This window comes from Moheibacter stercoris, from assembly GCF_040545805.1.
Lineage (GTDB): Bacteria > Bacteroidota > Bacteroidia > Flavobacteriales > Weeksellaceae > Moheibacter > Moheibacter stercoris.
On record NZ_JBEPMO010000005.1, the window covers coordinates 57672 to 115342 of the forward strand.

Annotated in this window: 49 protein-coding genes and 2 riboswitches (2 of these 51 cut by a window edge); of the genes, 28 read left to right on the forward strand and 21 right to left on the reverse strand. The window is 35.2% G+C overall.

Annotation, left to right across the window (positions count from 1 at the left end):
- The 3 genes in view from ABID46_RS05875 to ABID46_RS05885 are tightly spaced (at most 53 nt apart) and all read right to left on the reverse strand, a layout consistent with a single transcriptional unit that may run on beyond the window.
- Positions 1 to 1312 carry the 5' portion of a pyruvate dehydrogenase complex dihydrolipoamide acetyltransferase gene (locus ABID46_RS05875; RefSeq protein WP_354508031.1) on the reverse strand. The gene continues 305 nt to the left of window position 1, outside the view, so only the first 1312 of its 1617 coding nucleotides appear in the window; its start codon is at positions 1310 to 1312; its stop codon lies off the left edge, out of view.
- Between the two features lie 3 nt (positions 1313 to 1315).
- The gene (gene pdhA / locus ABID46_RS05880; protein WP_354508033.1) at positions 1316 to 2320 is read right to left on the reverse strand and encodes a pyruvate dehydrogenase (acetyl-transferring) E1 component subunit alpha; all 1005 of its coding nucleotides are present in this window, start codon (positions 2318 to 2320) and stop codon (positions 1316 to 1318) included.
- A 53-nt stretch (positions 2321 to 2373) separates the two neighbouring features.
- The gene (locus tag ABID46_RS05885) at positions 2374 to 2850 is read right to left on the reverse strand and encodes a cytidine deaminase (RefSeq protein ID WP_354508035.1); all 477 of its coding nucleotides are present in this window, start codon (positions 2848 to 2850) and stop codon (positions 2374 to 2376) included.
- A 70-nt stretch (positions 2851 to 2920) separates the two neighbouring features.
- Here ABID46_RS05885 and ABID46_RS05890 point away from each other — a divergent pair, with 70 nt between their 5' ends.
- Positions 2921 to 4456, forward strand: a complete 1536-nt coding sequence (locus ABID46_RS05890; RefSeq protein WP_354508037.1) for a YifB family Mg chelatase-like AAA ATPase — start codon at positions 2921 to 2923, stop codon at positions 4454 to 4456.
- A gap of 174 nt (positions 4457 to 4630) precedes the next feature.
- Positions 4631 to 5677 carry a DUF7452 domain-containing protein gene (locus ABID46_RS05895; protein WP_354508039.1) on the forward strand — a complete coding sequence of 349 codons (1047 nt, stop codon included), beginning with the start codon at positions 4631 to 4633 and terminating at the stop codon, positions 5675 to 5677.
- Positions 5678 to 5765: 88 nt separating this feature from the next.
- Here ABID46_RS05895 and ABID46_RS05900 read toward each other — a convergent pair whose 3' ends face one another.
- From ABID46_RS05900 to ABID46_RS05935, 8 genes are all read right to left on the reverse strand, one after another.
- Positions 5766 to 7376, reverse strand: coding sequence for a S8 family serine peptidase (locus tag ABID46_RS05900; protein WP_354508041.1), 1611 nt, complete (start codon positions 7374 to 7376; stop codon positions 5766 to 5768).
- A 77-nt stretch (positions 7377 to 7453) separates the two neighbouring features.
- Positions 7454 to 8059, reverse strand: a complete 606-nt coding sequence (locus ABID46_RS05905; protein ID WP_354508043.1) for a WbqC family protein — start codon at positions 8057 to 8059, stop codon at positions 7454 to 7456.
- Positions 8060 to 8132: 73 nt separating this feature from the next.
- On the reverse strand, positions 8133 to 9710 hold the full coding sequence (lepB, locus tag ABID46_RS05910; RefSeq protein WP_354508045.1) for a signal peptidase I: 1578 nt from the start codon (positions 9708 to 9710) through the stop codon (positions 8133 to 8135).
- 89 nt (positions 9711 to 9799) lie between these two features.
- Positions 9800 to 11572 (reverse strand): MutS-related protein, encoded by a 1773-nt coding sequence (locus tag ABID46_RS05915; protein WP_354508047.1) that lies wholly within the window; start codon positions 11570 to 11572, stop codon positions 9800 to 9802.
- 11 nt (positions 11573 to 11583) lie between these two features.
- On the reverse strand, positions 11584 to 12288 hold the full coding sequence (dapB, locus tag ABID46_RS05920) for a 4-hydroxy-tetrahydrodipicolinate reductase (protein ID WP_354508049.1): 705 nt from the start codon (positions 12286 to 12288) through the stop codon (positions 11584 to 11586).
- Positions 12289 to 12345: 57 nt separating this feature from the next.
- Positions 12346 to 12951, reverse strand: coding sequence for a DUF5683 domain-containing protein (locus ABID46_RS05925; RefSeq protein ID WP_354508051.1), 606 nt, complete (start codon positions 12949 to 12951; stop codon positions 12346 to 12348).
- Positions 12948 to 13826 carry a ParB/RepB/Spo0J family partition protein gene (locus tag ABID46_RS05930; RefSeq protein WP_354508053.1) on the reverse strand — a complete coding sequence of 293 codons (879 nt, stop codon included), beginning with the start codon at positions 13824 to 13826 and terminating at the stop codon, positions 12948 to 12950. The genes ABID46_RS05925 and ABID46_RS05930 overlap by 4 nt, the downstream gene beginning before the upstream one ends.
- 62 nt (positions 13827 to 13888) lie before the next feature.
- Entirely contained in the window at positions 13889 to 14662 is a 774-nt protein-coding gene (locus tag ABID46_RS05935) for a ParA family protein (protein WP_354508055.1), read from the reverse strand.
- Positions 14663 to 15050: 388 nt separating this feature from the next.
- Between ABID46_RS05935 and ABID46_RS05940 the strand changes: the two genes are divergently transcribed.
- The 4 genes from ABID46_RS05940 to ABID46_RS05955 are packed head-to-tail and all read left to right on the forward strand — an operon-like array spanning position 15051 to position 21484.
- Positions 15051 to 17120, forward strand: a complete 2070-nt coding sequence (locus tag ABID46_RS05940; RefSeq protein WP_354508057.1) for a tellurite resistance TerB C-terminal domain-containing protein — start codon at positions 15051 to 15053, stop codon at positions 17118 to 17120.
- Positions 17117 to 18436 carry an ATP-binding protein gene (locus ABID46_RS05945; RefSeq protein WP_354508059.1) on the forward strand — a complete coding sequence of 440 codons (1320 nt, stop codon included), beginning with the start codon at positions 17117 to 17119 and terminating at the stop codon, positions 18434 to 18436. The genes ABID46_RS05940 and ABID46_RS05945 overlap by 4 nt, the downstream gene beginning before the upstream one ends.
- On the forward strand, positions 18433 to 20568 hold the full coding sequence (locus ABID46_RS05950) for a DEAD/DEAH box helicase (protein WP_354508061.1): 2136 nt from the start codon (positions 18433 to 18435) through the stop codon (positions 20566 to 20568). The genes ABID46_RS05945 and ABID46_RS05950 overlap by 4 nt, the downstream gene beginning before the upstream one ends.
- A gap of 13 nt (positions 20569 to 20581) precedes the next feature.
- Entirely contained in the window at positions 20582 to 21484 is a 903-nt protein-coding gene (locus ABID46_RS05955; protein WP_354508063.1) for a BRCT domain-containing protein, read from the forward strand.
- 474 nt (positions 21485 to 21958) lie between these two features.
- Here the strand turns inward: ABID46_RS05955 and ABID46_RS05960 are convergent, their stop codons facing one another.
- Both ABID46_RS05960 and ABID46_RS05965 read right to left on the reverse strand, forming a co-directional pair.
- Positions 21959 to 23056, reverse strand: a complete 1098-nt coding sequence (locus ABID46_RS05960) for a hypothetical protein (RefSeq protein ID WP_354508065.1) — start codon at positions 23054 to 23056, stop codon at positions 21959 to 21961.
- Positions 23049 to 23864: an RNA polymerase sigma factor gene (locus tag ABID46_RS05965; RefSeq protein ID WP_354508067.1), complete on the reverse strand. Its 816-nt coding sequence runs from the start codon at positions 23862 to 23864 to the stop codon at positions 23049 to 23051. Before ABID46_RS05965 ends, ABID46_RS05960 begins: the two co-directional genes overlap by 8 nt.
- A 392-nt stretch (positions 23865 to 24256) precedes the next feature.
- On the opposite strand from ABID46_RS05965, the gene ABID46_RS05970 reads away from it, so the two are divergent.
- Positions 24257 to 24496, forward strand: a complete 240-nt coding sequence (locus tag ABID46_RS05970; protein ID WP_354508069.1) for a helix-turn-helix transcriptional regulator — start codon at positions 24257 to 24259, stop codon at positions 24494 to 24496.
- A 59-nt stretch (positions 24497 to 24555) separates the two neighbouring features.
- On the opposite strand, the gene ABID46_RS05975 is transcribed toward ABID46_RS05970, so the two are convergent.
- The 3 genes from ABID46_RS05975 to ABID46_RS05985 are packed head-to-tail and all read right to left on the reverse strand — an operon-like array spanning position 24556 to position 28222.
- Positions 24556 to 26289, reverse strand: a complete 1734-nt coding sequence (locus tag ABID46_RS05975) for an ATP-binding protein (RefSeq protein ID WP_354508071.1) — start codon at positions 26287 to 26289, stop codon at positions 24556 to 24558.
- A gap of 2 nt (positions 26290 to 26291) precedes the next feature.
- Positions 26292 to 27497: an SIR2 family protein gene (locus ABID46_RS05980; RefSeq protein ID WP_354508073.1), complete on the reverse strand. Its 1206-nt coding sequence runs from the start codon at positions 27495 to 27497 to the stop codon at positions 26292 to 26294.
- Positions 27498 to 27523: 26 nt separating this feature from the next.
- Positions 27524 to 28222 carry a hypothetical protein gene (locus tag ABID46_RS05985; RefSeq protein ID WP_354508075.1) on the reverse strand — a complete coding sequence of 233 codons (699 nt, stop codon included), beginning with the start codon at positions 28220 to 28222 and terminating at the stop codon, positions 27524 to 27526.
- A 190-nt stretch (positions 28223 to 28412) separates the two neighbouring features.
- Between ABID46_RS05985 and ABID46_RS05990 the strand changes: the two genes are divergently transcribed.
- Positions 28413 to 29000, forward strand: a complete 588-nt coding sequence (locus tag ABID46_RS05990; RefSeq protein ID WP_354508077.1) for a hypothetical protein — start codon at positions 28413 to 28415, stop codon at positions 28998 to 29000.
- Between the two features lie 15 nt (positions 29001 to 29015).
- Here ABID46_RS05990 and cobC read toward each other — a convergent pair whose 3' ends face one another.
- From cobC to ABID46_RS06010, 4 genes are read right to left on the reverse strand one after another with little or no spacing between them, the layout of a single operon-like run.
- Positions 29016 to 29576 (reverse strand): alpha-ribazole phosphatase, encoded by a 561-nt coding sequence (gene cobC / locus ABID46_RS05995; protein WP_354508079.1) that lies wholly within the window; start codon positions 29574 to 29576, stop codon positions 29016 to 29018.
- The gene (locus ABID46_RS06000) at positions 29561 to 30331 is read right to left on the reverse strand and encodes an adenosylcobinamide-GDP ribazoletransferase (protein ID WP_354508081.1); all 771 of its coding nucleotides are present in this window, start codon (positions 30329 to 30331) and stop codon (positions 29561 to 29563) included. Before ABID46_RS06000 ends, cobC begins: the two co-directional genes overlap by 16 nt.
- A 4-nt stretch (positions 30332 to 30335) precedes the next feature.
- Positions 30336 to 31346 (reverse strand): nicotinate-nucleotide--dimethylbenzimidazole phosphoribosyltransferase, encoded by a 1011-nt coding sequence (gene cobT, locus ABID46_RS06005; protein WP_354508083.1) that lies wholly within the window; start codon positions 31344 to 31346, stop codon positions 30336 to 30338.
- A 4-nt stretch (positions 31347 to 31350) separates the two neighbouring features.
- Positions 31351 to 31920: a DUF6580 family putative transport protein gene (locus ABID46_RS06010; protein WP_354508085.1), complete on the reverse strand. Its 570-nt coding sequence runs from the start codon at positions 31918 to 31920 to the stop codon at positions 31351 to 31353.
- 128 nt (positions 31921 to 32048) lie between these two features.
- A riboswitch (cobalamin riboswitch) is annotated at positions 32049 to 32232 on the reverse strand.
- A gap of 148 nt (positions 32233 to 32380) precedes the next feature.
- A riboswitch (cobalamin riboswitch) is annotated at positions 32381 to 32569 on the forward strand.
- 35 nt (positions 32570 to 32604) lie between these two features.
- Here ABID46_RS06010 and ABID46_RS06015 point away from each other — a divergent pair.
- The 10 genes from ABID46_RS06015 (at position 32605) to ABID46_RS06060 (ending at position 45172) form a co-directional block, all read left to right on the forward strand.
- The gene (locus ABID46_RS06015) at positions 32605 to 34452 is read left to right on the forward strand and encodes a TonB-dependent receptor plug domain-containing protein (protein ID WP_354508086.1); all 1848 of its coding nucleotides are present in this window, start codon (positions 32605 to 32607) and stop codon (positions 34450 to 34452) included.
- A 3-nt stretch (positions 34453 to 34455) separates the two neighbouring features.
- Positions 34456 to 35532: a YncE family protein gene (locus ABID46_RS06020; protein ID WP_354508088.1), complete on the forward strand. Its 1077-nt coding sequence runs from the start codon at positions 34456 to 34458 to the stop codon at positions 35530 to 35532.
- Positions 35533 to 35572: 40 nt separating this feature from the next.
- The gene (locus ABID46_RS06025; RefSeq protein ID WP_354508090.1) at positions 35573 to 36697 is read left to right on the forward strand and encodes a T9SS type A sorting domain-containing protein; all 1125 of its coding nucleotides are present in this window, start codon (positions 35573 to 35575) and stop codon (positions 36695 to 36697) included.
- A complete protein-coding gene (locus ABID46_RS06030; protein WP_354508092.1) occupies positions 36697 to 37674 on the forward strand; it encodes a T9SS type A sorting domain-containing protein in 978 nt (325 codons plus the stop codon). Before ABID46_RS06025 ends, ABID46_RS06030 begins: the two co-directional genes overlap by 1 nt.
- A gap of 337 nt (positions 37675 to 38011) precedes the next feature.
- Positions 38012 to 38470, forward strand: coding sequence for an SRPBCC domain-containing protein (locus ABID46_RS06035; protein WP_354508094.1), 459 nt, complete (start codon positions 38012 to 38014; stop codon positions 38468 to 38470).
- 123 nt (positions 38471 to 38593) lie between these two features.
- Complete coding sequence (locus tag ABID46_RS06040; protein ID WP_354508096.1) at positions 38594 to 39085, forward strand: hypothetical protein; 492 nt, start codon at positions 38594 to 38596, stop codon at positions 39083 to 39085.
- Between the two features lie 223 nt (positions 39086 to 39308).
- Positions 39309 to 39485 (forward strand): BF3379 family histone-like protein, encoded by a 177-nt coding sequence (locus ABID46_RS06045; RefSeq protein WP_354508098.1) that lies wholly within the window; start codon positions 39309 to 39311, stop codon positions 39483 to 39485.
- Between the two features lie 254 nt (positions 39486 to 39739).
- On the forward strand, positions 39740 to 41626 hold the full coding sequence (locus tag ABID46_RS06050) for an acetate--CoA ligase (RefSeq protein ID WP_354508100.1): 1887 nt from the start codon (positions 39740 to 39742) through the stop codon (positions 41624 to 41626).
- Between the two features lie 60 nt (positions 41627 to 41686).
- Positions 41687 to 43597, forward strand: coding sequence for an acetate--CoA ligase (acs, locus tag ABID46_RS06055; protein ID WP_354508102.1), 1911 nt, complete (start codon positions 41687 to 41689; stop codon positions 43595 to 43597).
- A 195-nt stretch (positions 43598 to 43792) separates the two neighbouring features.
- Entirely contained in the window at positions 43793 to 45172 is a 1380-nt protein-coding gene (locus tag ABID46_RS06060; RefSeq protein WP_354508104.1) for a DUF4403 family protein, read from the forward strand.
- Positions 45173 to 45212: 40 nt separating this feature from the next.
- On the opposite strand, the gene ABID46_RS06065 is transcribed toward ABID46_RS06060, so the two are convergent.
- On the reverse strand, positions 45213 to 46031 hold the full coding sequence (locus ABID46_RS06065) for a M20/M25/M40 family metallo-hydrolase (protein WP_354508106.1): 819 nt from the start codon (positions 46029 to 46031) through the stop codon (positions 45213 to 45215).
- 295 nt (positions 46032 to 46326) lie between these two features.
- On the opposite strand from ABID46_RS06065, the gene ABID46_RS06070 reads away from it, so the two are divergent.
- From ABID46_RS06070 to trhA, 10 genes are all read left to right on the forward strand, one after another.
- Positions 46327 to 46911 carry a TetR/AcrR family transcriptional regulator gene (locus ABID46_RS06070; RefSeq protein WP_354508108.1) on the forward strand — a complete coding sequence of 195 codons (585 nt, stop codon included), beginning with the start codon at positions 46327 to 46329 and terminating at the stop codon, positions 46909 to 46911.
- Between the two features lie 12 nt (positions 46912 to 46923).
- Positions 46924 to 48279, forward strand: a complete 1356-nt coding sequence (locus ABID46_RS06075) for a TolC family protein (RefSeq protein ID WP_354508110.1) — start codon at positions 46924 to 46926, stop codon at positions 48277 to 48279.
- 19 nt (positions 48280 to 48298) lie between these two features.
- Positions 48299 to 49375: an efflux RND transporter periplasmic adaptor subunit gene (locus ABID46_RS06080; protein WP_354508112.1), complete on the forward strand. Its 1077-nt coding sequence runs from the start codon at positions 48299 to 48301 to the stop codon at positions 49373 to 49375.
- Between the two features lie 32 nt (positions 49376 to 49407).
- Entirely contained in the window at positions 49408 to 49770 is a 363-nt protein-coding gene (locus ABID46_RS06085) for a four helix bundle protein (protein WP_354508114.1), read from the forward strand.
- A gap of 48 nt (positions 49771 to 49818) precedes the next feature.
- Complete coding sequence (locus ABID46_RS06090; RefSeq protein WP_354508116.1) at positions 49819 to 52992, forward strand: efflux RND transporter permease subunit; 3174 nt, start codon at positions 49819 to 49821, stop codon at positions 52990 to 52992.
- A gap of 82 nt (positions 52993 to 53074) precedes the next feature.
- Positions 53075 to 53860, forward strand: a complete 786-nt coding sequence (locus ABID46_RS06095; RefSeq protein WP_354508118.1) for a patatin-like phospholipase family protein — start codon at positions 53075 to 53077, stop codon at positions 53858 to 53860.
- A gap of 81 nt (positions 53861 to 53941) precedes the next feature.
- On the forward strand, positions 53942 to 54256 hold the full coding sequence (locus ABID46_RS06100; protein WP_354508120.1) for a KUP/HAK/KT family potassium transporter: 315 nt from the start codon (positions 53942 to 53944) through the stop codon (positions 54254 to 54256).
- Positions 54238 to 55905, forward strand: a complete 1668-nt coding sequence (locus tag ABID46_RS06105; protein ID WP_354508122.1) for a KUP/HAK/KT family potassium transporter — start codon at positions 54238 to 54240, stop codon at positions 55903 to 55905. The genes ABID46_RS06100 and ABID46_RS06105 overlap by 19 nt, the downstream gene beginning before the upstream one ends.
- 98 nt (positions 55906 to 56003) lie before the next feature.
- Positions 56004 to 57056: a 2Fe-2S iron-sulfur cluster-binding protein gene (locus tag ABID46_RS06110; RefSeq protein WP_354508124.1), complete on the forward strand. Its 1053-nt coding sequence runs from the start codon at positions 56004 to 56006 to the stop codon at positions 57054 to 57056.
- Positions 57046 to 57671, forward strand: partial view of a PAQR family membrane homeostasis protein TrhA gene (gene trhA / locus ABID46_RS06115; RefSeq protein WP_354508126.1) — the 5' portion only. Its footprint extends 25 nt past the window's final position; 626 of the gene's 651 nt are visible here — the first part of the coding sequence; the start codon lies at positions 57046 to 57048; its stop codon lies beyond the right edge, outside the window. Before ABID46_RS06110 ends, trhA begins: the two co-directional genes overlap by 11 nt.

Consider the following 57671-nt stretch of genomic DNA (forward strand, 5'->3'; position numbering starts at 1 on the left):
CCAAATCTTTGACTTCACCTGAAATTTCTCCGAACGATTTGAAATCGGCATTTTTCACAACTGGAACCAACAATCCGTCTTCTACAGCAACAGCCACCCCAATGTTGATATCTCCATGGATAATCGTTTCTTCTCCTTTCCAAGAAGAATTCACATTCGGATGTTTTCTCAATGCCAAAGCACAAGCTTTTACAATGATGTCATTGAACGAAATCTTAGTTTCCGGATACATGGTATTGATTTGTGTACGCGCTTCCATACAAGAATCCATATTTACTTCCACATTCAAATAATAATGAGGAGCGGTAAATTTGGATTCAGAAAGACGTTTGGCAATAACTTTTCTCATTTGAGAATTCGCAACCGTTTTGCTTTCTGCTTTCACATAAGCCTGAGCTGCTGAACTAGCAGCGGCAGTAGGCGTATAATTTTCAATATCTTTTTTGATAATTCTTCCGCCATCACCCGAACCTTGAACACGACTAATGTCGATTCCTTTTTCTTTTGCTAATGATTTCGCTAGAGGAGAAGCAAAAACTCTTTCTCCCGTTGCTTTTGGTGTTTCTACTTTTGGTTCTTCCTTAGCTGGAGCAGCTTCAGGAGCTTTTTCAACTTTTGGCTCTTCTTTTTTCTCAGCTTTAGGAGCAGCCGCAGCTTTTGCTTTTGGCTTTCCACCTGTTAATCCTGAAACATCTGTTCCTTCTGGACCTATAATCGCTAATACTGTATCTACGGGAGCTGATTTTCCTTCTTCTGCACCAATATATAATAAAGTTCCGTCATATTCACTTTCGAATTCTTGAACGGCTTTATCGGTTTCAATTTCGGCTAAAATATCACCTTCCGAAACTTTGTCTCCAACATTTTTATGCCATTTTGCAACCGTTCCTTCTTCCATCGTATCGCTTAAGCGCGGCATAGAAATAACGTTTACGCCTTCTGGGATTTCAGCAGAGGTAGTTTCTTCTGTTTCTTCAGCAATTTCTTCTGATTCTACATTTTCCAAAGGATCGGCTTCAGATTCCAAAGAATCATCTGCTTTTGCCTCATCGGATTCAGTTGAAACTTCTTCACCTTCTTCACCGATAATAGCCAAAACGCTATCAACTTTCGCTGTTTTTCCTTCCTCTACACCTTGAACAAGTAGAATTCCGTCATATTCGCTTTCAAATTCTTGAATGGCTTTATCCGTTTCGATTTCAGCTAAAATATCGCCTTCCGAAACTTTATCTCCAACATTTTTGTGCCATTTGACAACTGTTCCTTCTTCCATTGTGTCGCTCAATCGCGGCATTGTGATCTTGTGCGCCATAGTTTAGTTGTTTTCGTATTTATCAATAAACGGATAATCTTGCTGAGAATAGGTATATTTATACATGGTATCAGGTGAAGGATAAGCTGAGTCCTCTGCGAATTTTTCACAAGCTTCAACATCGGCTTTTACTTCTTCCATGATTTTGTCCAATTCTTCTTGCGTCGCATATTTGTTTTCCAAAATAGCATGTTGAACAGCTAAAATTGGATCTTCATTTTTGTATTGTTCTACTTCTTCTTTGGTACGATAAGGTTCTGCATCGGACATAGAGTGACCTCTAAAACGATAGGTTCTGATGTCCAAGAAAGTAGGTCCGTCTCCGCGTCTTGCTCTTTCGACTGCTTCATAAGCAGCTTCTGCAACTTTGACAGGATCCATTCCATCTACCACAAATGAAGGCATTTCATATCCTAAACCTAATTTGTACAAATCCAAATGGTTGGCAGTTCTTGCAACTGAAGTTCCCATAGCATATTGGTTGTTTTCACAAACAAAAACCACTGGTAATTTCCAGTTCATAGCCATGTTAAAGGTTTCGTGCAAGGTTCCTTGACGAGCTGCACCATCACCAAATAAACAAATAGTCACACCATCGCGGTTGTTGAACTTGTCTCCAAATGCAATTCCTGCTCCCAATGGAATTTGGCCACCAACGATACCATGTCCACCATAAAATTTATGGTCTTTGCTGAAAACGTGCATAGAACCTCCCAATCCGTTAGAAGTTCCTGTTTCTTTCCCACAAAGTTCTGCCATGATACGTTTTGGATCAACTCCCATAGCCATAGGCCAAACGTGACAACGATATGCGGTTACAACACTGTCTTTTCCAGGCTGCATTGCATGTAGAAATCCAGCAGGCAAAGCTTCTTGTCCATTGTATAAATGTAAGAATCCGCGAATTTTTTGTTTCAAATATAGAGAACGGCATTTATCTTCAAATCTTCTCCAGAAGTTCATGTCTCGGTACCACTGAAGGTAGGTTTCTTTTGTTATCTTTTCCATAAAAGCTATCGTGAATGGCAAATTTAAACGTAATAATTTAGTTGTGCAAACCTCTATTGGTTCAACATTTTGCTATTAAAATTTAAAGGTAAAATGGATTGTGCAGAAGGTATATGAATCAATGAACCTGAATTGTTGTGCAAAATGATTTCGATGTTTTCATTTTGAAGGTTTTCATATTCCAAAATCGCTTGTCTACACATTCCACAAGGGGAAACATCCTGATCAGTATCCAAAACTGAAACGGCAAGAATCAATTTTTTCTGTTCTGGGAAGTTTGCATGAACATAGTTTAATAAAGTTCTTTCGGCACAAGTTCCAACCGGATAAGAAGCATTTTCTTGGTTGTTACCCACAAGAATTTCTCCGTTTTCCAATAAAACAGCTGCTCCAACATGGAAATTCGAATAGGGTACATGGGCTTTTTTTGCGATTTCAATTGATTTTTTAACCAAATTTTTTCTTGTTTCGTCTAGTTCATCTAGACTCGAATATTTGATATACTCAAATTGATATTGAATTTTTTCCATTTAGTGTTTTCAAAAAAGTGTAGCAAGTTAAAAATAATTCTTAACTTATAAGTCTAAAACCAACTTGCTAATGTTAATACGAGTATACGGAGCCGCGATTTTTGGCGTTTCTGCCAAAACCATTACCATTGAAGTAAATGTAGATACTGGGATAGGTTACCATTTAGTAGGCCTGCCAGACAATGCTATTAAGGAAAGCAATTTCAGAATTAGTACCGCTTTGTTAAATACGGGATTTAAAATTCCCGGTAAAAAAATAACCATTAACATGGCGCCTGCTGATTTGCATAAAGAGGGTTCATCTTACGACTTAAGTATCGCAATGGGTATTCTGGCAGCATCTCAACAAATTCAATCAGAAGGAATTTCGGATTATTTAATTATGGGCGAATTGTCTCTTGATGGATCAATTCGTCCGATTAAAGGAGTTCTGCCCATAGCTGTTCAAGCAAGAGAAGAAGGATTTAAAGGATTTATTCTTCCGAAACAAAATGCCAAAGAAGCAGCGATTGTAACTGGATTGGAAGTATTGGGCGTAGAAAATATTTCGGAGGTTATTGATTTTTTTAATGGTGATGAAATAATTGAAGCGACACGAGTTGATTTGCACAAAGAATTTTATGATCAGTTGAATTCATTTCCTTTTGATTTTGCTGATGTCAAAGGGCAAGAAAATGTCAAACGTGCTTTGGAGATAGCAGCAGCTGGCGGTCATAATATTATATTGATTGGTCCTCCTGGAAGTGGAAAAACGATGTTAGCCAAAAGAATTCCGTCCATACTTCCGCCATTGAGTTTGGAGGAAGCTTTGGAAACCACGAAAATTCATTCGGTCGCAGGAAAATTGGGAGAGAATTCTTCTTTGATGACCGTAAGGCCTTATTCCTCACCGCATCACACGATTTCTGATGTGGGACTTGTTGGTGGTGGATCATTTCCGCAACCTGGTGAAATTTCGCTTGCGCATAATGGTGTTTTATTTTTGGACGAATTACCCGAATTCAAACGAACCGTTTTGGAAGTCATGCGTCAGCCATTGGAAGATCGCGAAATTACGATTTCAAGAGCAAAATTTACGGTAACCTATCCGTCTAGTTTTATGTTGGTTGCTTCTATGAATCCCAGTCCGAGTGGCTATTTCCCGGATGATCCCAATAATACTTCAAGTTTACAAGAGATGCAGCGGTATATGAACAAGATTTCTGGGCCTTTGATTGATCGAATTGATTTGCATATTGAGGTGAATCCGGTTCCATTTGATGATTTGTCCGCCGAGCGAAATGGCGAAAAAAGTATCGAAATTAGAAAAAGAGTAGAAGCAGCAAGGAATATTCAAACCAATCGATACAAAGATTTACCGAAGATTCATTACAATGCCCAAATGGGACCGAAAGAATTGGATGCTTATTGTCAATTGGACGAAACAGGAAAATCATTGATCAAAACAGCGATGGAACGATTGAATTTGTCGGCAAGGGCTTATGATCGGATTTTAAGAGTTGCCAGAACAATTGCAGATTTGGAAGGTTCTGAAGCATTGAAAAGTTACCACATCAGTGAGGCGATTCAATACCGAAGTTTGGACAGAGAAGGTTGGGGGTTGTAGGTCCTTGGACTCCCGATTGCTATCGGGACAGGATGATAGGGAGTAGGAAGTAGGAAGCTTCCTTCGCTTGACCAGGTAAGAATTAGGTTGTATATTCTTTCACTACCGATTTATGTAGTTGAGTGGGATGAGGTTGACATCTACTTTTGTGATAACTATTTAAAATTTAGTATCATGAAGAAATTACTACTTATTCAACTTTTTATTATTTCGAGTATCGTTTTGGGGCAATCCAAAATGTATGTTCACACAGCTACAACTGATAACATTGTGGGTTGGTCGACAAGATTGGATCATCCTGATTTAAATGGAAATCCCAACGCAGCAATTCTAATAGCGCATAGTTGGAATGGCGATGGTGCTCCTGGTGTTTACAATGACAATGTATCTGGAGTTCATTATGACGGTTCGGTTTGGTGGATTTACAATGAAGATACGTATGATTTGGTTGTGGGGTCAAAATACAATGTTTTTATTGGAGATCCTGACAATTTATTTATTCATCAAATAACGCACGATAATTTGATCGATGATTATTCGACGATTCTTCCAGAGGGTTATGCAGATGAATTTCTGTTTTTTACCAACAAATACAATGTTTACAATAATCATCGATTTTCTTGGGATTTGGTAGGTGAACGTCGTTATTTATACAATCCAGCTTTTACTTTGATCCCCATAAATGCTCGATTTCATGTGTATGAGCCAATGACAGAATTACTTTATACCCATGTCACAACTTCAGCCACAATCGTTAACAATTATACGCTTATTGACCATCCTGAATTAAATAATAATCCAACAGCAACATTTTTATTTTGCCATTTTTATGGTTTGAATGGTGAGGATACTGAAGTCAATATAAATAAAAATTTAGGTGTTTGGTACAATGGATCTAGATGGTCAATTTATACAGAAGATCAATCTCCGATGCCTGTAGGTCTTGTTTTTGATATCCTGATTGCTGACAATGAAATGTCTACCAATGATCCTGTTTCAGAAATGAAATTTACTGTATATCCCAATCCTGTTGTCAATGTGTTGAATGTAGATGCTGATTTTCCCATTGAAAAAATTGAAATCATGGATTTGACGGGACAAATTCTGAAAAATTCTTCAGACGTTACATCGATTGATATGAGTGATTTGCCAAAAGGTGTTTACATCGTTCATGTTAGTTCTGCCAATTCTAAATCCTCAAAAAAGGTTATTAAAAAATAAGGAAAATCAATTAAAAAAATAAAACCCAATAAAAAAAATCCTGCTAGATATTTTAGCAGGATTTTGATTTATAAGATTGTTTCAGGAATTATTTCTTCCCTTTGTATCTTTCTTCAGCCAATTGAACAGCTTTGTAGGCATCCACAACACCACCCGAAACGGAAATATCAGTTAATTGTGCATCTTTGTTTACAGAGTCCATTACAATTTCTTTTACTTCTTTTGCGGTGAATTTTGGATAGTGCGACCAAACCAAAGCAGCTACAGCAGCAGTGATTGGTGAAGCCATACTTGTTCCTTGTTCTTCTTTGTATTTGTTCGTTGGAACCAATGATAAAATTTCTGTTCCAGGCGCAAATACATCTACCGATTTTTTACCATAGTTAGAAAAACTTGCTACCAAATTCGTAGCATCTGGAGTTGAAGCTCCAACCGTTAACAAGGCTTCCACAACTTTGTTTCCTTTCTCATCAAAGTTTGTTGGGTAGTGAACAACTTCGTCAATGTTATCTCCGTCATTTCCTGCTGCCTTTACCAATAAAAGACCTTTTTTCTCAGCATATTTCATTGCTTCCCAAACCAAATCCTTTTCAGGTGAATGGCTTTTTCCGAATGACATATTGATAATTTTAGCTCCATTGTCTGCAGCATAACGAATTGCATTGGCCACGTCTTTGTCACGTTCGTCTCCATTTGGAACCGTACGTACACTCATGATTTGGATATGGTTTCCAGCGATTCCGTCAATCCCAAGATTATTTCCACGAACTGCTGCGATAACTCCTGCAACGTGCGTTCCGTGACCTGCGTCTGGACCTTCTACATCATTGTTACCGTATCCGATTTCACGTTTGTTGGCATAATCGTCTCCGACAATTCCTCTTGATTCAAAATCCACGTTGTAGTGGTAATTCACTTGACCTTCCAAATAGTCAACATATCCTTTTAATTCCGTCGAAATCTCATCATAGATTTGTGTCATGGTTTTACCATCCCAACTTTCTTTTGGTAGAATAGCAAACGCAATCATCCCGCTCATCGCTTCTTCAGACGGATTGTATTTTCCTAAATTTTCTTCTGTTACAAGACCATCACCATATTCTTTGATAATTGCTGGAAAACCTTTGTCAAGAGCTTCTTTCATCCCTTTGATTTGAGGCAACATACCGTTTGCTTCCGCTAATTTCTCTTGAATTTCTTTTTTGATTGCTACGTAATCAGCATATTCCGCTGGCTTAGCAGTTTGGTTGGCTTTGTTTTGAGCTTCGTCTTTTCCTTCAAACAAAGGCATGTATACATATTTGTATAGACGTGTTTTCTCTAAAGTATCACCGTCAACATTTTTTCCATCTTTTCCACCTAAAAAGCTCCATCCATGGATGTCATCAACATATCCGTTTTTGTCATCATCTTTCCCATTACCCGCTTTTTCTTTTGGGTTTACCCACATATTCGCTTTCAAATCTTCATGGTCTGCTTGAACTCCACTGTCCAAAATTCCCACAATCATAGAAGATGGTTTACGATTTTTTTGTTTCAAAAATTCGTGTGCTTTTTCAGTGTTGACACCATAAATTCCTGTAGCTTCTTTGTCAACGTTGTACCAAACGTTTTGAGATTTATCTTGAGCTGAAACTTGCGTGTATCCCGATAAAGATAAAGTGAACGCAAGTCCAAGAGTTAACCAAAATTTATTCATTTCTTGTGTTTTTATTAGTTGTTGCTTTATTTTTTATAATTTAATTTGGCTAGACAATACATCTTGTATGCCAAAATTTAAGATTTACGAAAAATCTTTGTAAAATAAGTAGCCGATTTTGGCCCTTCGTTACATAATAAATCCAAAATACTTAAATCGGGTTCAAAATCGAACTTCTCATCAAATACTTGCATATAGGGTTCCATTTCATAATTCGATTCTTTTTTGGAATTGAATTGGTTTCGAAAATCATTTTCTTCTGAAACAATCTGATAAGATTCTGTTGTATTGAAGCTTAAATCCAATTTCAATTTCGAATTGATGAATTCCATGGTTTTCAAATTCAAATCCAACAAAAATTTTTCTTTTTGTTCGAAAATTGGAATCAAATCATCTTCATAATATTCAAAATAAGGCGAACTTTTATAGGCAGAAACCAAAGATTTATAATGTTCCTTTTGCCAATTGTATTCGTCCGAAATTTCAATGTCTTTGAAAGTTCTTGCACCATTGTGCTTGGTTGGGATTGCTAAGCGAAGTTTGCCATTGGCTCCCATGATGAAACATCGATTTCGATAGGTTTGTTTTGGGAAATTTTCGTGTGCTTCAATTAAAAAATTTTCGGCGCGACTAAGCTCAGCGTAATAGGAGATAGGGCCGAAATAAAATGCTGGAAAAATCATGAATTATCCTTAAAAAATAATCATGTCAAGATTGCTTAATTGCTAAGACTCTTGACATGATTTGGGTATATACTTAGTTATTTTTTTCTTTTTCTTTTTTCTTTTTCACTCGGAAATAATCCCAAGTAAAGAAGGCAATCAACAAGGCCAAAACATAATAACGATAAGAAGTTTTGTCTGGATTGTCATTGTTGATGCTGGTCATGAATCGCTCCCAAATGAATTTTTTAGGCGCTGGTTCAAACACTCCGTTCATGTTTGCCCAAACCAAAATAGGACGACCGATGATGTGATCTTCTGGAACAGGTCCGAAGAATCTTGAATCCAAAGATTGGTTTCGGTTATCACCACTCATGAAATAATAATTTTGTTGAATGGTGTATTGGTTGGTTTCTTGTCCGTTGATGTAATATTTATCACCTACAACTTTCAATTCATTGTGTTCAAAATCGCGGATGATTCTTCGGTATAATTCAATGGTTGATTTATCCAATTTGACAACATCTCCTTTTTTCGGAACATAGTAAGATCCATAATAATCCTGGTTCCAATTTCGGTCAATTGGGAATGAATTTGCAGAATCGACTTTGGATGAATTGTGGAAACTTTGAGTTTCTTTTACTTCTTTTGGCGTAAAGAAACGAGTTGCTTTGATGTTAGGATTGGTTTCCAATCGCTTTACCATTTCAGGAGACAAAGCCATGAACATATAGTTGTAGGTTTCGCCTTCACGAGCTGGTACGCCCATATAACCATCTGGCCAAAAACGATAATCGACGTTTTGCAACAAACCATAGTCTTGATACAACAATTCTGGACTTAAAATGTTTTTGGAATTGATTCTATAACGATTCTGAATGATGGCATCTTTCTTTCCAACAAAAGGTTTTCCGTTGACAAACAAATCTCCATGGTCAAATTTCACCGAATCACCAGGCATTCCGACCAATCGTTTTACATAGGCATCGCGACGGTCAATTGCATCGTATAAAGAGTCAGCCGGATAATTAAATACCACAATATCATTTGATTTTAAAGAACTCCAGCCTGGCAAACGCATATAAGGCATTCTCGCTTTGTCCACATAGGCATTTCGGTTGATGAATTCCGAGAATGGGATTCCAATGGGTGTGAAAGGTACACGAACGCCTAAACTCACTTTTTCCACAAATAAGGCATCACCAATTTTGATAGTATTCTCCATGGAACCTGTTGGTACAACCATCGGTTGGATGAACCATGTGTGAACCAAGGTTGCCAATACTACTGCAAACAACAAAGAAGCGATAAAGGTTCCTTTGCGTTCTTCTGGTCCTTCGTAATCGGGTTTTTCAACATAATTCAAATAAAAGGCATACAATCCTAATGTCACAATCATCAAAATCGCATGGGTCCAAGTTTGTTTCCCAAAACTTCTAGCAAAATCAACCCAATAGACCGCCCACATAATAGGAGCCACAATCGGAGTGAACAATAAAATGATCCACCATTTTGGTCGTTGAATCAATTCCAAACCAATCCAAAAATTATAAAAAGGGATGAATGCATGAAGCGGATTTCTTCCAGCATTTTTGTACAATTGCCAAGTGGAAGCCCCGTAAATAAGGTTATAAAGTAAAAAACCGATGAGCCAATAAAGTAATATTTCCATAAATGAATCTGTCTCTAGTACTACAAATGTGTTACAAATATAAAAAGTTTAGAAAGCAATTTTGGGTTTTAAGTTTTCTCTAACAAAGATTAGTCAATTATCTGCATTTTTTTCATCAGAAAAGTCGCGCTTTTATTTCGACAAATGCCATCACGAAGTTTATAATCAAAAACCAATTCATCATTGATAATCTCCACTTCAAAACAACGGTTGGTAATTTGGTTGGGGTATTCCGATTCCATTTTGCAGACTTCAATATCATGCGTTGCAATCATTCCAATTGCTTTATTGGACATCAGTTTTCGTATGACGCCCATCGTTCCCGATTGTTTGTCATCTGAATTGGTTCCTCGTAAAATTTCATCTAACAGTACAAAAGAGGGAGTAGTGGAGAGATTGTCCATCAGTTCTTTCAATCGTTTCACTTCGGCAAAGAAATAGGATTCGCTGTCTGACAAAGAATCGGATTGTCGCATGGAAACCAAAACGGGAAGCGGATGAATATTGGCTTTTTTTGCACAAACAACCGAACCAATTCCAGCCAAAACCATATTGATTCCCAAAGTTCTCGAAAATGTACTTTTCCCAGACATATTGGAACCTGTCAAAATGGTAAAAGGCTTTTCCTCAAAGGAAATGTCGTTGGTAATCCGTTTCGTAGATGGAATCAATGGGTGACCGAGTTCTTCGAAATTTAGTTGAAATTCTTGGTTCAATTTCGGATAGACAAAAGAAGGATTGTTGTAGGCAAAATTGCTCAAAGAATTCAAGGCTTCAAATTCACCAATAACCTCCAACCAATTTTTCAATTGCGAGGCATGTTGCATTTTCCATTGGTTGAATTTTCTCAGGCGATGCGTATGATAAAAAATTGTTCCGTTCATCAAAATAGCACCAAACACATTTTGAATGTTGTTCAAATCAGCAAATAATTGCGAAAGTTGACGAATGCTTGAACTTGCTTTTTGATTTTCAACTTGAATTTTTTCTTGTAAATGAATCAATTTGGAACTTGCAAAAGTTTGGTTCTCAATTTCTTCTAACAATATTCCGTAGCCTTTGGTGATTTCGTCAATTCGGTCAGAATTCTCTATTTCTCGTTTGATTTTTTTGGCTTGTGAAAAAGAAAGAAGCAAATTCAATACAAACAATCCAAACAAATAATTGATGACCGAAACGCCTTGAATCCAACCATAGAAAGCCGTTGCAATCAAAACAACAGGAAGTAAATAGGAAGCAATATCCATGAACATTCCAGTTTTTTGAACCTTCATTTGGCTCCAATTGCTGAAGAATTCATAATCTTCTTGCTCGTCAGAAACATAGGATGAAATCGCTTCAAACTTTTGCCTCCAGCTAAGATTCTGAGCCAATTCTTCTATAGCGATTTGATTGTCCACTATATCTTTTGGTGAAAGATGTGAAACCAATAAATCGAAAAGTACCAAGGAACCTTTATAGGTATGCGTTCGGTTGAGATGCTGATACAATGAATTCGGGCCAAAAATATCCAAATCATAGGAGTGCGCATGCGAGGTATTGATAAATTCAGTTCCATCTGGAAAATTGACTTCGTTTTGGGTCAAATACTTCCATTCTTTCTGGTTGATTTCGAGAAGATTGGATTGAATTTGTAAATGACATTTTAGTTTCGAATGAATTTTGATCGTGACAAGAAAGAGCATCAAGCCAAGCAATAGTGCAACCCATCCCCAAATCAATTCTTTGGAAAATCCCACATAAAAAGACAGAATACATAGAATGAAAATCCCTAAACGGATGATGCTTAAGGTGGTAGATTTGCGTTTTTGTCGATCTAAATCCTGTTGAAATTGGGCAATACGGTCGAAATAGATCTGCATAGGAAATGAATTTAGGTTAATCCCAAAACATCTTTCATGGTGAAGAATCCTTGTTTCCCATGAATCCATTCGGCAGCAATCACCGCTCCCAAAGCAAAGCCTTTTCTGCTATGCGCTGTATGTTTGATTTCGATGGTATCGATGTCCGAAACGTAAGAAACAGTATGCGTTCCAGGAACATTTTCAATTCGTTTGGCGTAAATCGGTAAGTTTTTTTCTTCTGATTTTCCGTCCAATTCCCAGTTCGTCAAATTCGATTGGTCAAAAATTTGTTCGGCTAGTGAAATGGCTGTTCCACTCGGAGCATCCAATTTTTGGGTATGATGAATTTCCTCGATTTCCACTTGATATTGAGGGTAATTTCTCATCAATTTCGCCAAATGTGCATTCAATTCGAAAAACAAATTCACGCCCAAACTAAAATTCGAACCGTAAATAAAAGCAGCATTGTTTTCTTGGTTGATGGCTTTGATTTCCTCTAAACGATCCAACCAACCCGTCGTTCCAGAAATCGTCGGAATTTTATGTTCCAACAAGGTTTTGATATTTTCATAAGCTACTTCAGGATTGGAAAATTCAATGGCAACATCTACGTTTTCTAAATCTTGAGACGTCGGTTTTTGGTTCAATTTCGCCACGACATGATGTCCGCGTTCGATTAAGATTTCCTCAATCGCTTTTCCCATTTTTCCGTATCCGACAATTGCTATGTTCATGTAAAAAGTTTAACGTTTAACGTTTGAAGTTTCAGGACAGAAATTTCAATCAAAAATCTAAAATTTATAATTGACACCCATTCCCAAAGCCAAATCGAGGGTGTAATTGTTTTCAATAACCGTAGGTTGAAAGGACAAATCGGGATCTTTTTTTATCCCAAATAAATGCGCATCAACCGAAGCGTCCACAATGTTTAAAATATAAGCCAAAGCCGTTAGAGCAATGGCATAATCGCGTGTTCGTTTGCGATCATCTTGTATGTTGGCGATATTTTCCAAAGACATTTGTTGCAAGGTCGGATTCTCTAAGGGAACGCCGTACAATTTGTCCAAATAATAGCCTCTGTATTCTTTGTATTGATTGTTGTAATGAACGATAAATCCAACTCCTGTTCCTAAAACTCCCCACACCAAAGGTGCTTTCCACCATTTTTTATTGTACAATTGTCCCATTCCAGGTAGAATTGCCGAATAAAGGGAAGCGCGCATCGGATTTTTAGCGGTCAGATAATCAATGGTGTCCAATTTAAACTTTGGATCAACTGGAACGATTTCTGCTACAGTTGTAGAATCTGTCCCGAAATTTCGGGATGTTTCGTTTTCTTCTTGTGCAAAGCTGAAAACCGATAGGGAAAGTAGGAGGAAGGGAATTAATCTTTTCATTCGAATAATTTTCTCAAACGTTCAAAATCTTGATCTGATTTAAAGTCGATGACAATTTTTCCTTTTCCGTTGGCAGAACGTTTGATTTCTACTTTGGATTGGAAATGATCTGTGAAAAACAATTGCGCTTTTTTGTATTCGTTGGGCAATTCACCTTTTCCTAATTTCTTAGCAGCAGGTTTTTTCAAAGATTTGATCAAATTTTCCGTTTCACGAACCGACATATTTTCGGCAATCACTTTTTCGTAGATTTCCAATTGCATATCCACGTCTTCAATCGCGATGATTGCACGTCCATGACCCATCGAAATCATTCCGTCACGAATTCCTGTTTGAATGATTGGGTCCAATTTCAACAAGCGTAAGTAATTGGAAATAGACGCTCGATCTTTCCCAACTCGGTGACTCAATTGTTCTTGTGTCAAATTGATTTCGTCAAGCAAACGTTGGTAAGAAAGTGCAATTTCAATCGCATCCAAATCTTGGCGTTGGATGTTTTCCACCAAAGCCATTTCCAACATTTCTTGGTCATTGGCCAAACGCACATAGGCTGGAATGGTTTCCAGACCCACGATGGTTGAAGCGCGAAAACGTCTTTCACCAGAAATTAATTCATATCCATCCTCTATTTTACGAACGGTAATCGGTTGGATTACGCCCAAAACTGCAATGGATTTCACCAAATCATCCAAGGCATTTTTGTCAAAATTGGTTCTTGGTTGAAAGGGATTGGTTTTGATTTTCTTTAAATCGACTTCTACAATGTTTCCCACCAATTTATCGGCTCCTTTGTCAGAAGCAGAGATGACACTTGGTTCATCTTTCAATAAAGCGGAAAGTCCTCTTCCTAATCGACTATTTGCTTGTTTTGCCATTTTTGTTTTTGTATTAAGTCGTAAGTATTCAGTACTTGGTACAGGATACTTGCTACTATATTCTAAACGGTATCGTTGTTTTTTACTAAAAATTCTCGTGCCAAATTTAAATAATTTTCGGCTCCTTTACTTCCTGCATCATAGGCAATGATGGATTCACCAAAACTTGGGGCTTCAGAAAGACGAACGTTTCGCTGGATAATGGTATCAAAAACCATTTGTGGGAAATGACTATGAACTTCATCTACCACTTGGTTGGACAAACGCAAACGAGAATCGTGCATAGTCAATAACAATCCTTCGATGTCCAATTCTTTGTTATGGTGTTGTTGAATTCCCTTGATGGTGTTCAATAATTTCCCCAAACCTTCCAATGCAAAATATTCACATTGGATCGGAACAATCACAGAATCGGCTGCCGTCAAAGCGTTCAACGTAATCAATCCCAAAGAAGGAGCGCAATCGATGATGATGTAATCATAATCGTCTTTGATTTCTTTCAAAGCTTCACGTAATAAATATTCGCGGCTTTCATGGTCCACGATCTCAATTTCAGCCGCCACCAAATCCACATGCGCGGGAATGATGTCCAAATTGGGAGTTTCAGTCTTCAAAATGGCCTCTTTGGCCGAAATTTCATGTTCCAATACTTCGTAGGTGCCCTTTTCAACTTCTTCCACATTGATCCCCAATCCCGATGTAGCATTGGCTTGCGGGTCGGCATCAATCAAAAGAGTTTTCTTTTCCAATACACCCAATGAAGCAGCCAAATTAACCGAAGTTGTGGTTTTTCCAACTCCACCTTTCTGATTCGCAATCGCAACTATTTTACCCATAATTTTTGTCAAACGAGTGTAAAATTACAACTTCTACCACGAGGAATAAAATGGAACTCGGAAATTTTATAAACAAAGCGTTTGAAATGTATCTGATGGGATGAAGATCAAGAATATATTTAATTAATAAAAATATTTAAACTTTTCAAAGATTTTTTTGAACATACATAGTTGATAATTTAATCTTTTTCTTGAAATCGCCAATATATTATAGGTTGTAAACTTAAAGCATGTAATTATTCTATAAATTGTCTTCTGGGATAATAAGTAATTTACTGTGTTACAATGTGTTTTTAATATAAAGTAATTATATTTGAGACTTTCATATTGTAGTCGACAATATTTCAAATGTATTGTTAGCTATTATAATTAATTAAGATTATTATTTATGAGATATAAAAGGACAGCCGTTTGTTTTGCTTTCTTCTTAGGATGGATAGGAATACATCAATTTTATTTGGGTAGAATTTGGCAAGGTGTATTTTACTTATTGATGAGTTGGACATTTATTCCCTTATTTTTAAGTTTTATAGATTTTCTCTTATTGTTATTTATGTCCAATAATAAATTTAATGAGAAATACAATCTACATATAGGAACATTCAAATCTCAGTATAATAGACCTCAAGCAAAAATTAATACAATAAATGAAAACATAAGAAATCAAAATTCGCATTCGATGTCATTAAATAAATCATCAAACTTAAACAAACCGATTTATTGGAGCGGAGGATATGTTTATTCAATTAAAGATTTAAATAAAGTTAGTAAGGCTCAGCAAGATTTTTATTACAGATTTAAAAAAGAATTTTTAAACAAAAACTACATTGATATAGGTAATAATCGTGGTTATGCTTTTTTGCTACTTTTTGATTTATTAAATGAGTATGAGCAAAACAGAAACTACTTTCGTCTTCTTTATAATTTAGAAATTCTATCTGAAAAATATTCATACAGTAAAAGATATGTTTCTAATGAATTGGCAAAATTAAAAGCAAAAGATAAATCAGTAATCACAATTAGTGATAATGTGGATGTTTCAATAAATACTGACGAAACATTTCCTCAAAATAATCTTAATAATTCCGATTCAATACATGTAAATAGCAATTACCAACCTCAATATGAATGGGATTATGATTACTGGAAATTAGGAAAGGAGTACAAAGAGAAATTCAACTTAAATAAAGAAGAGGAGACGATTTTAAATAGGTTGTATAATGTTAACAATGCTTTTAATGACATAGAATTTCTGAAAGAGCAAAATCTGAAATTTTTTCTTTTGACAATTAACGAGCTGGAAAAAAAAATTCAAGAAAAAGGACAGAAACTTGAATCAATTGTTGAGGAAATTACAGACTTAAAAGTTAAAAAACAATACGGTTATCGAAAAGGAAGCAGTAATTATAAATATACGTTTGATTATGAGTTTGACGAAGTATATAGGCATATATTTAGATTAAACGAAAACTACTTGAGAGAATGGTTTCAACACAAAAGAAAGTTAAATACTGAGTTAAATATAGACCCTGCAATTCTTGAGAAATATAATCAATTAATTGAATTTCTGCCATCTATTTTTGATAGTAATTCAAGTAAAATAGAGAAGCTACCATATAATGCGGAGTTGCGATTAAATACTATGAATACAACAAGATGGAAATTTTATTTTGATGTATTTATTAAAGATTTCACAGGAGATATTTCTTCTTACAAGCATAAAATTGATGAACTAGCCAATTTTAATATAAATAACCCCTCTCTTGAAAACATATATTATGAAGCTTCTAAATTCATAGCTAAATATGATACGTTATTATCTCTTGAATACTATATTAAATACATTGATGCAGATTTAAAATCCTCAACAGTAAACAGTAAAAAAATAAACCAAACTGTTCAGAAAAAATTATTTAAAACCAAGGAGCAAATAATTCAATTTGAGAAAATTGTAAATGAATTTATTCAAGATAGAGACCTTCAAAAAGCTTTAGAGCAACTTCATTCTATCTACCAAGTTAAAAGAAAAAAAATTGAACTTAATATTGATGCAATTAAAGAAGTTAAATCACAATTATCCGATACAGTTGTACTATTAAATGAATATTTGGAGGATGAGAATGAAGATGTATCAATTCCAAATCCGCAAGAAGAAACAATTTTACTAAATCTAAATCAGATTATTCCTAATTCAGTTCTGATTAAATCTAATTATAGAACTGAACTTGAGCTAAATGAAATCCAAATTGAATTATTAGAATTATTTATCAAATACGATTTAAATATTCATAAAGATGAAGTACATGAATTTGTTTCAAGGCATAATCTTTTTTTAGAATCTCTTATTGATAGTATAAACGAAAAATGTTATGAACTGCTTGATGACACTTTAATTGAAGAAGAGGACGAAACTTTTACCATATACCAAGAATATTACAAAACAATATCAACAAAATGAACATACAAATAAAACCTAAAGAAGCTACCGCTATAATTAATTCACTTATCGGAGGTGTAGTTCCCAAGATTGGGGTTCAACATATTGCCGTTGGACGCTCAGAAGAAGTTGATGCTTTTATTAAAGCGTTAGATGATGCAAAAAATGGACATAGTATTATGAAGTTCTGGATAGGAGATTTTGGATCTGGAAAATCATTTATTCTTCATTTGCTGAATACAGTAGCTTTAAAACAAAAATTTGTCGTAGCAAATACAGACTTCACACCTGATAATAGATTATACTCTAATGATGGTAAAGCAGTAATACTATATTCTGCTATTATTAATAATTTGGCTATTCAGACCAAACCCGAAGGAGGTGCTTTACCTACTCTATTACAGAGATGGATTGAAACTGTAATTACTCAAACTGCTAGTGAAAATAATATTCCATTAACAGAAATAAGAGACGAAAAATATCTTTCCCTTATACAAAGTAATATCCTCAAAACAGTCAATGAACTTTCAGATGTAGGTGCATTTGACTTCGGAACAGCGATTATGAAATATTATGAAGGTTTCATCACTGGTAATGAAGATTTAAGAAAAAATGCTTTGAAATGGTTAAAAGGAGAATATAAAACCAAAACCGAGGCAAGACAAGATTTAGGAATGCGGGAAATAATTAATGACCTAAATTACTATGATATGCTTAAAAATTTTTGCAAGCTGTTTGTTAGTATTGGATATAGTGGTTTTATGATTAATCTTGATGAAGCAATTAATTTATATAAAATTCAAAATACTGCAACCCGTGAGAAAAATTACGAGAAAATTCTTACGATGTATAATGATTGCTTTCAGGGAAAAATTGAAAACTTATTTTTCAATATAGCGGGTACGAAAGATTTTCTAGAAAATGAAAGACGAGGGTTATTTAGTTATAATGCATTAAAAACAAGACTTCAAAGCAATAAATTTGAAACATTAGAAATTCGAGATTTTGCACAGCCAGTAATTAAATTGACTCCATTAAATCATAATGAGATTTACGTTCTATTAAAAAATCTTCAAGAGATTTTCGATTATAATTATAAAATAACTTCTCCTATAAATGATGAAGATATAACAAATTTTATGGAAGAAATCTTTAATAAACCTGGTGCATCTGAATTTCTTACACCAAGAGAAGTAACAAGAGATTTTCTTAACATTCTAAACTTGTTGAGGCAGAATCCCAATTTGGATAAAAACTCATTATTCAAAGACATTGAAATTGAAGATGAAAGAGTGGATATGGATTTATCATACCTTGATTCTATTCAGGAGTTATGACAGCTTATGAGTTATTAGCCGAACCTATACGGAAGTATATTAGAGATAAAGGTTGGTCGAAGCTAAGACCAATTCAGGCAGTCGCAATTGATAGGATTATAAATACAGAAAATAATTACATAATTTCTGCACGGACAGCATCAGGAAAAACAGAAGCTGCATTTTTACCAATACTTACAAAAGTAGATTTTAGAGAAGAAGGCGTACAAGTTTTATATATTTCTCCATTAATTGCATTGATTAATGATCAGTTCAAGCGAATAGATGAATTATGTATTCATTTGGATATTCCAGTAACTAAATGGCATGGAGAAGCTAGCAAATCAGGAAAAAATAAGCTAATAAAGCATCCTAGTGGTATATTACTTATCACTCCCGAATCTATTGAAGCAATGTTTTGTAACAGACCTTACGAGATACCTTTACTTTTCTCTAATCTTAAGTTTTTAGTAATTGATGAAATACATTCATTTTTAGGAACAAACAGAGGAATTCAGTTGAATTCTCTTCTTTATAGAATTCAACAATCATGTAAAAATAAAATTAGAGTAATCAGTTTATCTGCAACGATTGGGGAATACGATGAAATAAAAAAGATAGGTGGAAATCCCGATAATACAAAAGTTTTATTAGATACTACACCGAGAGAAAATCTAATATCATTTAGGTATTTTGAAAGTGATGGAGTTGAATTACCATTGGATTTAGTTAAGCATATATTTCAAAATGTCAGAAATAACAAAACGTTGATTTTTCCTAATAGTCGGGGAAAAACAGAAGAAGTTGTCCATAAGCTAAAAAGAATAACCCAAAAAGTAGGTGGACACAATAATTATTTTGCACACCATTCTTCTATAAATAAGGAGATAAGAGAGTTTGTTGAAAATTTTGCAAAAGATTCTACCTATGAAAATTTTTCAATTGCTTGCACCTCTACTTTAGAATTAGGTATTGATATTGGTTCAGTTGACAAAGTAGTACAAATAGATTCTACATTTAGCGTTTCTTCATTGGTTCAACGAATTGGAAGGAGCGGCAGGAAAGAAGGACAAAAAAGCAATGTTACACTATATTCCACAGATGATTGGAGTTTATTACAATCTATAGCAATTTGGGAGTTATATCAAAAGGGATTTATTGATAATCTTTATTTCAACCAAACACCATTTGATATTGCACTACATCAAATTTTATCTGTTATAAAATCTCATTCCGGAATCACTAGAATAGATTTAATTGAGCAATTCAAGTCGAATTATTCGTTTTCAAATATTTCAGCTAATCAATTCGATGAAATTATTAATCATTTGACAGAAATTGACTTAATAGAAAATGTCGAAGGAGAATATATTATTGGGTTAACAGGAGAAAGACTTGTTAATAATAAAGAATTCTACAGCGTTTTTATTACAGAGAAACTAATACCGGTTATCAATAAAGGAAACTTAATTGGAGAACTTAAACTGACACCTCAAATTAGAGAAGGAGAAAACATTTTACTCGCCTCAAAAGTCTGGAAAATTATAGAAATTGATTTAAAAAATAAGAAAATCTATGTAGATAAAGCGACGGATGGAAAAAAGCCAATTTTTGAAGGAGATGGTGGAGATGTAGCCAAAGAAATACGCTTTGAAATGTTAAGTTTATTGACTTCGGATAAACTGCCTGAATACCTAGATGATGAAAGTACCGATAGATTTAAGGATTTGAGACATCGTTTTGCTAACATTGAAATATTAGATATTGAATTTGATAGACCATTTATATTGGGGAATGAAAAAATTACTTTTTACACATTTAATTCAACAAAAGTTAATAGAACAATAGATTTACTTCTAAAGTATTGCAAAGAATCACAAGAGCTAATTTATAACTATGATGAGCATTCTAGCAGTTTTGAGGTTTCATTATCAATAGAAGAAATCACTCAATTATTAAAGGAACTTCCTACCCTTATTGAGAATGTAGACGATTATTTAAGAAAGCAAATTGATGAAAATTTGTTGTTTTTAGATTTCTCAAAATGGATAAAATATTTACCATCTCAATTACAAATCATCACTCTTAAAAATGTGAGATATGATTTTGAGGAAACCATATCTTTTTTACAAAACCTGAATATTAAAACTTAATACATCAAAAACTATGAGCAATTTTGAAGACATAAATTTAAAAGTCTTAACAACAAAATCGAGAGCAGATAAAGCCATTAACTCTTTGAAAGGCATTCTTCTTGGCATGAGTGCAGATAACATTGTAAATGAGGAAGAGATAAATGAACTAAAGCTGTGGGCGAAAGAACATCATGAGTTAGTAAATAGAAATCCTTTTAGGGAATTTATGTTATTAATAGAAAATGCTATTTCCCAAGAAATTCCGTTAAATGAAACTGTAGATGATTTATATTGGTTATGTCAAAAATATGAGCAGGACAGTATGTATTATAATGCTACAACCACAGACCTTCAAACTCTGCAAGGTATTTTTCACGGGATTTTAGCAGATGGCCAGCTAAATGACCAAGAAATTTTCGATTTACATAATTGGCTATCACAAAATGAGCATCTAAACTCATATTATCCCTATGATGAAATTAGAAGCTTAGTTTTATCAATTGTATCAGATAAGAAAATTGAAGAGGAAGAAAGATTGATTTTAAAAGCATTCCTTAATCAATTTGTAGATATAAAAGATGAAGACATTAAACAAAATATTGAAAAAGAAATAGTTGATGTTAACATTTCAGGAATATGCGCTGTTGACCCTGAAATTACTTTTGAAGATAAAACTTTTTGTATAACCGGAATTCTAAGTAGAGGTTCTAGAAGTGGGTTGCAAAAAGCAATTCAAGAAAAAGGCGGTATCGCAGTAAATACAATTTCTAGAAAGACTGATTATTTGATAATTGGAGACAACAATAACGCTTGTTGGGCTTATTCCTGCTATGGCAGAAAAGTTGAAAAAGCATTGGATTTGAGAAAGTCTGGACACCAAATTATTTTGGTTCATGAATATGATGTTTTCGATGCACTTGAGAATAATAAGTAAATTATAGTTTTAGACTCCACTAATTTTAATTTATTTTTTATAAGATAACCTCATTGCTACGCAAGTCAAATTTTGAATTAAGCGAAGCAAATCAGATCAGTACATTCTTTTAAAGTATAAAAAATGAAAATATAAAACTTACTCATTAGCTATCCTCTAAAGCTTGTACACATATAATTAATTTTAATATTAAAAAGATAGCTCACGCCATTGTATATGCATTAGCATTTAGTGAGTGTTCTTGACCTCACCTTATGGGTGTACAAACACCCGCAAGTATTTTTAATCCACTATTAATTCAATCCCAGCTTTTGCGACTTTATATTTTATTTTGGTAATTAAATCATAATTATGATTTGTTTTCAAAAATAATCCTAATATTAAAACCTTAGCTCACGCCCGTTGTATATGCATTTGCGTTTGATGAGTGTTCTTGACCTCACCTTATGGGTGTACAAGCACCCGCTAGTATTTTTAATCCACTATCAATTCAATTCCTACTTTTTCAGCTTTATATTTTATTTTGGTTATCAAATCATAATAACTCCAATTGCGTAAAACAAATTCTTCATTTTTTGCCATTTCAGATTTTTCTTCTTGGTTCAATAGAATGAGTGTTCCCGCATTTTTATCTAGACAAAAATCAATTAGCATTTTGCTATACTCATGCAAACGATTTTGAACAAAATTTTTTTCTGCATCATTCAGCTTATCGAGAGCTTTTAATTTTTTATTCCGACCTCTTCCACCATTAACCGATCCCAATCCTTTCATAATCCGATTACGGCTCGCTTGGATGGCCAATCTTCTATATAAAAATTCTTCTTTAGTACCAATAAAAAATCTTTCCTTGTTTATTTTCACAACTATTGGATTTTCCAAAGAAAGAGAGGCTTCAGCAATTACATCGGCTCTTAATTCTTTAGGTTCTTTTTTAAATTCAAAAACCGCCAACCAATAAATTTTTCCTGATTTTAGTTGAATTTGGGAGGTGCAAAGTTTTACTTCACCTTTTTCTAACTGTTCCAATAATATTTTTTTATCGATAAAATCTTTACCTAAATAGGTCTTAAATGGAATGGAAAAGAGGCGAAAACAAAAAGCTCCTTTTTCCTTTTGAAAATTTATTCTACTCATCGCATCGGGTGGAAAAGGAATGGGTATATCACGCCTAAAATTTTTCAAAGAACAATTTCCTTCCCAATAATCTTTTTTCGTTTTAGAAAAGCCAGATCGTAGCATATTATTTAAACTATCCAATACATCTGTTGGAACTTCTCCTTTAAATTTATCACAAACCAACCGGTATGTAGTATTTTGGTGAGATCGTTGAAATATTCCCATTTCATCTTTCTTTTCATCTGCCAATTTATATTTAATCCCCTCACTTAAGTAAAAGAAATCTTTGATCATTTCCTGTATATAAAGATGAGTTACAATGAAATTTGCTGCTCTGAAACACCGATTTTGAAATTTATTCAACTTTTTGATTAGTTCTAGTTTTTCTTCACCATCGGGTAGGTCAATTAGCAAACGTATTTTTCGTGTTAAATGATGGGTGTCTTTAGGCATGGGATGAGGATTTTATAGATGAAGATTGACTATGATAGGCGACCATAAACTCTTTTGAAACTACGCGTGTAGAAAGATTGAGATGAGCAGCAATTTCTTCAAAACTTAAGTTTTTATGTAGCCGTAATTCTAAAATGGTTTTTTGTTGTTGACTTATACTACGCCTTGATGCTATATCAAAAGAAATATCATTTGAGACCTCTTCCGAACCAGGTAGGAGTAAAATGGCTTGAATTTCTGCAATGGCTTTTCTAACGTCTTTGCTAGACTGAGTTATACTTGTTCCCATGACGGTAGCTATCTCTTTGTATCGAAAACCATATTTCAAACATAGTTGGATGAGTTGCTGTTTCCTAGAACTTAAAAACGGAATCACTTTTTGGACTTCCTCATAGTTTATCTGCTCGGTTTCTTGTTCTCTTAAAAGTTCTTTCTCAACCATTGGATCAAAACCGTATAAATAATCTTGATAATTTTCATAGTTTTCAAGGGAATTTAAATTTCTGAAAAACACATTTTTGGGTTTTGTATAATACGTTATACAATCTCTTTTGAGTACAAAACGTAAAAAGAAAAAGATATGTTCAGGTTCTTCAATTTTTTCTCGATTTTCCCATAGTTTTAGAAATACATCTTGTACCAAAGTCTCCAAAACAAAATCATCCTTTAGGATACGTCTGCCTATCCAAAATAATCTTTTCTGGTATTGCATGTGTATAAATTGCAAAGCCAGCGGATTTCCTTTTTGTAAAAGATCAAAAACATGCTGCGCTTTATAAGCTTTGGGAAGAGTAGGGAGTGTTTTCATGTGTATAATTTTGAATGATAGACTATGCCTATACCAGTAGGAAATGAAAACAAAGCTTGAAATTTAATGAAGAGCCTAAAAAAAACAAACTGCACCAACCAACGCCCTAAACACCTTTAAAAAGAAAGGCGTGAAACTCTACAAATTGCACTAGAGGTACTGGTATACCAAGGAACAATAAGTGAGCTCACGCCCCGGGTCGTGAGCAAATGTACTTATCATCTCGTTCCTTTAAAATTACCAGTTTTCTAGTGCGAGATTCTAAGCAATTGCTTCTAATATTTTTATCCTATTGGAAGTATTGCAAATTTATATTTTTTTCAAATATAGTAATAAAAAATTGTTATCCAAATGGATTACAAAATTATTTTTAAATATTGCAAAATTGCGGTATGGCACAACTCAGTGATGAAGACATATTGCTTAAAAATAAAATTGCAGAGAGAATTACCTTTTTTAGGAAAAATACTGGACTCACTCAATCTGAATTTGCTAAAAAACACGAAATCGATAGACAACTCCTAAATCGTTGGGAAAGTATAAACAATAAAAGAGGTGTAAATATTTATACTATTTCAAAATTCTGCAATTTAATTGGCATATCACTAAAAGATTTTTTTGATTTTGATTAAATAAATTAACAGATTTTTCTATTTACTTTAATTAATTTTTATAGTTGTACCAAAAAGTATTAAAATTTAGGAGTTTTAAATATGGGTTCAATTGAAGGTAGATCAATTCTTATAGACAAAGGCATTGGAAAGTCAACGCCCATTATGATAGCTTCACCTGAACCTAATGAAGGTAAAAAAGATAAGGTTTCTTTATTTGCAGTAGAACAAGCACTTGAAATTGCTTCTTTATCATAATGATTAATAAGTCGATGTGTTACAAATGTTCCCATTTGACTTAATGTTCCAATAGGAATATCTCTAGGCATCTGAGTAGCCAAACATAAAAATAATCCATATTTGCGGCTTTCTTTAGCAATACTGTCAAATGCGCTTAATTCTGTACTTTCAAAATACTCATCTTTTACTTTTTTATTTAAAAATTGATGTGCTTCATCAACAAATAGAACTAAAGGCTTTTCTCTAAAAACTAATGTTCTTGATCTATATAATAAATATTTACCTAAAGCATTTGCTAGAATTTCTCTTGCTTGAAAATCATAAGGAACATCTTCAAAACTAATTCGTAATATATTTTTATCAGAATTAGCAATAAATGAATCAATTTTCTCAATGATATTTAGTGATGTAGGCTTATTAAAGCCAAACATTCCAGCATATTTATCATTTGAAATGATATTGTTGATCCTAATAATTAAACTTGTAGCATTACCATAATTTCTTGTATCTCTTCCGCTCCATTTAACTTCATTAGAAAAATAGCATTCGTTGCTTATCTGCTTATGTAATAATGTTATATCAAAATCATTTTGGGAAAAATCCTCAATAATTTCTTTATATTTAAAAACTGCATTATTGAATGGGCTTATTTCATTTTCATTTTTCACCAACAAACCTTTAGTTACTTGAACATTTTTACCTTTTATACTAAATAAATAGTTTTCTTCTTCATTAAAAACTAGGTTATAAGTTGGATCATTTAATAAACATTTTGCCAATTTTAATGATTTTATAGCATCTAGCAACATTGGCTGTTGTACTTGACCTGATGGTCTAAACAAAACAAATAAATCATTTATAGTAAGATTTTGATAGGGGAAATAACTATCGGTAATAAATTTAGAACTCTCTACTTTAGGGCTAATATCAAAATCACTATATTCACCTGTTGGATCAATTATAATAGCTTTAGAATTTGAATCAATAATACCTTCCACAAATTTACTAATTGTATAACTTTTGCCACCTCCTGTAGTACCAACAACAGCGCAATGCCTAGCAAATAATGATTGTAAAGATAAATGGACAGGAACGTTCTTATCATAAATTAAATTTCCTAATTTGATGGTAGGTGAAGTTTCTAAATCTTCTGTTTTTACGCCAAATTTTTTAAAATGAGTCGATAAAAATTCTGACGAACAAATAAAAACCTTTGATCCAATCAATGGCAAGGAATTTACTCCTTTTTCTATATTTAAGGGGTTAAATAAATCGAATGATAAAAGAACTTCTAATCTACCAGTAGGGTGAAATTCTTTTGTGGAGAATGTTTTTTCACTCAATTCTAATCTTTCTTTTTCAGGTAAAGTTACTTCCAAAAGCTTGCATAGAAAACCTTTGTCCTCACCTTCAATTACAACATAATTTCCAACTAAGCCTCCTTTTAATATTTCAGAATTGTGGAAAAATGATTTCATTAATATAGATGAAGGAAAATGTATTTTTATAAAAGAGGGTGATACATGGTTAACATAGCCTAAAAAATGACTATGCAAGAATGGATTAATCTTCATTATTATATTGTTGGTAGATTGATAACTATTTGTTTATTAGTGTCATGATTATAGGTTTGTAAATCAGGATAATAATTAGCGAAATCTTCGAATTTTTCTGCAACTATTGAAATATTAGAATATGTTTTTGCTGCTTGAATAAAAGGTTTTAAGTTTTCATTATTTTCATCAATACTTCTATTAATTATCATTAATTGAAAACTAGGATTTTGCTCTAATGCTTCAATAATAGAAGTTACGATATGTTTATCTCCAAAGCTAAATCCAACAGTAATTAAGAAAACATTTTCTGTTCTTAAACTATTTTGAAATCTAGACATCATTTCAAAATATGGTTGTTCATATGAACTTTCGTATTTTGATTGATGCGGATAAATCATCAATGGCGACTCAATTCCTTCTCGTTGATAAATTTTATTGTCTTTCTTCTCCCAATTTACAGAACCATGTAACTTGTATAGATGGAAAACCTTCTCTATAAAATTATCTTCTTCTTTAACTCTACTCTGATTTCTACTCACAATATCAAAATCAAAATTACGACCACTAAAGACCCTAGGAATTCCAAATGAAAAGCCATCTATAACGGTGAAATTATTCTTACTTGCTGCTTGTTCAAACATAGTATCATAATTTAAAGTGAAAAGCTTAAATCTTGGAAGAGTAACTTTTCTTTTTGTCATTTTATTTAACAAAATAGAATGAGGAGCATTATCTGGCAATTTCAACATACATGCATCTTTGATAAAAACCTTAATCTTGTTAACACAATCTGCTAAATCTATAACCTCTTCATCGATATATGGTATAGCAGGAGTAGCCATAGATAAGACTTTTTCTAAATTTTTCACAATTTCTCCATCAGTCCAATAATCATCATATTTTATAACCTCTAAAATTTTATTAAAAATATTGGATCCTAATTCAGCTTCAACACCATCCCATAAACTAACCATCGATTGACCGACTTTACCATCTACACCCCAATCAATAGAGGATCCTGCACCAGTAAGCAAAACAAGATTTTCAAATTGATGGTTTAAAGTTTTGGAATACTTATTTCTTTTAGTTGCAACAGCATAATCAATTCTATTTTCTGTACTTTCTTTAAAATCATGCTCTTTACCATCAATAAAAACTTTTATGTCATCTTGATTTGAATCATCATAAGCTACAGAACTTTTATTATTTAGTAGAATTTGTTTCATTATATTTTATATTTAAAATAATATTATTATTGAATCAATTTCTCAATTTCTTCCAAAGTAGATTCAATAAGTTGTGAGTAATTATCACTTAAAAACTCTGAATACGATAATGTTTGAACATTATAAGTGTCTATTACAACACAATTATCCGTTGAAATTTGAAAATTGTCTGAGAAGTTTTCTTTCAAACTTCTATATAGCATTTCACAAAACATTGATAATTCAGATTTTTTATAACCATTTTTTTGGGGTAAAAGCCAAACTGCCCCAGCATACAATTTATCTTTATGTTGAAAACTGTAAACATATTGAGGAGTAACTTCAATCGGAAAACCTCTTATAGTAAGTATTTTTTTACCTCGTGGAATTTTTTCAGTATTTACATTACTATTCGGTAAAACATCTTTATGATTGAAATCTTTGAATGCGATTAAAATATCAATGTTTTTTTGATACATTGATTTGGTTTTTTTTTGATCAGTAGCTAAAAGCCGATTTGTTAAATCATTAATTTTATAATCTAACAAATTTTTGTTGTCTTGTTTAAAAACTTGGTAAATGCAACTTGTGCTTGTTGTCCAATAATCACCACCGCCACTATCTTCTTCCGTTTTTTTCTTTTCTTTAGGAATTCTAGTTTTTAATTTTAGCGCAAAATTCTTTTTGCTTTTTTCGGTTAATTTCCTGTGGAATTCAACCAATTCTTTCACCTTGATTTTTTGCATTAGAGGTAGTTGTAAACGTTTGAAATAGAGTAATTCAAAAATAGGAAGATATACCATTAAATACTACAGAAAGATATTAACATTTTATTCTAACATTTTGTTTTGCTTGAATTTAGTGAGAATAAAATATTTTATACGTTATAATTTCGTATTATTATAATCCAATTCAAAAATTACTAAAAACTACTAAATGAATTTTTTTAAAAAACTATTTTCAGGCAAGTCTCATAATCAGGATGAAAACAAAAATCGAGTACCTTTAAAAGAAGTCTACACCGAAGACTATCATGCCAAAAGATACCTAGAAGAGAAGCTTGACAAAAGCAATGAACTAGTAGATGGCTCTTTGAAAATGCTCAAAAGTTATTTTATTGACACCCAAACCGAGGAACCCATTGTAGAACCTATTAATCATCCTAAAAATATAGATGCCGCTGTGCAAGAGGGCATGGGTTTTTATCGTTATTGTAAACTTTTTGAGCAAGAAGATAAACAAATAGGATTAACCTTGACAATGGCTTTTTCCTTTTACATGGTTGAAAACTTTGGTTTCGTTTTATACAAAGATAAATCGCCTGAATATCCTTTGAGATTTATGACCTTGCAATTCAACAATGACGGTGGTGTTATTTCACTCTATCCTTTTGAATATTCCTTAAAAGTTTTAAATGGTGAAGCAAGTTTTAATGAACTTGTCGAAAAAGTCAAAAATAATCTTCAAACAATCCCAACCGCATCTGAGTTTTTGGATAAACTTAAAGAGGATTTATTTAATTGATGATAAAAAAAATTATCACTTTATCGAAACCAATTCAAAATTCATTTCTTTGGAGTACCTCAATTTCACCACACAACCATAACTAACTTGTATCTTAAAAGCATTGTTCAATGGAATTTCCAAAATGTGACTTAGAATACTCCGTATATTTCCTGCGTGGGTGAAAATGGCAGATGTCGTCGGCCCTATAGATAATAGATCTTGAAGAAATTCAACCGTTCTTTTTTGCAATTCAATAAAATTCTCACCATTGGGTGGCGAAACTTGAACAAAATCATCCATCCAATTGTTGAGTTCATCTTGTGGAATGTCCTTCCAGTTTTGAAGTTCCCACTCACCGAAATTCATTTCCATCAATCGAGGATCGATTTCTATTTGAGAAGAAAATTCCTTAGCAAGTTTGGTACATCGTTGCAAAGGACTCGAATAGACTGCATCAAAGGTTTCGGGTAATTTTTCACGAATGAATTCTAATTCTGACGAAAAAATATTCATATCCACCTCCAAATCGGTCTGGCCATAGCAAATTCCTTTAGCAACGGCTGGCGTTGTATGTCGGATCAAATAAATTTCCATAGCATATAACTAACGATCAAAATAACGACTTCATTGATTTGTTGTGCCGCCCCTAAACAATCGCCCGTATAGCCTCCAATCCATCTTTTGAAATAAGATTTCAAATAAGTGGTGACCAAAAAGACAGGAACGAGCAAAAGCAAAAAGTAAAAAGATCCTGTCAAGAGAAAGGCAGGTATCACCCAAATAGAAGCCATTAAAAAGTTTTGGATGCTTAGTTTTTTGGCAATGGGTTTGGATTTGCTCAATTCGTCTTCTCGTACATATTCATCCGTAAACATAATATACACTGCTGTAAATCGACTCAAAACACTTGCTAGAAATATTGTAATGATCGCATTCCAAATGTTCAATTCTACAAGTTCCACTAAAATGAAAAATTTAATGAGAATCAGAAAAACAGTCCCAATCACACCATAAGCTCCCGATTGGCTGTCTTTCATGATGTCGAGAATCTTTTGTTTGGTCCATCCGCCACCAAAACCATCGCACATATCAGCGAAACCATCTTCGTGAAATGCTCCTGTTATAAAAATAGAAGTTACCATGCCCAACAAAACCGCAATCGTGGTTGGTAAAATGAATTGTGTTGTATACAAAACAGTCACTACACCCAAGGCCACAATCCATCCAATTAGTGGAAAATAGCGTGTTGCTTTGTTTAGGTATTCTTGCGAATGATCAACCCATTTCGGACAAGGAATTCGTGTATAAAACATCAAAGCGGTGAAGAAAATTTGAATTTCGTTTCGCATCGCTTTAATCTTTATTGCTTACACCCGCCGACTCAAAATCGGACATCTCATTGAAAAATTTGATGGCGCTTTTAATCAACGGAAAAGCCAAGGCACAACCCGTTCCCTCTCCCAGTCTCATATCTAAATGAAGCAAAGGTTTCGCACCTAAAAAATCCAACATTCTTTGATGACCTTGTTCATCGCTTTGATGACAAAAAATCGCATTGTTTTGGATGTTGGGCTCAATTGATTTTGCACATAAAAATGCTGCGGTTGCAATAAATCCATCGACCAAAATCAACATATTGTGCTGATAACTTCGCAACATCGCTCCACAAATTTGCGCAATTTCAAATCCGCCAAAGGTTTGCAAAGCTTCCATAGGATTTTTGGGATGTGGATGATTGTTTTTGGCTTGTTGCAAAATGCGGACTTTATTTGCCAATCCTTCTTGAGATAATCCCGTTCCTTTTCCAATGCATTCTTCCAAAGGGAAATTCGTCAAAACATTCATCAGCATAGAGGCAGACGATGTATTTCCAATTCCCATTTCCCCAAAACCTATGCAATTGGAACCGTTTTGAAATACAATGTCCACTTGCTTTCCGGCCAATTCAAAACATTTCTCCAATTCTTCCTGCGTCATCGCAGGCGTATGAAGAAAATTATGGGTTCCTTTTCGAATTTTAGAATTGATTAAATCTTCGTTCTCTTCGAAATCAAAATTCACTCCCGCATCAATGATTTTTAAATCGATTTGATGTTGTCGACAAAAAACGTTGATCGCAGCTCCTCCTCTCAGAAAATTTTTCACCATCTCAGCCGTTACCGATGATGGATAACTACTTACACCCGATTCTGTGATTCCGTGATCGGCAGCGAAAACCAAGTGAGTGGGTTTCTGAATTTTGGGCTTCAATGTTTTTTGGACCAAACAAATTTGTTTAGCAAGGGATTCCAAGATTCCCAATGAACCCAAGGGTTTGGTTTTGAAATCAATTTTATGTTGAATGGCTTGTTCTAAATTCTCCATCTATTTAAGCCAATTCTTTTTTAGACAATGCTGGAATTTGTTTTTGTGCAAACGCAAACGTTCCAAATAAAACAGCTGAAAACAATAAATTTCCAATTAATGTTCCTTTGAAAAATGGAATTGCTGCTAGATAACAAGCGACCAAGCCTTCGGATGTTTTTGGATACATGGTTCCTGACATCCAAACCCCAAAATTGGACACCAAAAAGAAAATTATACTTGCCAAGAATGCTCCCGAAACGACACGTTGAATGTTGACTTTTTTGAATAGAAAGATTCCCATCAAAACAATCAGTAAATAACTTCCATACTGCCAATAAAATCCTTCGTAAAACCAGGTAAATTCCGGATAATAACTTGCGTACACCATGTTGTTGAGAAACAAATCACTTACCCAAGTAGTTAGTATGGGAATTAAATAGGCTTGCCATTTATGTGTGAAATAGGCTGCACCAAAAAGACCAATGGCCCCAAGTGGTGAAAAGTTGGGCATATGAGGAATCAATCGACTAAAAGCAACGATGACAATCATAAGACAAAGAATTCCAAAGCGTAGATGAATTGTTTTTTGCATACTATACTAATTTTATTTTTACTACTAAATGTTCTTCAACACCTTTAGCAATCGTAATAGTACACAAAAGAATAGGCCAATAATACCTTAATTGACCTGTTGACTTTTAGCTTCAATCCACGAAAGCATTGTCGTTATAAGATGAGGCAGGTCTCCTGACTTGTACCATTTTGCACACCTTCCCATACGCCTAGACGAACAGTGGTATTTTATGCAAAACATAGGGTACTTACAGTTGCGGGACAGTTTGTGATTTGCACACAATTCCCTTTTAATTTACAGTAATGTAAAACCTTATCGTTTAAAGAAGATATTGAAAAGAACGAATGAGTCGCAAATATAAGGTATTTTTGACTTAAACGAACATAAATACTGCATCTACAAAGGATTTAAAACAAGTTAGAATGCTAACTTAAAGTTAATTTCAACATTTTCCTCTTAGTTTCAAATTACAATTGCATACTTTTGCCAAAGTTTTGGTGCCCAAAATTTCAAAATTTGGGTTAAAAGGGAATTCGGTAAAAGCCGAAGCTGTCCCCGCAACTGTACGTTCATCAAAAGAGCTTTACTACAATCCACTGTACAATTATCGTATGGGAAGGAAAAAAGCTGAACAAGCCAGGAAACCTGCCAAAATAAGTTAATTTTTATTTTTTGCTTTCGGTGGAAAAGCAAGATAAGTATATGTACAAAGCACTTATTATTTGCTTTTACGTATTGGGGATGCAATACGTATGCGCTCAGGACGATACTATTTACCTGCAAGAGGCTATTTTGTTGGGCAAGAACCCTATTGAACAATCTCAAACGCAATCTGAAATAGTTTTATCGGACTCGATTCTGAAACGAAATCAACCTTCCTTAACCAATGTTTTGAATCTAAATACTTCTATCTATTTCAAAGAAAATGGAGTAGGAATGGTTTCCTCACCTTCTTTTAGAGGAACTACGGCCTCACAAACCATTGTTTTGTGGAATGGCATAAATATCAATTCTCAAACAACGGGTCAAACCGATTTCAATACGGTGAATGTTAGGGGTTTTGATCAGATAAAAATTAAAGGTGGAGCAGGAAATGTAGCAGAAACCAATAATGCTGTTGGCGGAAGCATCGAATTGATCAATGATTTGGCGTACAACCAAGGTTTTAATGCTGAAATCAATGCGAAATATGGAAGTTTCAATACGTATTCGACGACCATCAATACGAAATATTCGTCGGAAAACACAAGTTTGAACTTAGGTTTAAGTCGTTATGCTTCTGACAATGATTATACATTTTCCAATCAAACTTCTCGAAAAAATAGCAATGGACAATTTTACAATCAAAATCTAAGTTTGGGTGTGGGGCACAAATTGGATTCAAAAAACAGGCTTCGATTCTTGGGGAATCTTTTTCAAGCCAATCGTCATTTATCTGTAATAAATCCATTTGAAACCAAAAAGAAATACGAAGATTTCAATACGAGAAGTCTTGTTCATTGGGATTCCAAACAGAAAAAATTCTCAACCGACTTTAAGATTGCGTATTTGACTGAATCCTACAAATACTTTGAATCTTTAAATAGCGACAACTATGAGCCAGGAAAAGTCCAAACATTCACGTCTAATTTTAAATTGAGTTATCAGGCTAGGCAAAACCTTCGCCTCATTGCATTTTTAGAATACATACGCAATGATGGATTTAGCGGTACGTCTATGCAAGATCAAAGAAGACACATTGGCTCCATGTCCATTTCGGCTCAACATTGGGTAAATTCAAAATTCTATTATGAACTAGGCATTCGACAGGAATTAAGTGAATCCTATGGAAATCCAATCCTTTATTCATTGGGTGGAAGATTAAAATTGACTGATTTTTATGCCATTCGTTTCAATGGATCGAAAAATTTTAGAATTCCTACTTACAATGATTTGTATTGGCCAGGAGCAGGAAACCCCAATTTAATTCCCGAAACTTCCTATCAAGTTGAACTAACCAATGAAATCAAAACCAAGCCTGTTTTCTTCACATTTACCTTCTACCACAATTGGGTTGAAAATCTCATCAGATGGATTCCCAATTCAGGCGTTTTAGGAGGGATATTTTGGAAACCAGAAAACATAGCCAATGTTCATATTTACGGGTTGGAGGCCAATTTACAAGCAAAAAAATCAATTCAAGATCACCATTTCTCTTTGAATTCAACCTATGGTTATACCGTTTCAAATGATCAAAATTTGGATAAACAACTTGTTTATGTTCCTTATCACAAAGCAACTGCAACCCTTACTTACGCTTGGAAAAATCTTTCTTTGTATTATCAGTTTTTGTTCAATGGAAAAGTATTTACCACTACTCGAAACGAATCGGAACACCAACTTCCTCATTATTTTCTTTCCAATATTGGACTAGATTATCGTTTTGGAACCAAAAAACAATTTACAATCGGCACAGAACTATTGAACCTTACCGATTATGCATATGAAACTGTCCAAGCTCGACCAGCTCCAGGACGTAACATTCACTTTTTTATCAATCTTACATTATAAACAATGAAAACAAGCAATCTTTCTATCGTTTTTTTATTTCTACTAGTGATTTTTTCCTGTAATAGTGACGATTCAACTCAAACCCCAATTACTGAAGGAAATTATGCCAATGGAGTATTTGTACTCAGTGAAGGCGGATATACCTACAACAATGCCTCTTTGGCTTTTATTCATTCCAATGGCGAAATTGAGAATGATATTTTCCACGCAGTAAATGGTCGTAGTTTGGGCGATGTAGCACAAAGTATGAATTTTCACAAGGACTTTGGGTATATCGTAGTCAACAATTCAAACACAGTGGAAGTTGTCAATCCTACGACTCTTGAATCCATAACAACTATTGGAGGAGATTTTCACAATCCACGATACATCAGTTTTTATAATGGCAATGCTTATGTTTCCAATTGGGGAGATGGAAGCAACCCAACCGATGACTTTATTGCTGTGGTTGATTTGGATTCATTTGAAGTAACCGAAAAAATATCCGTTCCTCAAGGTCCTGAAAGACTTATTGCTTATGAAAATACTTTGTACGTAGCACAAAGAGGAGATTATAGTTACGGAAATACCCTTACAAAAATCAACCTAAACAACCATACTATTTCGGGTTCTATCACGGTGGCAGATTACCCAAATGGATTGGAAATTCACGGCAATCATTTGTTTGTTTTATGTAGTGGATACCAAGATTGGAGCGGCATTGACTATTCGAGCAATGGAGCTTTGTATAAAATCAATTTAGAAAATAGTGAAATCCTGGATCAAATAAATTTCACGGAAGGTATGCGTCCCAATCATTTGCAAATTGAAAATCAATCGCTCTATTATACAATTGGTAAAAACATCTATAAAACATCTACGAACCATTTTGAACATCCAAGCACACCTATACGAAATGTAGAAAATGATGGTGTTGAAATCCTCTATGGTTTCAATGTGGTCAACGGTTGGTTATATGTATGCGACGCAAAAGATTACCAAAGCAATGGTGAATTGTTTGTTTATACCATCACGGGAGAATTACAAAGCCAATATCCTATCAGCGGCTTGATTCCAAATGGCGTTTACGCAAGACAATAAAACTGTATTTAATAATTATAAAACTATAAATTTTAACGAAATGAAACAATTCATTTATTTTTTATCCATTCTATTTAGCTCTTTGGCATTGGGCCAATTCACGAGTAATGATGTGAAATTTTACGTAGGCGAAGGTTCTCAAACTTCTTATTTAATCGTTGATTTCAAAGACGGAACAGATGATCGTTCTTACGCTTGGGGTTTTCGTTATGAGGAAGGGCAAAATATAACATTTGGTCAAATGCTTCAAGCCATTGAAGATGCTGAACCTAACTTTTCACACCTAACAGGATCCAATGGCGGATTTTTGAATGACATCATTTTTAACGCACACCAAGGATTGGAAGGAGATCCAGATTGGTGGAGTACTTGGTCGGGTGAAACAGCCGAAACAATGTCAATGAATGCAGGAATTTCGGAACCCTTGCAAAATGAGAGATGGTATGGAACATCTTACGGTTTTATGAACCCTTCACCCGAGCATCCTGTTACTCCAATTCCTGCTTATTCTTCTTTATGGTTTTCAGAATCAGATATAGATACTTGGATTGGAGAAGGTCAAAACAGAAGTATTTTGATTGTGGATTTTGGAACTGATACAGAAGGCGTAGCCAATTCATTTGCCTTTGGAATTCAATACGAAGAAGAAACAATTACAGTTGAAGAAGCATTAACTCGAATTTCTAATCGTGTTGAAAATTTTGAATTTTCACTTACAGAAGATCAAATTTCATCCATTACATTTAACGAATTCGAAGGAATTTCATCTGAAGATAATCCTTGGAAAACGTTCATCGGAACTGACCTTTCTAATTGGGTTACAGAAAATAGTATAGCAACCAGCAATTTAGAAAATGGAAAATGGGCAGGATTCAGCTTTGGTGAAAGAAGACCATTTATACCAACAGATGAAGTTATTTTATTGAACACAGCAGATGTTGAATTGACAAAATCTCAATTGTATCCAAATCCAACATCAACTGTTTTCTATGTGAATGATTTATCGATAGACAAAGTCAGCATCTTTGATTTAACGGGGAAATTAGTTCTTACTACTTCCAATACGAAAAACGGAATTTCTGTTCAAGGATTAGAAAAAGGTGTGTATATAGTTACTACTCAATTTCAGAATAAAGTTTCTACATATCGTTTAATTGTTCAATAATGAAAAAGTTTACAATCATTGCAGGATTAATGCTTTGTACCCAAGGATTTTCGCAGTCTTATCCGCCAGCTGCGGGACAAGAAGGTTCAACAGCCATTTCCTATGATAGTGAATTGTTTGTGAATTGGGCAACTACTTCGCAAATAACAAGAGGCTATATAAATATAGCCAATCCAAATGCACAAGATCAAGGAAGCAATTTCGCTTCCTATGGTCAAGATGCTGATGCTATAGGAATCGCAGATGGAGTGGTGGTTAGTTTAGGTGATCGCGGAACAGCTATTTTAACATTTGAAAAACCCATTGCAAATGGACCTGGATTTGATTTTGCGGTTTTTGAGAACAGTTTCAGTGATACTTTTTTAGAAATTGCTTTCGTAGAAGTAAGTTCTGACGGTCAAAATTATTTCAGATTTCCAGCCCATAGCCAAACACAAACCGAAACCCAAGTGGATGGATTTGGAAATGTAGATCCTACTTATCTCAATAATTTTGCTGGGAAATACAGAGCTATGTTTGGAACTCCATTTGATTTGGATGATGTAGAAGCGCATCCTCTCTTGGATAAATCGAAAATCACGCATGTGAAATTAATTGATGTGGTAGGTTCGATTGATCCAGAATATGCAAGTTTTGATCAGTTTGGAAATAAAGTAAACGATCCTTATCCCACTCCTTTTGCATCTTCAGGTTTTGATTTGGATGCTGTTGGCGTTATCAATGAAGGTTCTTTGAATTTAAATGAATCAAACTTACCTAAAGTTAAAATTTATCCTAATCCAGCGATGAATTATTTCCAAATTCAAAATTCATCGAATGCTCTTGTGAAAATCTTTAACGAATTAGGACAAATTGTTTTGAACCAAATGGTCGAACCAAATGAAAAGATTGATATTCGAGATCTTAAATCAGGAATCTATTTCGTCAAGATACAATCCAATCAAAAAACGACACTTCATAAATTAATTAAAGAATAATCTAAAAGCCTCCATATGGGAGGCTTTTTATATATATAAATTAATTTTTCATGAAATATTAATTATTTTACGTTTTAGATAAAGAATAGATAATGTATAGATAAAGCATAGATAGTGTATGAAGAGTGTATGAAAATAAACTGAATGAATTTTTATTAAAATTAAATTTAATAGTTCATCAAGGAAAACTTTAGAAATAAGAAACTTAATCTTTTAGCTTGTTTAAAATACTTTCTAAAAATACTTAGCGATCTCTAATTTCTTATGGTTAATTTTAATGGATGAATTAATTGGTTATCAATTAAGCCACTGAATGTTAAATGAATTGGAAACGAATATGAAAAAATTAGAATTCAAACAGGAAATACTAGCATCAGCTCAAAAGGTTTATGACAAAATGCTAGGATTAAGCGATAAATCAACCTACGAATTTTGGACGAAGACTTTCAATCCGACTTCAACTTATGAGGGAAATTGGGAAAAAGGAAGTAAAATTCTATTCGTGGGATTTGACGAAAAGGGAAAAAGAGGAGGGATGGTTTCCATGGTTGAGGAGAATATTCCAGGAGTATTTGTGTCTGCTAGACATTATGGATTTATAGACGGAGATAAAGAAGTGACAACCGGCGAAATGGTAGAAAACTGGGCTGGTGGACATGAAAATTATCGATTTCAAGAAGAAAAGGGAATCACAACGGTTATTGTGGAAATTGATATGGTGGATGATCATATCGGTTACTTTCAAGAAAAATATCCAAAAGCTTTGGAGAAATTGAAAGAAATCTCAGAAAGGTAATTTTTGGCGTTTGTTTAAATAGGAAAGATAGCATTTTTTAGGATATTGGTTATCTAATTTATTCAGTTTCAATTTTATTCATCTTAAGGAAAAAGTACGTAGTATATAAACTAAATAGATCCTGTGAAAAGACATCAACTACTAAATCTATCAATTTTTCTTTTTCTTTTTTCTTGCGTTGATAATACACAGTATCTGGAAAGCAAGAAGGATTATGAGGCAGGTTTTGTTGTAAAAAATTATCCTGATAGTATTTTGATTGATTATAGAAAATACAAAGATCCCACTTTCAATTCTAGTTCGAAATTAGTGAAGAGAGGTGATGAGTTTTGGGCGATTCATCAACCTGAAAATGAAAATTCACAGTATGTTAATTTTTCCGACAAAGAGTTTCAAGACTATGTATATTTATCATGGAAGGAACATAAAGCTCATTTAGTTGATGAATTAGATTTGGTTGACGACAGCATTTTAGTCTATCGTTTGGACGAAAAATATTTGACAGAAGTTAAATCAAATGGAAGTCCTGTAAAAAGGATCTATTATTATGATCGGGATTATCGAATTGATTCGGTAATTTGGATCATAGCCAAAGACACCATGGTTTACAAATAATAAAAGGATAATATTCATGTATAGCAAGCCAATTTGAAGCTTATCCTCAATTCAGAATATTACGAAATTTCAGCTCGAATTTCCACGCATTACAACCTTTAAAACAAGATTTCATGGATTTTAGTGGAAATTATCACTCAAAATTTTAAAATTTCCTCTATTTATATAGGTTTTGTGCAATTATATTCTATTTTTGAAAACTAAAATTTAAATTTTAATAAAAATGAAAGATCTGATTGCAAAAATCAATGCTGAAATCGAAGCATTCAAAGTAGACGCTGACTTACAAGCTGAAAAAGGAAACAAAGCTGCTGGGACTAGAGCTCGTAAAGCAACTTTGGAATTAACGAAATTGATGAAAGAATTCCGTAAAGTTTCTTTGGAAGAATCTAAAAAATAAGAACTAATTTTTTTAGTGCAAAACTCCCTTTTTAAGGGAGTTTTTTTTTTGTCTGAAACCCAAATTATATTCTTATTTGATTGAAATATATCCGTTTATTATTCAAAACTTAAATTATTAATATGATAATGAAATCTGTGTTTTTATTTAGAATATGTATTAATTGAGTATAGTTAATGTTAAATTAATATATAATTCTCGGAAATTTTGAATGATTTTTCTAAATTTAAAATCTTAATTAATACATACTGGGGATGAAATACACGGAATTCTATGCCAAGAGCATAGACAATGCGGAAGAATTTTGGGAAGAACAAGCCCATCAAATCAAATGGTTCAAAACACCAAACACCATCTTATCAAAAGACGAAAATGATTATCCACTTTGGTTCAAAGATGGTGAATTAAATGCTTCTTATTTGGCATTGGACAAACACATCGAAGACGGATTTGGAGATGAGGTAGCCATCATTTACGACTCACCAGTCACGCAAACCATCAGGCAAATCACCTTTCACGAAGCCAAAACCGAAGTCGCAAAACTTGCAGGAGGACTTCTTTCGTTAGGCGTTGAAAAAGGTGATACGGTCATTATTTATATGCCGATGATTCCACAAGCTGTCTATGCGATGTTGGCTTGTGCTAGAATTGGCGCCACACATTCGGTCGTTTTCGGAGGCTTTTCTCCCAACGAATTAGCCATCAGAATTGACGATTGCAAACCCAAAGTCATTTTAACCGCTTCTTCGGGAATTGAAATCGATCGCTTAATTGCCTACAAACCTTTGGTAGATGAAGCAATGGAACTTTCGGAACACAAACCACTAAATGTGGTAGTATTCAACCGAAAATTAGGAGCGAGAATTCCTTTCAAAAAATACGATATTGATTACGATGCCTTGATTTATGGTTCGGAAGAAGCCGACTACATTCCAGTAGAATCCACGCATCCATTGTACATTTTGTACACTTCGGGTACCACAGGAAAACCAAAAGGTATCGTTCGTGATACAGGCGGTTATTGCACGGCCTTGAAATTCTCAATGAAATACATTTACAACGCCCAACCCGGCGAAACTTTCTGGGCGGCTTCCGATATCGGATGGGCAGTAGGCCATAGTTATACCGTTTATGGTCCATTGATCAACCGAAATGCAACAATCGTTTTCGAAGGAAAACCCGTTCGCACTCCCGATGCAAGTACGTTTTGGCGTGTGATTTCAGAACATCAAGTTCGAACCATGTTTACCGCACCAACCGCCATTCGTGCCATTAAAAAAGAAGATCCTAACGGAGAATTCATCAAAAACTACGATTTATCTTGTTTGCGAACCCAATTTTTAGCAGGCGAGCGTTGTGATGTCGCAACTTTAAATTGGTTCACCGAGCATATTCCCGTTCCAGTCATCGATCATTGGTGGCAGACCGAATCGGGCTGGCCGATGATCGCCATTATGATGGGATTGGAACAATTTCCATACAAACCAGGCTCCTCAGGAAAACCCGTATGCGGCTATGATATTCAGATTTTAGACGAAAATGGAGAAGTTCTTCCAACAGGTGAAGAAGGCTATGTTGCCATTAAATTACCGCTTCCTCCGGGAACTTTAATGACCGTTTACAATAATTTGGAACGTTTTCAAGGGAGTTATTTGGAGAAATTTCCAGGATACTATTTCTCGGGTGATGGCGGATACAAAGATGCCGACGGCTACGTCTATATCACAGGTCGAGTAGATGATGTTATAAACGTTGCGGGTCATAGGCTTTCCACCGCTGATATGGAAGAGGTCGTAGCTTCGCATCCTGCTGTTGCAGAGTGTGCCGTCATTGGTGTAAACGATGATTTGAAAGGGCAAATTCCTTTTGCAATGGTGGTTTTGAAAGCAGGTGAGGAAATGGAAAGTTTCCAATTGGAATACGAAATCATTCAATTGGTTCGTGAAAAAATTGGCGCGGTGGCTTCGATGAAAAATGTTTTATTGGTCAATCGTTTACCGAAAACCCGTTCAGGGAAAATCTTGCGAAAAATCTTGCGAAGTATCGTAGATGGAGTCGAATTTCAAGTTCCTTCGACCATTGATGACGAACTGATTTTAGACGAAATTCAAGATGCATTAACCGAATATAAAAACAGATAAGTTCCTATTTCTTTGGATGAATTTGAATTTAGGTTTGGATAAATTGATTAAATTAGAAACATGAATTATTACAAAATAGACAGCTTAGAGAAATACTTTAAAATCTATAACAAATCGGTACGCGAACCCGAAGAATTCTGGGGTAGAGTAGCAGACGAAAACTTTATTTGGTACCAAAAGTGGGACAAAGTTTTGGAATACGATATGATCAATGCCGATTTCAAATGGTTCAAAAATGCCAAATTGAACATAGCCAGAAACTGTTTAGATCGTCATCTCAACAAACGAGGCGACAAAACAGCCATCATTTTCGAACCCAATAATCCCGACGAAGCTGCTCAGCATATCACCTATAGCGAATTGCACGAACGTGTTTGCCGAATGGCCAATGTGTTAAAAGAGAAAGGAATTCAAAAAGGAGATCGTGTTTGTATTTACTTACCAATGATTCCTGAATTGGCCGTTTCCTTGTTGGCTTGCGCCCGAATTGGTGCCATTCATTCCGTCGTTTTCGCCGGATTTTCTGCTTCGGCAGTTGCTTCGCGAATTCAAGATTCCGAATGTAAAATGGTCATCACATCCGACGGTTCCTATCGTGGAAACAAAGCCATCGACTTAAAAGGAATTGTAGATGAAGCTTTGCAAACTTGCCCTTCGGTAGAATCAGTTTTGGTGGTCAATCGTACCAATTCAGAAGTCCAAATGAAAGAAGGTCGTGACCATTGGATTCAACCTTTGCTCGATGCTGCTGCCAAAGACAACGTAGCCGAAATTATGGATGCCGAAGATCCTTTGTTTATTTTATACACTTCAGGTTCGACAGGAAAACCCAAAGGAATGGTGCATACGACCGCGGGTTATATGGTGTACACCGCCTTCACTTTCAAAAATATTTTCAATTACAAAGGCGACGATGTCTATTGGTGTACCGCCGACATCGGCTGGATTACAGGACATTCCTACATTGTGTACGGACCACTTTTAAACGGTGCGACGACGGTTATTTTTGAAGGCGTTCCATCTTATCCCGATTTTAGCCGATTCTGGGACATCATCGACAAGCACAAAGTCAACCAATTTTATACAGCTCCAACTGCCATTCGCGCTTTAGCAAAAGAAAATTTAAGTTATATCGAAAAGCACGATTTGAGTTCCATCAAAGTTTTGGGTTCCGTAGGTGAACCGATTAACGAGGAAGCTTGGCACTGGTACAACAACCACGTCGGACGAAAAACGGCACCGATTACCGATACTTGGTGGCAAACCGAAACAGGTGGAATTATGATCGCACCTTTGCCTTTCATCACGCCGACCAAACCGACTTATGCAACTTTACCATTGCCAGGAATTCAACCCGTTTTAATGGACGAACGTCGAAACGAAATCGATGACAACCAAGTGGTAGGTAGTTTGTGTATCAAATTCCCTTGGCCTGGAATTGCCAGAACCATTTGGGGTGATCACCAACGCTATATCGATACTTATTTTTCTGCCTTCCGAGGCAAATATTTCACAGGCGACGGAGCTTTGCGTGACGAGGTAGGCTATTACCGAATTACCGGTCGAGTAGACGATGTAGTGATCGTTTCCGGACATAATTTAGGAACTGCACCGATTGAGGATGCCATCAACGAACATCCTGCTGTAGCGGAATCGGCCATTGTTGGATTCCCACACGACATCAAAGGAAATGCTTTGTACGGATTCATTACCCTGAAAGAAAGAGGAGAAGGGCGCGACCGAGATAATTTACGACGCGAAATCAACGAACATATCGCAAGTCACATCGGACCGATTGCGAAATTGGACAAAATTCAATTCGTATCAGGTTTACCAAAAACTCGATCAGGAAAGATAATGCGTCGAATTTTACGCAAAATTGCCGAAGGTGATTTCTCTAATTTCGGCGATATTACAACTTTATTAAATCCAGAAATCGTAGAAGAAATTAAAAACGAACGAATCGATTAAGATTTGTTCCTAATTTGAATACAGGAGAAATCAAGCATTCAAACAGATGCTTGATTTTTCTTTTTTAGACGAAATCTATTTCGAATTAAATAATATTAACTCCCAACTTCCATCCCTTGTCCGCCGTAGGAGGATCCAACTCCCAAGAAAATTGGTTCTATCTTTGCTAAATCAAATCCAAATAAATATTGGAATATGAAAGTCCATTCATCTTCATTTATTATTAGTGTTTTTCTACTACTTGCCATTCTTGGTTGGGGACAAACAAATCAAAACCTACATATATTTCCGAAAATCAAATCGAGTATTTCGGTTCCCATTTCCATTTCGATTGAGGAAATCAATCAATTGGTCAACAATTCCATCAAAGGAACGATTTACCAAGACAATTCTTTTACCGATAATGATAACGATCAATTCAAAGTTAAGGTTGATAAATATGGAGCGATCAAATTAACAGCCTTAAAAGACAATCGTTTTTTAATTGAAGTTCCTTTGCAAATTTGGGCTGAAAAGGGATATGGAGCTTTAGGGAAATATGTATATCAGGATACCAATTTTACAATTGTCATGAAATTTATTTCATCGGTTGAATTCAAACCTGATTGGACTTTGGAAACCAAAACAACAACCTATGGTTTTGATTGGACAACCAAACCTATTTTGGATTATGGATCAGTGAAGATTCCGATCGCTTCTCTCATTGAATCTACTTTGAAAGAACAGCAAGCGAAATTTACCACCGTGATAGACGAACAAGTCAAAGAATCTTTTGATTTGAAGCCTTATTTGTTGATGGTATGGAACAACTTCAACGCACCAATAAATATTTCGCCCGAATACAAAACTTGGTTGAAGATTACACCTGGAACGGTTTATATGACACCGATAACCATTTATTCCAATTATATCAAAGGAACAGTAGGGCTGGATCTGTATTCGGAAACTTATATTGGTCAAATTCCGATGACCTCTCCTTTGGCTATGAGTTTTCCAAATTATGTGTTGAAAAAGGAAATTCCAACCGATTTTAGTTTGAAAACGACTGCCAATGTGACCTTTGAGAAAGCAACAGAATTGGCGAAACAACAATTTGTCGGACAAGAATTTGTCTTGACATCTGAAAAGAACAAAGTGAAAATTACGGATATGAAAATGTATCCCGAAGATGATTTGGTGGTGATTGAAGTTCATACAGAAGGAGAAATTCGCGGAACGACCATCATCAAAGGATTTCCTTATTACGACCAAGCAAAACAACGCATTGCGCTTCGTGATGTGAAATTTCAATTGAAATCAAGAAACTTATTTCATAAAACCATCACCACGCTTTTTGAGGGAAAGATCAAACGTATGATTGCGGACGAATATGGAATTCCAATGGGCGATATCATCAAAATGTCCAAAGAAAGTTTGACTGATAGTTTCAATAAAGAATATTATCCGGGAATCTTTTTAAAAGGAAATGTAATAGATTTTCAACCTGTTCAAATTTTGGTTTTTCCATCCAATATGACGGTTGTGATCGATACGCAAGCCAATTTACGCCTAAATGTCAACGGTTTGAATTTTTAAATTTAGTATCGTATATCAAATATTGTAAATCGTAAATCCTTTAGTTTGTCCACACAAAATCCATTTCCTCCACTTTCATAGAGTTGTCAAGAACCTCTTTGGCGATTTTTAAAATGGAGTGCAAAGCTTTGTAGTTGATTTTTTCCTCATCGTCTCCCGAACCATGATAATCTGGATGACCACCAGTGTGAAAAAACAAAACGGGAATATCTTTTCGGTAAAAGGAAGTTTGGTCAGAACCGCCATTTCCATCCTTGCTTGTATGAAATTTGATGTCCGAAACAATACCCTCAGTGATTCCTGGAAATTTCGAACTGGTTCCATGTCCTATGATGGCCAAACCATTTTCTTCTTGGTATCGTCCAATCATATCAAAATTCAACATCCAATGAATGGTATTCAACGGAATCGTTGGCTTTTCCGTAAAATATTTTGATCCCAATAGTCCCAATTCTTCCGCTCCAAACGCAATGAATAAAAGATTGAAATCCTCTTGAATGTCATTTGTAGCATAAATTCTTGCCAATTCCAACATCCCAGCAACACCTGATGCATTATCATCGGCTCCATTGTGAACTTTTCCAATGTTCAAGGTATCGCGTGAGCTCATTTTTCCATGTCCAATATGATCATAATGAGCTCCAATCACAATCGTTTTAGGCGCGTTGTTGTCAATAAAACCGATCACATTCTCTGCAACTCGAACACTATCTTTTACCACGACCTTTCTAATTCTTGCGATAAATTCTTGTCGATAGCCTTCAGTTCCTTTTGGCATTAAGCCATATTTCTTGAATTCTTTTTCGATGTAATTCGCAGCTTTCAACACTTGATTCGAACCCGTTTCTCTTCCTTTCATTTTGTCTGAAGCCAAATAAGAAATATGTTTTTCTAGATTTTTTTGGGAGAATTGTCCAAAAGTAATACTAGAAAAAAACAGGAATAAAATGGTTAGATAGCAAATAGTGAATTTCATAGTTGAATAAATAATCAGTTGGAAATATAGAAAGATTTCTTGGGAATGAAAGAATGGCAATTTTTTTAAAATCTGATAAAAATCACCATTTGTGAGAAATATTTTGGCCTTAGATTTGCTGTTTGACAAAAATGTCAAACATAATTGTTGAACATTTTTATTAAACAATCAATTTGAAATGAAAAAAGACGAAACAGAAGAAATTATCAAGTCCACTGCAAAGCGGCTTTTCTTCGTAGAAGGTAAATTCAATGCCACTACGCAAGAGATTGCCGATGCCGCAGGTGTAAATAGGACCTTGATCAATTATTACTTCCGCTCTAGAGACAATCTTTTCAATATGATTTTTGAAGATGCGATAAAAAAGGAAGATGAGCAGCGAGAAAACATTTTAAAGTCTGATTTGCCTTTTAAACAAAAAATTGAAAAATACATAGACGACTCTTTTAAATTGGGTAACGAGTTTCCTTACTTGGAAACCTATATAGTTTCTCGAATCAATGATGGATGCTATTATCAAAATGAAGAAGACTACCATCGTTTTATCAAGGCATTCAATTACGAATTTGAAAAGGAAGTGAAAGCAGGAAATATTGAAGAAATGGACCCTATTCAATTCATTTTTAATATCGCTTCGCTTGTGTCCTTTCCGTTTGCTGTAAGACCTTTGCTACAGAAATCTATGAGGTTAGACGATAAAGAATTTGAGCGAATTATCAATGAGAGAAAAGAAGTAATCATGAAAATTTTATTTAAAAAATAATACCGAAAGAAGATGAATTTTAAGTCTTTAAAATACAGTTTATTCATTGCCTTTATGGCAGGGACAAGTTTTGCGCAAGAATCTCAAGTAATTGATTTGCGTGAGGCAATCAATTATGCGTTGGAGAACAAAGCGGAAGCAAAAAAAGCGCAGTTGCAAATTGAAAACAGTGAATATTTGATTCAAGAAGCTCGTGCAGGAGCTTTGCCAAATATTAGCGCCAATGGTTCTATTACCTATAATCCGATTTTGCAAGAAACAGCTATTCCATCGAGTAGTTTTCCTGGTGGAGAACAATCTCCAGATCCATTCATCATTTTAGCAATGGGTCAAAAGTGGAATGCAATTGGTGGCGTGACCTTAAATCAAAACTTATTTGATAAAACAGTGTTCACAGGATTGAAAGCAGCAAAAACAACCCGCGAATTTTATTTAATCAATGCCGAATTAACAGATGAACAAGTCATCGAACGCGTGGCAACTGCTTACTACAACGTATATGTTCAAAAAGAACAGTTAAGTACGATAGAAGAAAGCATGACCAATGTGGAGAAAACACGTTCCATCATCAAAAGTTTATTTGACAATGGTTTGGCTAGAGAAATTGATTTAGATCGTGTAGATGTTCAATTGACCAATTTGAAATCTTCTCGTCAACAATTGATCAATGCGGTTTCTTTGTTAGAGAATTCTTTGAAATTCTACATGGGAATGCCAATTGCTCAACCGATTGAATTGGCCGATAATGAATTCCAAGTGGAAGAATTTCTATTAGCCGATCAAGTGAATACAGAAAGCCGTACCGAATTGAAACTATTGAACAAGCAATCTGAATTGTTGGAATTGCAAAAAGAAGCTCGTAAAGCTGCGTATTATCCGAGTTTGTCCTTGTCTGCCGGTTATAACTACATGGGACAAGGTGATAAATTTCCCATCGGTTCAGGTTTAGAAAACGGCGTTTATTGGTCAGATTTTGCTTCCATCAGTTTGAATTTACGTGTTCCAATTTTTAGCGGATTTGCCAATCGTGCTCGTGTGAGTCAAGCAGATATAGAACTGCGTCAATTGGAACAAGATATTGCAGACACCAAATTAGGTTTGGATTTGGAATACCAAAATGCCAAAACCCAAATTGAAAACAGTTATATAGACATTGAAAACCAAGGGGAAAACGTAAAATTGGCAGAAAAAGTAGTCAACAATACTCAAAGTAATTACCAATTGGGATTGGCAACCTTAACGGATTTGTTGGAGGCCGAAAGTGCATTGGTAAATGCTCGTAATAATTATTCCAACGCTGTATTGCAATTCAAATTGGCAGAAATACAATTGTTGAAATCAAAAGCAGAACTTAATTCATTAAAATAAACAAATAATTACCTTAGATATGAAAATTGTAAAGAATTTACTAATCGCAGTAGCAGTAATCGGCTTAGTTGTTTGGGCTGGGATGACATTGGTAAATAATAAAAAGAAGTCAGAAGAAGAAACCAAAATCGTAGCGCAAGTAAACGATAGTATTGCGGTCAATGTGAGCAAAGTTTCTTTTCAAAATATCAACACAGACTATGTATCAAATGGTACGTTTGAACCCTATCAAGAAATGATTTTTCCATCTGAAGTTTCAGGAAAAGTTTTGCGTGTGATGGTAGATGAAGGTTCTTATGTGAAAGTTGGGCAAACCCTTGCAATTATTCGAGGAGACTCTCAATCCATTGATTTAACTGCGGCTCAAGCGGCTTATCAAAATGCAGTAGCTGACAATCAACGTTACGAGAACGCTTTGAAAACGGGTGGTGTAACTCAACAACAAGTTGATATGTCTCGTTTGCAATTGAAAAATGCAAAGGCACAATTGGACCAAGCGAAAATTAGAGTAGGAGATACAACCGTTCGTGCAACAATTAGCGGTGTAGTCAACCAACGTTTCATTGAACCAGGATCTTATGTTTCTCCAGGTGCTCAAATGTTTGAAATCGTGAATGTAGGAACTTTGAAATTACGTACCGAAGTAGACGAAAGTCAAATCATACGTTTCAAAGTAGGAGATGTGATCAAAGTAAAAGCGAGTGTGTATCCTGATAAAGAATTCACAGGGAAAATTACGTTCATTGCTCCAAAAGCATCTGCTTCTTTGAACTTCCCAGTAGAAATTCAAGTTTCCAATACTGCAGGAAATGAATTGAAAGCAGGTATGTATGGAACAGCTGTTTTCTCTTCGGCTGACGATGAAGTGAAAGGAAAACCTGTTTTAGTGGTTTCGCGTGAAGCTTTTGTAGGTGGATTGAACAACAGTGAAGTTTTTGTTGTGGAAAATGGTAAAGCCAAATTGGTGAAAGTTCAAGCTGGAAGAAACTTTGGAGATTTAATCGAAGTTTTGGGTGGGTTGAATGATGGTCAAACAGTTGTGACAAGTGGTCAAATCAACTTGATCGATGGCAAAACGGTAAAAGTTATTAACTAATCAGGAGAATAGAATAGAGAATATAGAAAAGGATGAATTCAGGAAAAAGACATAATTATAAGAATTTAAAAATTTGGCAGTTGGGAATTGAAATAGCAAATGAAATTTCAGATTTATTAGTCGATTTCCCTGTACACGAAAAATACGATTTATCATCACAATTAAGTAGATGTTCGGTTTCTATGCCAAGTAACATAGCAGAAGGTTCTGCGAGAACTGATAAATCATTTAGTCATTTTTTAGATGTTTCTTTTGGTTCATCTTTTGAATTATCAACTCAACACATTATTGCACATCATCGTAAACATTTAAGCACAAAGAAGTTAAATTATTTTGAAGATAAAATTGAAGAATTTCAACGCATGACGATGGGCTTCCAAATTGGTTTATCTTAAAGAATCTATTTTCTATCATCTCTTGTCTTTATTCTTAAAAAGTATAAAATGAAACTAGCAGAAATATCCATTAAAAGACCCACATTGATTGTGGTCTTGTTTACCATACTGACTTTAGGAGGTATTTTCTCCTATACCCAATTAGGATACGAATTGATCCCGAAATTTGAAGTGAATGTGATCACGGTATCCACGGTTTATCCGGGAGCTTCACCTTCTGAAATTGAAAATACCGTTTCCAAAAAGATTGAGGACGCTGTTTCCTCCTTGGAGAACGTGAAAAAAATTGAATCGAAATCCTATGAAAGTTTATCGGTCGTGATGATCGAACTCAACACGGGAGCCGATGTCAATTATGCCCTCAATGATGCGCAACGTAAAGTAAATTCCATACTATCGGAATTACCAGACGATGCAGATCCGCCGTCTTTGGTGAAATTCTCCATGGACGATATGCCGATCATCACCATTGCGGGTACAGCAAAAATGAACAGTGCCGAATTTTACGACCTTTTGGACAAGAAAATTCAACCGATTATTTCACGTGTTCCTGGTGTGGCGCAAGTGAATTTAGTGGGTGGACAAGAACGTGAAATTCAAGTCAATTTAGATCAAAATAAATTAGAAGGATATGGACTTTCGGTTCCTGCTGTGAGCCAAATGATTCAATCTTCGAACTTAGATTTCCCGACAGGTAACGTCAAAACGCGTGAAAATTCTACTTTGATTCGTCTGTCGGGAAAATACAAATCCATTGAAGAATTACGAAATTTAGTCGTAAGTAGTCAAAATGGTGTGCAAATTCGTTTAGGTGATATTGCGGACGTTCAAGATTCCCAAAAAGACGTAGAGAAAATTGCACGATTGAATCAATCTGATGCGATTTTGATTCAAGTTATGAAACAATCCGATGCCAATGCTGTAGCGGTTTCGGAAGAAGTAAGAAATGCCATTTCCCAAATTGAAGAGGATTACAAAGCCAATGAATTGAATTTGAAAATCGCCAACGATACCTCAGAATTTACCCTTGTGGCAGCAAATAACGTAATCTTCGATATTTTCTTGGCGATCTTCTTGGTTGCGGTGGTGATGTTGTTGTTCTTACACAGCATCCGAAACGCATTTATCGTTATGATTACGATTCCGGTTTCCTTGATTGCAACCTTCATTGGAATTTATTTCTTGGGTTATACCTTGAACTTGATGTCCTTGGTAGCTCTTTCCTTGGTGGTCGGTATTTTGGTCGATGACGCGATTGTGGTATTGGAGAACATCCACCGCCACATGGAAATGGGAAAAAATAAAGTTCGTGCAGCTTACGATGGTGCTTCTGAAATCGGATTTACCGTTATGGCGATTACCTTGGTAATTATCGTGGTATTCTTGCCGATTTCGATGAGTAATGATTTGGTTTCTAACATTATCAAACAATTCTGTGTGACGGTAATGATTGCGACTGGATTCTCTTATTTGGCATCGTTTACCATCGTTCCTTGGTTATCTTCTCGTTTCGGGAAATTGGAACATATGACAGGGAAAAACTTATTCCAAAAATTCATCTTATGGTTTGAAGGAATTTTGGAGCGTTTTACGCATTGGATTTCTGGAATTTTGGAATGGTGTTTAAAAACTTGGTACAACAAAGTTATCACCATGGTGATTGCAATTCTATTGTTCTTCGGATCGATGTCATTGGTTGGAATGGGCTTTGTCGGAACCGAATTCTTCCCTAAAATGGACCGTGGTGAATTCTTGGTTCAAATTGAATTGCCAAAAGATGCTTCTTTGGAACAAACCAATATCGTCATCCAAAAAGCAGAAAAATATTTACGTGAAAAGCCAGAAGTGGTCGATTTGATTACGATGGTTGGGCAAACAAGTTCTGGATTTGGAGCAAGTCAAGCAACTTCCTATCAGGGGGAAATCAGTGTGATTTTGAAAGACAAATCAGAATTGACTGAAAGTACCTTCATTTTCGCTGCGAAAACAAGAAGAGAATTAGAATCCTTATTGGTCAACGCAAAAGTAAACACCATGCCAGTTGGTTTAATGGGTGCTGACCAAGCGCCGTTGCAATTGGTGGTGGTAGGATCAAATTTGGAATCGGCTATGGAATTTGCAAAAAAGGCAGAAGCTGAATTGCGTAAAATTCCAGGTTCTTCTGAAATCGAATTATCAGTAGAAGATGGAAATCCTGAAATCAATGTTCAAGTAGATCGTGATAAAATGTCTGCTTTGGGATTGGATTTAGGAACTGTTGGAATGACCATGCAAACAGCCTTCAGTGGAAATACCGATGCGAAATTTAGAGCAGGTGAATACGAATATGACATCAACATTCGCTATGATCAATTCAACCGTTCCGATATCAATGATGTTCGTAATTTGATTTTTGTCAACAACATGGGACAGAAAATTAAATTATCACAATTTGCTTCGGTAGAAGAAAGTTCAGGGCCAAGTTTGTTGGAGAGACGTGATAAATCACCTTCTGTAAACGTTAATGCACAAGTTGTAGGTCGTCCAGTTGGGGATGTTGCAGGCGAATGGGAAGCGAAATTCTCTCAATTGGAACGCCCAGTAGGTGTAAGCTACAAATGGGGTGGTGATATGGAAATGCAGGGTGATGGTTTCGGAACTTTGGGTATCGCATTGTTAGCGGCTATCATCTTGGTTTATTTGGTGATGGTAGGATTGTACAATAGTTATGTTCACCCGTTTGTCGTATTGTTCTCGATTCCTTTGTCTTTGATTGGGGTAATGATCATCTTAGGATTGACCAATAATTCCATCAACGTATTTACGATTTTGGGTATGATCATGTTGATTGGTTTGGTGTGTAAGAATGCGATTTTGATTGTCGACTTTACCAACCAACGTAAAGCAGCTGGTGAAAATACCTTTAACGCATTGATTCAAGCCAACCACGCACGTTTACGTCCGATTTTGATGACTACCATTGCGATGGTTTTTGGGATGATTCCAATTGCCTTGGCAAAAGGTGCTGCTGCCGAAATGAACAATGGTTTGGCGTTCGTAATCATTGGTGGATTGATTTCATCCTTGTTCTTGACCTTGATCATCGTTCCAGTGGTATATTCGATTTTCGATGGTATTACACGTAGATTAGGTAAGAAAGAAAAAACAGATTATGCAACCGAAATGGTAGCAGATTATGAACATAGAGAATTAAGTGAAGACGGTTTCACACCAAAACACTAAAATTTTATTTACAAGAAAAGAAACGGGCGATTGAGGAAACTCATCGTCCGTTTTGTTTTACATTTGAATGGAATTATAAATTATGGTTGTCAATAACAAACTTGGATTAACACTTTCGGGTGGCGGATTTAGAGGAATTGCCCATTTGGGAATCATTCAGTACTTACGCGAATTGGAAATTGAAATCGGAGCTATTTCTGGCGCAAGTGCGGGTGCTTTGGCAGGAGCATTTATTGCAGAAGGATATACTCCAGAAGAAATTTTAGGTTTTACCAAAAAAGAAAGTTTCTTTAGTTATTCCAATATTTCTCCAAGAAATGGCGGATTATTTAGTACCGATATTTTTGTGAAAATTATTCAGAAATACATTCCTCATGATAGTTTCGAAGGGTTGAAAATCCCCTTATTTGTGTCGGTGAGTGATTTAACCAATGCGGAATCTTTGATTTTCAACCAAGGATCACTTTCTTTTGCTATCAAAGCATCTTGTTGTTTTCCGTTGGTGTTTCATCCGGTTCCTTATAAAAACAATTCCTTTTTATGCGATGGTGGGATAATGAACAATTTCCCCGTTGAGCAAATCAAAGCGACTTGTTTCAAAAGCATTGGCGTGAACATTTCGCCGATCGATGTCATGGAAGGAAAACCTGGATACAAAGACATCATACAACGCATCATTCGGATTATGACGTCAAGTATTAAATCAAATTCTGCTCATACTTGTGATGTGTATTTGGAACCCCATGAAATCAATCAATTCAACACATTTGAGGTGAAAAAATTGGATGAAATCTTTGAATTCGGATATGAATATGCGAAAAAGTACCGAGAAGAATTCCTGAAAATCAAAGAGGAATTGGAGAATTGATTTTCCTCATTGAGCTATAGTGTTAAATTTCTTTTTTGTAGTAGGAATAATTGGAAATTTGTCTAAATTATTGATTGCTACATGCAAACACATTTAACCAACTCAACAGAATTCAACAAAGTCAAATGGGCAACTTTGCTCATCACCTTAGGAATCATTTACGGCGATATTGGCACAAGTCCCTTGTATGTTTTCAAAGCGATTATTGGGAAGAAAGAAATTTCAGAAACCTTGGTTTTTGGAGGTGTTTCTTGCGTCTTTTGGACCTTGGTTTTTCAAACGACCATTAAATATGTTTGGTTGACATTGAAAGCAGACAACCAAGGAGAAGGTGGGATTTTTTCGCTGTATTCTCTTATACGTAAATACGGAAAAAAATGGTGGTTCCCACGATGATTGGCGCAGCTGCTTTGCTCGCAGACGGAATCATTACACCGGCAGTTTCCGTTACTTCTGCTATTGAAGGACTTCGAATGGTTCATGGTTTAGAACACATTTCGGTCGTACCCATTGTCTTGGGAATCATTTCCACCATCTTTTTTGTCCAACGATTGGGAACCGAAAAAATGGGCAAAGCCTTTGGACCTTTGATGCTGATTTGGTTTTTGGTTTTGCTTGTTATGGGATTCTTGCAGATTCTCAATTATCCGTCTGTGTTGAAAGCCCTCAATCCAGTCTATGCCTATCAGATTTTGGTCGAATACCCCCAAGGCTTTTGGATTTTGGGAGCTGTTTTCCTTTGTACCACAGGTGCTGAAGCTTTGTATTCTGACATGGGCCATTGCGGTCGAAACAACATTCGTGTTACCTGGGGATTTGTAAAACTTTGTTTGGTGGTCAATTATTTGGGGCAAGCCGCTTGGTTGGTTCATCAGCCCGATGTCTTTTTGGCTGGACGAAATCCATTTTTTGAAATGATGCCGACTTGGTTTTTGCTTCCTGGAATTATCATTGCAACCATGGCTGCCATCATTGCTTCTCAAGCGTTGATTAGCGGATCTTTCACCTTGGTCAACGAAGCGATTAACCTAAACTTTTGGTTGCGCGTTGCAGTGAAACAACCCACCGAAACAAAAGGTCAAATCTACATTCCAAGCGTAAATTTTGTTTTATGGATCGGTTGTGTTTTTGTGATTTTATATTTCCAATCTTCTGAACATATGGAAGCTGCCTATGGTCTCGCCATCACCGTTGCCATGTTGATGACAACCTATTTACTGTTCTTTTATTTGTTGTACAAACGGAGATGGAAAGCCATTTGGGTGTACAGCATCATCGCTTTGTTTTTGGTGATTGAAATTTCCTTTTTCATTGCGAATCTGATGAAATTCAACGAAGGCGGATACATAACCTTAATCGTTGGAGGAATTTTCTTCTTTTCCATGTATGTGGTCTATTATGGCCGAAAAATCAGCATTCAGTATACCAAATTTGTAGATGTTCGGAATTATGCAGACAAGATTCAGCAGTTGTCAGAAGATTTGACCATTCCGAAATATGCGACGCATTTGATTTATTTGTCTCGTGGAAATCGAACTTTTTCGGTGGAAGAAAAAATTATGGATTCGATTCTAAACAAACGCCCCAAACGAGCCGATGTCTATTGGTTGTATTTCATCAACCGAACGAATCAACCTTATACCTTGGATTATGATGTAGTGGAATTGGTCGACGATAAAATCATCAAGATTACCTTGAACAGTGGGTTTCGAATTCAACCCAGAGTCGAATTGTACTTCAAAAAGATCATTTCGGATTTAATTGAAAACAAAGAACTAAATCTACATACGCGCGAACATAATTATTCGGCTTATAGCAATCAGTCCGATTTCAAATTCATCATTACCGAAAAATATTTATCGGTCGAAAATGAATTCAGTCTAAAAGAAGGATTCATCTTGAAAACCTATTTCTTCTACAAACATTTAGGACAACGAGATGAGCGCGCATTTGGATTGGATAAATCAGACGTGGAGGTAGAATATTATCCGTTTGTGTATCAACCTGTGCAAAACTTTCATTTGGAAAGGAGAAAGACGAATTAATCGGTTAAGAAATTGAATTGAAACAGCTAATTAATCTCATTTCACTACGTACCGAAATACTACCGAAGTTTCCTTAATTTTGTGAAAAATTTTACGGAATGGACTTTCACTCTTTGCAAGTTGCCTACATACGAAATCTAACCAAAAATTCAGTTCAAATTACCTTTGATGTTCCCGAGCATTTGAAGAAGGAATTTCTTTCTTTTACAGCAGGGCAGTACATCACGCTAAACATCAACGGTACACGACGCGATTATTCCATTTGTTCAAGTCCCAATGATGGGGAATTGACCATTGGGGTGAAAGCGGTAAAAAATGGTTTTATTTCCAAGTATTTGACAACTGAGTTGAAAGTAGGAGATACCTTGGAGGTTTCGACTCCCAATGGTCGTTTTGGAATTCCGTCCAAACCCAACGAAAAAAGAACCATTTTGGCTTTTGCTGCAGGAAGTGGAATTACCCCAATTTTGAGTGTGTTGAAATTTACCTTGCAGACAGAAGAATGGGTGAACTTCTATTTGTTCTACTCCAACAAAACGCCCGATAGTGCCATGTACTACGAGGAGTTAAAAGCCTTGAAAGAACAATATCCCAACAATTTCCATTTGCACTTTGTATTCACAGAACATAAGATGGAGAATTTCTTGTTTGAAGGTCGATTGAATGCTCATAAGTTCGAATTGATCTTGAATCAAATCGTGGACATCAACGAGGTCGATGAAGCCATGGTCTGTGGTCCAAACGAAATGATCAAAGAGATCTCCAATGAGATTTTCAAAGCAGGAATCATCAAGAAACACATCCACTTTGAATTGTTTACGCCCGACCAAAGTCCATTGGATATTTTACCAGAAGAATTGGAAGCGCCAGACGAAGTAGCGGTAACCGTAACCCTTGATGGTGAAACCAGCGATGTGGTATGGAGTCGTGAGAAAAACTTGATCGATGCTTTGTTGGATGCCGATGTAGATGCGCCATACTCTTGCAAAGGAGGCGTATGCAGTAGCTGTTTGTGTAAATTGGAAGAAGGTGAAGTCAACTTAGCAGATAACTTTGTGTTGACCGATTCTGATAAAGAAGAAGGATTGATTTTGGCGTGTATTTCTCGTCCGAAATCGGGTTCTATTAAAATAAACTTTGATGACGTATAGTCAAAAATACATTCGTTTTCAAAACGAAGAATTATGGAACACCCTTACGCATGGTATTGGGACGCTCTTGGCGGTCGCTGCTTTGGTGTTGATGGTGGTGTATTCCAGTTTGTATGGCGGAGCATTGGAAATCATTTGTTCCATTGTCTTTGGGTTGAGTTTGACGTTTCAATATGCTGCTTCGACCTTTTATCATGCTGCAACCAATCCGCGTAAAAAATACTTTCTCAAACGAATTGATCATCTCTGCATCTATCTCTTGATTGCAGGGACCTATACGCCTGTGATGTTAATAGGACTGCAAGGAGCTTGGGGTTGGACGATGTTTGCGGCAATTTGGGCATTGGTAATTTTGGGCTTTGTCTTTAAGTTTTCGCCCTTGCGTAAGTCCAAAAAGCTCTCTTTAAGTCTATATGCATTGATGGGTTGGTTGGTGGTTATTGCCGTGAAACCCATGGTGGCTTCTTTAAGTTCGGAGGCTTTGTGGTACATTGCTCTAGGCGGATTGGCCTATACGATTGGCATTGTCTTTTATGCCAACAAACGAATTCCTTTTAACCATGCCATCTGGCATTTATGGGTATTGGCAGGAAGTATTCTTCATTTCCTTGCGAT

Coding starts and splice junctions, on each gene's coding strand:
- pdhA (WP_354508033.1), bottom strand. CDS start 2,320: ATGGAAAAGATAACAAAAGAAACCTACCTTCAGTGGTACCGAGACATG.
- ABID46_RS05885 (WP_354508035.1), bottom strand. CDS start 2,850: ATGGAAAAAATTCAATATCAATTTGAGTATATCAAATATTCGAGTCTA.
- ABID46_RS05890 (WP_354508037.1), top strand. CDS start 2,921: ATGTTAATACGAGTATACGGAGCCGCGATTTTTGGCGTTTCTGCCAAA.
- ABID46_RS05895 (WP_354508039.1), top strand. CDS start 4,631: ATGAAGAAATTACTACTTATTCAACTTTTTATTATTTCGAGTATCGTT.
- ABID46_RS05900 (WP_354508041.1), bottom strand. CDS start 7,376: ATGAATAAATTTTGGTTAACTCTTGGACTTGCGTTCACTTTATCTTTA.
- ABID46_RS05905 (WP_354508043.1), bottom strand. CDS start 8,059: ATGATTTTTCCAGCATTTTATTTCGGCCCTATCTCCTATTACGCTGAG.
- lepB (WP_354508045.1), bottom strand. CDS start 9,710: ATGGAAATATTACTTTATTGGCTCATCGGTTTTTTACTTTATAACCTT.
- ABID46_RS05915 (WP_354508047.1), bottom strand. CDS start 11,572: ATGCAGATCTATTTCGACCGTATTGCCCAATTTCAACAGGATTTAGAT.
- dapB (WP_354508049.1), bottom strand. CDS start 12,288: ATGAACATAGCAATTGTCGGATACGGAAAAATGGGAAAAGCGATTGAG.
- ABID46_RS05925 (WP_354508051.1), bottom strand. CDS start 12,951: ATGAAAAGATTAATTCCCTTCCTCCTACTTTCCCTATCGGTTTTCAGC.
- ABID46_RS05930 (WP_354508053.1), bottom strand. CDS start 13,826: ATGGCAAAACAAGCAAATAGTCGATTAGGAAGAGGACTTTCCGCTTTA.
- ABID46_RS05935 (WP_354508055.1), bottom strand. CDS start 14,662: ATGGGTAAAATAGTTGCGATTGCGAATCAGAAAGGTGGAGTTGGAAAA.
- ABID46_RS05940 (WP_354508057.1), top strand. CDS start 15,051: ATGAGATATAAAAGGACAGCCGTTTGTTTTGCTTTCTTCTTAGGATGG.
- ABID46_RS05945 (WP_354508059.1), top strand. CDS start 17,117: ATGAACATACAAATAAAACCTAAAGAAGCTACCGCTATAATTAATTCA.
- ABID46_RS05950 (WP_354508061.1), top strand. CDS start 18,433: ATGACAGCTTATGAGTTATTAGCCGAACCTATACGGAAGTATATTAGA.
- ABID46_RS05955 (WP_354508063.1), top strand. CDS start 20,582: ATGAGCAATTTTGAAGACATAAATTTAAAAGTCTTAACAACAAAATCG.
- ABID46_RS05960 (WP_354508065.1), bottom strand. CDS start 23,056: ATGCCTAAAGACACCCATCATTTAACACGAAAAATACGTTTGCTAATT.
- ABID46_RS05965 (WP_354508067.1), bottom strand. CDS start 23,864: ATGAAAACACTCCCTACTCTTCCCAAAGCTTATAAAGCGCAGCATGTT.
- ABID46_RS05970 (WP_354508069.1), top strand. CDS start 24,257: ATGGCACAACTCAGTGATGAAGACATATTGCTTAAAAATAAAATTGCA.
- ABID46_RS05975 (WP_354508071.1), bottom strand. CDS start 26,289: ATGAAGATTAATCCATTCTTGCATAGTCATTTTTTAGGCTATGTTAAC.
- ABID46_RS05980 (WP_354508073.1), bottom strand. CDS start 27,497: ATGAAACAAATTCTACTAAATAATAAAAGTTCTGTAGCTTATGATGAT.
- ABID46_RS05985 (WP_354508075.1), bottom strand. CDS start 28,222: ATGCAAAAAATCAAGGTGAAAGAATTGGTTGAATTCCACAGGAAATTA.
- ABID46_RS05990 (WP_354508077.1), top strand. CDS start 28,413: ATGAATTTTTTTAAAAAACTATTTTCAGGCAAGTCTCATAATCAGGAT.
- cobC (WP_354508079.1), bottom strand. CDS start 29,576: ATGGAAATTTATTTGATCCGACATACAACGCCAGCCGTTGCTAAAGGA.
- ABID46_RS06000 (WP_354508081.1), bottom strand. CDS start 30,331: ATGCGAAACGAAATTCAAATTTTCTTCACCGCTTTGATGTTTTATACA.
- cobT (WP_354508083.1), bottom strand. CDS start 31,346: ATGGAGAATTTAGAACAAGCCATTCAACATAAAATTGATTTCAAAACC.
- ABID46_RS06010 (WP_354508085.1), bottom strand. CDS start 31,920: ATGCAAAAAACAATTCATCTACGCTTTGGAATTCTTTGTCTTATGATT.
- ABID46_RS06015 (WP_354508086.1), top strand. CDS start 32,605: ATGTACAAAGCACTTATTATTTGCTTTTACGTATTGGGGATGCAATAC.
- ABID46_RS06020 (WP_354508088.1), top strand. CDS start 34,456: ATGAAAACAAGCAATCTTTCTATCGTTTTTTTATTTCTACTAGTGATT.
- ABID46_RS06025 (WP_354508090.1), top strand. CDS start 35,573: ATGAAACAATTCATTTATTTTTTATCCATTCTATTTAGCTCTTTGGCA.
- ABID46_RS06030 (WP_354508092.1), top strand. CDS start 36,697: ATGAAAAAGTTTACAATCATTGCAGGATTAATGCTTTGTACCCAAGGA.
- ABID46_RS06035 (WP_354508094.1), top strand. CDS start 38,012: ATGAAAAAATTAGAATTCAAACAGGAAATACTAGCATCAGCTCAAAAG.
- ABID46_RS06045 (WP_354508098.1), top strand. CDS start 39,309: ATGAAAGATCTGATTGCAAAAATCAATGCTGAAATCGAAGCATTCAAA.
- ABID46_RS06050 (WP_354508100.1), top strand. CDS start 39,740: ATGAAATACACGGAATTCTATGCCAAGAGCATAGACAATGCGGAAGAA.
- acs (WP_354508102.1), top strand. CDS start 41,687: ATGAATTATTACAAAATAGACAGCTTAGAGAAATACTTTAAAATCTAT.
- ABID46_RS06060 (WP_354508104.1), top strand. CDS start 43,793: ATGAAAGTCCATTCATCTTCATTTATTATTAGTGTTTTTCTACTACTT.
- ABID46_RS06065 (WP_354508106.1), bottom strand. CDS start 46,031: ATGAAAGGAAGAGAAACGGGTTCGAATCAAGTGTTGAAAGCTGCGAAT.
- ABID46_RS06070 (WP_354508108.1), top strand. CDS start 46,327: ATGAAAAAAGACGAAACAGAAGAAATTATCAAGTCCACTGCAAAGCGG.
- ABID46_RS06075 (WP_354508110.1), top strand. CDS start 46,924: ATGAATTTTAAGTCTTTAAAATACAGTTTATTCATTGCCTTTATGGCA.
- ABID46_RS06080 (WP_354508112.1), top strand. CDS start 48,299: ATGAAAATTGTAAAGAATTTACTAATCGCAGTAGCAGTAATCGGCTTA.
- ABID46_RS06085 (WP_354508114.1), top strand. CDS start 49,408: ATGAATTCAGGAAAAAGACATAATTATAAGAATTTAAAAATTTGGCAG.
- ABID46_RS06090 (WP_354508116.1), top strand. CDS start 49,819: ATGAAACTAGCAGAAATATCCATTAAAAGACCCACATTGATTGTGGTC.
- ABID46_RS06095 (WP_354508118.1), top strand. CDS start 53,075: ATGGTTGTCAATAACAAACTTGGATTAACACTTTCGGGTGGCGGATTT.
- ABID46_RS06100 (WP_354508120.1), top strand. CDS start 53,942: ATGCAAACACATTTAACCAACTCAACAGAATTCAACAAAGTCAAATGG.
- ABID46_RS06105 (WP_354508122.1), top strand. CDS start 54,238: ATGGTGGTTCCCACGATGATTGGCGCAGCTGCTTTGCTCGCAGACGGA.
- ABID46_RS06110 (WP_354508124.1), top strand. CDS start 56,004: ATGGACTTTCACTCTTTGCAAGTTGCCTACATACGAAATCTAACCAAA.